The sequence below is a fragment of the Kitasatospora sp. NPDC022856 genome (genome assembly GCF_055561235.1).
In genome coordinates this window covers 55,127-112,797 of record NZ_JBVHHE010000004.1, presented here as the reverse complement: position 1 = coordinate 112,797, position 57,671 = coordinate 55,127, and the positions used below count along the sequence as shown (strand labels likewise).

Annotated in this window: 46 protein-coding genes and 1 riboswitch (2 of these 47 running past the window's edge); of the genes, 22 read left to right on the top strand and 24 right to left on the bottom strand. The window is 74.0% G+C overall.

Annotated elements, in window-relative coordinates; translation table 11 throughout:
- Positions 1-109, bottom strand: the beginning of a protein-coding gene (locus tag ACZ34W_RS06985) for an ABC transporter substrate-binding protein (protein WP_329490059.1). The gene continues 1,064 nt to the left of window position 1, outside the view; the window shows 109 of its 1,173 coding nt (coding positions 1-109); the start codon lies at positions 107-109; its stop codon lies off the left edge, out of view.
- Positions 110-451: 342 nt separating this feature from the next.
- On the opposite strand from ACZ34W_RS06985, the gene ACZ34W_RS06980 reads away from it, so the two are divergent.
- Entirely contained in the window at positions 452-1,288 is an 837-nt protein-coding gene (locus ACZ34W_RS06980) for a GntR family transcriptional regulator (RefSeq protein WP_465602484.1), read from the top strand.
- A 48-nt stretch (positions 1,289-1,336) separates the two neighbouring features.
- On the opposite strand, the gene tmpA is transcribed toward ACZ34W_RS06980, so the two are convergent.
- Complete coding sequence (gene tmpA, locus ACZ34W_RS06975) at positions 1,337-2,941, bottom strand: 2-trimethylaminoethylphosphonate dioxygenase (RefSeq protein WP_465602300.1); 1,605 nt, start codon at positions 2,939-2,941, stop codon at positions 1,337-1,339.
- A gap of 159 nt (positions 2,942-3,100) precedes the next feature.
- Positions 3,101-4,228 carry an aminotransferase class V-fold PLP-dependent enzyme gene (locus ACZ34W_RS06970; RefSeq protein WP_465602298.1) on the bottom strand — a complete coding sequence of 376 codons (1,128 nt, stop codon included), beginning with the start codon at positions 4,226-4,228 and terminating at the stop codon, positions 3,101-3,103.
- Between the two features lie 180 nt (positions 4,229-4,408).
- Here ACZ34W_RS06970 and ACZ34W_RS06965 point away from each other — a divergent pair, with 180 nt between their 5' ends.
- From ACZ34W_RS06965 to ACZ34W_RS06945, 5 genes are all read left to right on the top strand, one after another.
- On the top strand, positions 4,409-5,500 hold the full coding sequence (locus ACZ34W_RS06965; protein WP_465602296.1) for an amidohydrolase family protein: 1,092 nt from the start codon (positions 4,409-4,411) through the stop codon (positions 5,498-5,500).
- A 91-nt stretch (positions 5,501-5,591) separates the two neighbouring features.
- Positions 5,592-6,269: a uracil-DNA glycosylase gene (locus tag ACZ34W_RS06960; protein WP_329490063.1), complete on the top strand. Its 678-nt coding sequence runs from the start codon at positions 5,592-5,594 to the stop codon at positions 6,267-6,269.
- Positions 6,270-6,513: 244 nt separating this feature from the next.
- A complete protein-coding gene (locus ACZ34W_RS06955; protein ID WP_465602293.1) occupies positions 6,514-7,557 on the top strand; it encodes an SCO1860 family LAETG-anchored protein in 1,044 nt (347 codons plus the stop codon).
- Positions 7,558-7,846: 289 nt separating this feature from the next.
- Positions 7,847-8,869, top strand: coding sequence for a glutamine synthetase (gene glnII, locus ACZ34W_RS06950; protein ID WP_329490065.1), 1,023 nt, complete (start codon positions 7,847-7,849; stop codon positions 8,867-8,869).
- 378 nt (positions 8,870-9,247) lie between these two features.
- The gene (locus ACZ34W_RS06945) at positions 9,248-10,345 is read left to right on the top strand and encodes an LLM class flavin-dependent oxidoreductase (protein WP_465602291.1); all 1,098 of its coding nucleotides are present in this window, start codon (positions 9,248-9,250) and stop codon (positions 10,343-10,345) included.
- A gap of 59 nt (positions 10,346-10,404) precedes the next feature.
- Here ACZ34W_RS06945 and ACZ34W_RS06940 read toward each other — a convergent pair whose 3' ends face one another.
- Entirely contained in the window at positions 10,405-12,249 is a 1,845-nt protein-coding gene (locus ACZ34W_RS06940; protein ID WP_465602289.1) for a serine/threonine-protein kinase, read from the bottom strand.
- 294 nt (positions 12,250-12,543) lie between these two features.
- Between ACZ34W_RS06940 and nadE the strand changes: the two genes are divergently transcribed.
- The 3 genes from nadE (at position 12,544) to ACZ34W_RS06925 (ending at position 14,779) form a co-directional block, all read left to right on the top strand.
- Positions 12,544-13,374: an ammonia-dependent NAD(+) synthetase gene (nadE, locus tag ACZ34W_RS06935; RefSeq protein WP_465602287.1), complete on the top strand. Its 831-nt coding sequence runs from the start codon at positions 12,544-12,546 to the stop codon at positions 13,372-13,374.
- Positions 13,375-13,457: 83 nt separating this feature from the next.
- Positions 13,458-13,991 carry an HAD domain-containing protein gene (locus ACZ34W_RS06930; protein ID WP_465602285.1) on the top strand — a complete coding sequence of 178 codons (534 nt, stop codon included), beginning with the start codon at positions 13,458-13,460 and terminating at the stop codon, positions 13,989-13,991.
- Positions 13,988-14,779: an MOSC domain-containing protein gene (locus ACZ34W_RS06925; protein ID WP_465602283.1), complete on the top strand. Its 792-nt coding sequence runs from the start codon at positions 13,988-13,990 to the stop codon at positions 14,777-14,779. Before ACZ34W_RS06930 ends, ACZ34W_RS06925 begins: the two co-directional genes overlap by 4 nt.
- A gap of 110 nt (positions 14,780-14,889) precedes the next feature.
- Here the strand turns inward: ACZ34W_RS06925 and ACZ34W_RS06920 are convergent, their stop codons facing one another.
- From ACZ34W_RS06920 to ACZ34W_RS06910, 3 genes are all read right to left on the bottom strand, one after another.
- Positions 14,890-15,564, bottom strand: a complete 675-nt coding sequence (locus ACZ34W_RS06920) for a DUF4232 domain-containing protein (RefSeq protein ID WP_465602281.1) — start codon at positions 15,562-15,564, stop codon at positions 14,890-14,892.
- A 100-nt stretch (positions 15,565-15,664) separates the two neighbouring features.
- Positions 15,665-16,726 (bottom strand): Rv2231c family pyridoxal phosphate-dependent protein CobC, encoded by a 1,062-nt coding sequence (gene cobC / locus ACZ34W_RS06915; protein WP_465602279.1) that lies wholly within the window; start codon positions 16,724-16,726, stop codon positions 15,665-15,667.
- Entirely contained in the window at positions 16,723-17,379 is a 657-nt protein-coding gene (locus ACZ34W_RS06910; protein WP_465602277.1) for a cobalamin biosynthesis protein, read from the bottom strand. Before ACZ34W_RS06910 ends, cobC begins: the two co-directional genes overlap by 4 nt.
- Positions 17,380-17,738: 359 nt before the next feature.
- Between ACZ34W_RS06910 and ACZ34W_RS06905 the strand changes: the two genes are divergently transcribed.
- From ACZ34W_RS06905 to ACZ34W_RS06890, 4 genes are all read left to right on the top strand, one after another.
- Positions 17,739-18,629 carry an alkaline phosphatase family protein gene (locus tag ACZ34W_RS06905; RefSeq protein ID WP_329490074.1) on the top strand — a complete coding sequence of 297 codons (891 nt, stop codon included), beginning with the start codon at positions 17,739-17,741 and terminating at the stop codon, positions 18,627-18,629.
- A 6-nt stretch (positions 18,630-18,635) separates the two neighbouring features.
- Positions 18,636-20,015: an MFS transporter gene (locus ACZ34W_RS06900; RefSeq protein WP_465602274.1), complete on the top strand. Its 1,380-nt coding sequence runs from the start codon at positions 18,636-18,638 to the stop codon at positions 20,013-20,015.
- Positions 20,012-21,049: a TolB family protein gene (locus ACZ34W_RS06895; RefSeq protein WP_465602272.1), complete on the top strand. Its 1,038-nt coding sequence runs from the start codon at positions 20,012-20,014 to the stop codon at positions 21,047-21,049. The genes ACZ34W_RS06900 and ACZ34W_RS06895 overlap by 4 nt, the downstream gene beginning before the upstream one ends.
- A gap of 87 nt (positions 21,050-21,136) precedes the next feature.
- Positions 21,137-22,024, top strand: coding sequence for a hypothetical protein (locus ACZ34W_RS06890; RefSeq protein ID WP_465602270.1), 888 nt, complete (start codon positions 21,137-21,139; stop codon positions 22,022-22,024).
- 935 nt (positions 22,025-22,959) lie between these two features.
- Here ACZ34W_RS06890 and ACZ34W_RS06885 read toward each other — a convergent pair.
- From ACZ34W_RS06885 to ACZ34W_RS06860, 6 genes are all read right to left on the bottom strand, one after another.
- Positions 22,960-24,423, bottom strand: a complete 1,464-nt coding sequence (locus ACZ34W_RS06885) for a M6 family metalloprotease domain-containing protein (protein ID WP_465602268.1) — start codon at positions 24,421-24,423, stop codon at positions 22,960-22,962.
- Between the two features lie 202 nt (positions 24,424-24,625).
- Positions 24,626-26,002 carry a cobyrinate a,c-diamide synthase gene (locus ACZ34W_RS06880; RefSeq protein ID WP_465602266.1) on the bottom strand — a complete coding sequence of 459 codons (1,377 nt, stop codon included), beginning with the start codon at positions 26,000-26,002 and terminating at the stop codon, positions 24,626-24,628.
- Between the two features lie 158 nt (positions 26,003-26,160).
- Entirely contained in the window at positions 26,161-26,766 is a 606-nt protein-coding gene (gene cobO, locus ACZ34W_RS06875; protein ID WP_465602264.1) for a cob(I)yrinic acid a,c-diamide adenosyltransferase, read from the bottom strand.
- 5 nt (positions 26,767-26,771) lie between these two features.
- Positions 26,772-28,889: a putative cobaltochelatase gene (locus tag ACZ34W_RS06870; protein WP_465602262.1), complete on the bottom strand. Its 2,118-nt coding sequence runs from the start codon at positions 28,887-28,889 to the stop codon at positions 26,772-26,774.
- The gene (locus ACZ34W_RS06865) at positions 28,882-30,399 is read right to left on the bottom strand and encodes a cobyric acid synthase (RefSeq protein WP_465602260.1); all 1,518 of its coding nucleotides are present in this window, start codon (positions 30,397-30,399) and stop codon (positions 28,882-28,884) included. The genes ACZ34W_RS06870 and ACZ34W_RS06865 overlap by 8 nt, the downstream gene beginning before the upstream one ends.
- Positions 30,396-31,367, bottom strand: a complete 972-nt coding sequence (locus ACZ34W_RS06860) for a cobalamin biosynthesis protein (RefSeq protein ID WP_465602258.1) — start codon at positions 31,365-31,367, stop codon at positions 30,396-30,398. The genes ACZ34W_RS06865 and ACZ34W_RS06860 overlap by 4 nt, the downstream gene beginning before the upstream one ends.
- 93 nt (positions 31,368-31,460) lie before the next feature.
- A riboswitch (cobalamin riboswitch) is annotated at positions 31,461-31,653 on the bottom strand.
- A 212-nt stretch (positions 31,654-31,865) separates the two neighbouring features.
- On the opposite strand from ACZ34W_RS06860, the gene ACZ34W_RS06855 reads away from it, so the two are divergent.
- From ACZ34W_RS06855 to ACZ34W_RS06845, 3 genes are all read left to right on the top strand, one after another.
- Complete coding sequence (locus ACZ34W_RS06855) at positions 31,866-32,579, top strand: helix-turn-helix domain-containing protein (protein WP_465602256.1); 714 nt, start codon at positions 31,866-31,868, stop codon at positions 32,577-32,579.
- A 422-nt stretch (positions 32,580-33,001) separates the two neighbouring features.
- Positions 33,002-34,117, top strand: a complete 1,116-nt coding sequence (locus tag ACZ34W_RS06850) for an alpha/beta hydrolase family protein (RefSeq protein WP_465602254.1) — start codon at positions 33,002-33,004, stop codon at positions 34,115-34,117.
- A 402-nt stretch (positions 34,118-34,519) separates the two neighbouring features.
- Positions 34,520-35,845 carry a hypothetical protein gene (locus tag ACZ34W_RS06845; RefSeq protein WP_329490089.1) on the top strand — a complete coding sequence of 442 codons (1,326 nt, stop codon included), beginning with the start codon at positions 34,520-34,522 and terminating at the stop codon, positions 35,843-35,845.
- Positions 35,846-36,059: 214 nt separating this feature from the next.
- Here ACZ34W_RS06845 and ACZ34W_RS06840 read toward each other — a convergent pair whose 3' ends face one another.
- From ACZ34W_RS06840 to ACZ34W_RS06800, 9 genes are all read right to left on the bottom strand, one after another.
- Positions 36,060-36,938 carry a CDP-alcohol phosphatidyltransferase family protein gene (locus tag ACZ34W_RS06840; RefSeq protein ID WP_380391186.1) on the bottom strand — a complete coding sequence of 293 codons (879 nt, stop codon included), beginning with the start codon at positions 36,936-36,938 and terminating at the stop codon, positions 36,060-36,062.
- On the bottom strand, positions 36,925-37,617 hold the full coding sequence (locus ACZ34W_RS06835) for a phosphatidylserine decarboxylase (RefSeq protein ID WP_329490090.1): 693 nt from the start codon (positions 37,615-37,617) through the stop codon (positions 36,925-36,927). The genes ACZ34W_RS06840 and ACZ34W_RS06835 overlap by 14 nt, the downstream gene beginning before the upstream one ends.
- Positions 37,618-38,122: 505 nt before the next feature.
- Positions 38,123-39,325 (bottom strand): acyl-CoA dehydrogenase family protein, encoded by a 1,203-nt coding sequence (locus tag ACZ34W_RS06830; RefSeq protein ID WP_329490091.1) that lies wholly within the window; start codon positions 39,323-39,325, stop codon positions 38,123-38,125.
- A 179-nt stretch (positions 39,326-39,504) separates the two neighbouring features.
- Positions 39,505-40,008: a MaoC family dehydratase gene (locus ACZ34W_RS06825; RefSeq protein ID WP_352288293.1), complete on the bottom strand. Its 504-nt coding sequence runs from the start codon at positions 40,006-40,008 to the stop codon at positions 39,505-39,507.
- A gap of 29 nt (positions 40,009-40,037) precedes the next feature.
- The gene (locus ACZ34W_RS06820) at positions 40,038-41,015 is read right to left on the bottom strand and encodes an HpcH/HpaI aldolase/citrate lyase family protein (RefSeq protein ID WP_329490093.1); all 978 of its coding nucleotides are present in this window, start codon (positions 41,013-41,015) and stop codon (positions 40,038-40,040) included.
- 25 nt (positions 41,016-41,040) lie between these two features.
- On the bottom strand, positions 41,041-43,080 hold the full coding sequence (locus ACZ34W_RS06815; protein ID WP_329490094.1) for a protein meaA: 2,040 nt from the start codon (positions 43,078-43,080) through the stop codon (positions 41,041-41,043).
- Entirely contained in the window at positions 43,080-44,417 is a 1,338-nt protein-coding gene (gene ccrA, locus ACZ34W_RS06810) for a crotonyl-CoA carboxylase/reductase (RefSeq protein WP_329490095.1), read from the bottom strand. Before ccrA ends, ACZ34W_RS06815 begins: the two co-directional genes overlap by 1 nt.
- Positions 44,418-44,806: 389 nt before the next feature.
- Positions 44,807-45,715 carry a TetR family transcriptional regulator gene (locus tag ACZ34W_RS06805; protein WP_465602249.1) on the bottom strand — a complete coding sequence of 303 codons (909 nt, stop codon included), beginning with the start codon at positions 45,713-45,715 and terminating at the stop codon, positions 44,807-44,809.
- 233 nt (positions 45,716-45,948) lie between these two features.
- A complete protein-coding gene (locus tag ACZ34W_RS06800; protein ID WP_465602247.1) occupies positions 45,949-47,724 on the bottom strand; it encodes a 3-hydroxyacyl-CoA dehydrogenase family protein in 1,776 nt (591 codons plus the stop codon).
- A 559-nt stretch (positions 47,725-48,283) separates the two neighbouring features.
- Between ACZ34W_RS06800 and ACZ34W_RS06795 the strand changes: the two genes are divergently transcribed.
- The 3 genes from ACZ34W_RS06795 (at position 48,284) to ACZ34W_RS06785 (ending at position 52,747) form a co-directional block, all read left to right on the top strand.
- Positions 48,284-49,777 (top strand): type I glutamate--ammonia ligase, encoded by a 1,494-nt coding sequence (locus ACZ34W_RS06795; protein ID WP_465602245.1) that lies wholly within the window; start codon positions 48,284-48,286, stop codon positions 49,775-49,777.
- 3 nt (positions 49,778-49,780) lie between these two features.
- Complete coding sequence (locus ACZ34W_RS06790; RefSeq protein WP_465602243.1) at positions 49,781-50,899, top strand: amidohydrolase family protein; 1,119 nt, start codon at positions 49,781-49,783, stop codon at positions 50,897-50,899.
- Between the two features lie 357 nt (positions 50,900-51,256).
- Positions 51,257-52,747 carry a S8 family peptidase gene (locus ACZ34W_RS06785; protein WP_329490100.1) on the top strand — a complete coding sequence of 497 codons (1,491 nt, stop codon included), beginning with the start codon at positions 51,257-51,259 and terminating at the stop codon, positions 52,745-52,747.
- Between the two features lie 122 nt (positions 52,748-52,869).
- Here the strand turns inward: ACZ34W_RS06785 and ACZ34W_RS06780 are convergent, their stop codons facing one another.
- A complete protein-coding gene (locus ACZ34W_RS06780) occupies positions 52,870-53,763 on the bottom strand; it encodes a HipA family kinase (RefSeq protein WP_465602240.1) in 894 nt (297 codons plus the stop codon).
- Positions 53,764-53,804: 41 nt separating this feature from the next.
- The gene (locus ACZ34W_RS06775; protein ID WP_465602238.1) at positions 53,805-54,692 is read right to left on the bottom strand and encodes a winged helix-turn-helix transcriptional regulator; all 888 of its coding nucleotides are present in this window, start codon (positions 54,690-54,692) and stop codon (positions 53,805-53,807) included.
- A 136-nt stretch (positions 54,693-54,828) separates the two neighbouring features.
- Between ACZ34W_RS06775 and ACZ34W_RS06770 the strand changes: the two genes are divergently transcribed.
- The 3 genes in view from ACZ34W_RS06770 to ACZ34W_RS06760 are tightly spaced (at most 55 nt apart) and all read left to right on the top strand, a layout consistent with a single transcriptional unit that may run on beyond the window.
- Positions 54,829-55,632 (top strand): ABC transporter permease, encoded by an 804-nt coding sequence (locus ACZ34W_RS06770; RefSeq protein WP_465602236.1) that lies wholly within the window; start codon positions 54,829-54,831, stop codon positions 55,630-55,632.
- Between the two features lie 55 nt (positions 55,633-55,687).
- On the top strand, positions 55,688-56,695 hold the full coding sequence (locus ACZ34W_RS06765; protein ID WP_329490104.1) for an ABC transporter ATP-binding protein: 1,008 nt from the start codon (positions 55,688-55,690) through the stop codon (positions 56,693-56,695).
- Positions 56,692-57,671 carry the 5' portion of an ABC transporter permease gene (locus ACZ34W_RS06760; RefSeq protein ID WP_396490061.1) on the top strand. 22 nt of this gene lie beyond the right edge of the window, so 980 of the gene's 1,002 nt are visible here — the first part of the coding sequence; it begins with the start codon at positions 56,692-56,694; its stop codon lies beyond the right edge, outside the window. The genes ACZ34W_RS06765 and ACZ34W_RS06760 overlap by 4 nt, the downstream gene beginning before the upstream one ends.

Here is a 57,671-nt window from a genome sequence, read left to right as displayed (position 1 = left end):
CACCGGACTTCGGGGCGGTCGAACCGGCGGAGCCGCAGGCGGTGAGGGAGAGCGCGGCGGCGGTCAGTACGGCCGCGAAGGCGGCGGCGCGGGCACGGTGCACGGTCACGGGTCAGTCTCCTGATCAGGGGCGTACTGCGAGGGGTGCGTTTCGCGGGGGTGCGTCTCGCTGAGAGGTGCTTCTTCACAAGGGCGGGCCAGGCGATCAGTCGTTCGGAACCGTCCGAGTTGACTAGCCAACTTCGCCTGACGGAGGTAAGTACGCCGGAGTCCGGTGACGGGAAGGTGAACGGATGGCCCAGAACCGGGGGCGGCTACGGGAACGGTCGAATCAGGGCCTCGGTCAGTGATCGACCGAATGCGATGCTTCGAAGGCGCAGCGGGATAAAGTCGGGCTGTCCGGGCCGGTACGGCTGCGCAGGACACCGCCCCAGGAGGGACATTGACTGACGTGGCACTGGAGCCCGACCGCCCCGCGGTCCCTGCGGCACCCGCGGCCCCCGCCGCCCCCGTGGCCCCTGCCGCGCCGGGCCAGGAGCGCGCCGCCGGTGCGCTCTACCGCAAGGTCGCCGCCGATCTGCGCGAGGCGATCACCACCGGCGCGTTCGGCGAGGCCGGCCGGCTGCCCGCCGAGGGCACGCTGGCCGAGCAGTACGGGGTGTCCCGCGGCACCGTCCGCCAGGCGCTCGCCGTGCTGCGCTCGGACGGCCTGGTCACCTCCCGGCGCGGCACCCGGCGGGTGGTGCTGGGCACCGCCCGGGTGCAGAGCTTCTCCGAACTGCTGAGCTTCACGCACTGGGCCTACTCGATGGGCGAGGAGCCCGGCGGCATCCTGGACTCGCTGGTGCGCCGGCCGGCCGACGCAGCCGAGCGCGAGCAACTGCGCCTGGAGGCCGGCTCCGAGGTCTACGTCACCGTCCGGCTGCGCACGCTCTCCGGCGCGGCGGTGATGGTGGAGCGGACGGTCTACCCGCCCCGGGTCGGCGAGATCGTCGCCCAGCTGCCGGCCGACGTGGTCTCGCACACCGAAGTCCTGCGCGAGCACGGCATCCTGTTCACGGACGCCGACCACACCATCGACATAGTCGCCGCCAACGCGGAGGACGCCCGGCTGCTCGGCTGCCGCCGGGGCAGCCCGCTGCTGCGCGAGCGGCGCCGGACCACCGACCCGACCGGGATGCCGGTGGAGTGGTCCCAGGACCGCTACCTGCCCGGCACGGTGGCCTTCAGCATCCACAACTCGCTGGCCACCTCGGCCCTCTCGCGGCACGCCCGGGACGGTGACTGAACTCCGGCGCCGGAGCGGGGAGGCGGACCGGCCGACGCCCCAATCCCCCTAGCGCATGAGGGCGGCCAGCAGCGGGCGGAAGTGCTCGAACCCCGGGGTCTCGGCGTCCGGGTCCTTGGCCTGCTCGTCCCAGCGGCGCACGGCGACGGCGTCGGCCGCGTCGGGCAGGGTCGCGAAGGCGGCGGCCTGCTCCGCGCCCATCGGGCCGCCCTGTACCTGGAGCGTGTACTCCGAGGCCTCGGAGAGCCGCTCGCGGTAGCCGGGCTCGGCCGTGCACAGGTAGCGCTTGGCGGCCACGTGCAGCCGGACCGGCTCGGTGACCTCCGGGCCGAACCACTGGGCCAGCCAGGCGGCGCCGGTGTCGCTGTGCCGGTTGTCCTGGCCGTTCATCAGGTCGCGCCCGTGCGGCGTTCCATGGCCGTGCTTGTCGAAGAAGTGCCCGATGTCGTGCAGCAGCGCGGCCGCGACCAGCTCCGGCGCGGCCCCGGCGGCCTGCGCCAGCGCCCCGGCCTGCAGCATGTGCTCGGCCATGGTGACCGCCTCGCCCAGGTACTCGCCGGCGCCCTCGCCCGCGAACAGCGCGGCGATCGTGTCCAGCGCGGCGGTGCGCCGGTGCAGCACCGCGAGGGTGCTGTGCAGCGAGTCGAGGTCCGCGTAGCAGCCCTGGAGGTGGCGCGAGCCGTCCTGCTCGAAGGCCGTCCGGGCGTGCAGCAGACGGACGTTGTCGAAGATCAGGCAGTCGCCCCGGTCGAGCCGGAAGTCCAGCCGGAGCTCGGGCCGCAGGGTGATCGCGGCGAACCGGCGGTAGGCCGCGTAGAAGGCGTCCAGCTCCTCGGCGGACCCGCGCAGGGTGCTGATCGACCGGTTGTTGAACCGCACCCCGCGGATCCGGCCGCGCGCGTCCACCTCGATCAGCGGGCGGTCGGCGCGCAGTTCGGTGCCGCGGTCGCGGAACACGAAGGGGACCGGGGTACGGGTCAGCACCACGAAGTCCGCCGGGGACTCCTCGCGCAGCAGCGCCGCCGCCTTGAAGCCGTCCACCAGCCCGGAGTCGCCGCCGGTCGCGGAGTTCTCCAGGCAGTGCAGCAGCTGCAGGGTGGGCACCGGGTCCCGGTACGGGTTGTCGCTGTGCGGGGCGATCGCGGCGCTGGTGAAGGCCAGGTTGTTCGGGTCCGGCTCGACCCGGACGTCGAACAGCTCACCGTAGTTGGTGATCCGGACGTGGCCGAAGGAGCGGGCCACCGCGAGCACCTGCCGTTCGGCCACCGGCACCCCGCGCAGCACCGCGAACCCGGAGCGCCGGACGGCCCCGAGCACCGCCGCCTGCTCGGCCGGGTCGGCCAGGTAGGCCTCCCACGCCGCCTCCGGGATGCCGCAGCGGAAGTCGGCCGCGACCCAGAGCTGCTTCTCCGCCTCGGTGCGCCCGTCGCCGTCGGCGTCCCGCGCCAGCCACTCCAGCGGGTAGCGCGACCGGTGGCCGTCCGACCAGAGCACCTCCAGGTTCCCGCCGACCTCGGTGTGGGCGGCGAGGGCGAGGTCGGCCGGCAGGTCGGTGATCTGGAACAGCTTCTGCCCGCTGCGCCCGTCCCGGCACTCGGCGCAGGGGCAGTTGTCGCGCAGCCAGTACGGCGGCAGGTGGGTCGGGAGCGCCATGGGTCTCTCCTGGTCGGCAGGTCGCTTGGTGAAGTTGTATAGCCAACTTCTCCTCGTGCGGGAGCCTGCCGGGTGACGGTGAGATCTGGGTGGCCACACGGTGAACCCCTCGGGAACAAGAGCTCCCGAGGGGTTCGCGGCGTGGTCGGGCGACCGGTCTCAGCCGGCGGCGACGGCGCTCTCCCAGGCGGCGTCGGCCGCCTTGAGGGCGGATCCGGCGTCCGCCCCGGCGACGGTGTCGGCCCCGCGGTCGGCGCCGAGGGTGGTGGCCAGGGCGGTCAGGAAGGCGCGGACGGTGGCGAGCGAGGCCGCCGGGCCGTAGTGGTTGACCCGCAGCATCGAGTCGGCGAGGGCGCCGCCGCCGGGCTGGACCGGGAGGGTCGGGTCGAGGCGCAGCAGGTCCGCGGCGAGCCCGGCGGCGGACAGGCCGGCGGGGGTGCGCAGGGTGGTGGCGACCGGCGCCGCGTGGGCGTCGTCCGGGACGAACGGGGCGACGGTGCCCAGGGCGCGGACGCCCGCCCGGACCGCCGCGGCGGCGGCGCGGTGGCGGGCGATCACGGCGGGCAGGCCGGCCGCGGCGATCCGGTCCAGGCAGGCGCCGAGCGCCAGCATCTCCAACTGGGCCGGGGCGTGCGGGAGTGCGGTGCGCCCGGCGTCCGTCCAGCGCTCCTTCCAGTCCAGCAGCGAGAGGTAGGAGCGGCGCGGCGCGGCCGGGTTGGCGGCGATCCGCTCCCAGGCGCGCTCGGAGACCGAGACGGCGGAGACCCCGGCCGGGCCGCCCATCGCCTTCTGCCCGCCGATCACGCAGAGGTCGATGCCCCAGGCATCGGTGAGCAGCGGTTCGGCGGCCACCGAGGCGACGGCGTCCACCATCAGCAGCGCACCGTGCGCGCGGACCACGGCGGCGATCTCGGCGACCGGGTTGGTGTTGCCGGTGGCGGCCTCGGCGTGGACCAGCGAGACGAAGTCGATCGCCGGGTGGGCCGCCAGCGCCTCGGCGACCTGCGCGGCGGTGACGGCGGTGTCGAACGGCACCGCGAGGTCCACGACCGTCGCCCCGCAGTCGCGCAGCCAGTTGCCGAAGGTCTGGCCGTACGGGCCGGTGACGACGTTCAGCGCGGTGGAGCCCGGCCGCGCGGCGCTGCGGATCGCGGCCTCCAGCGGCAGCAGCGCCTCACCCTGGGTGACGATCACATCGGCGGAGGTGTGCAGCAGCGCGGCGACCTTGTCCTCGATCGCCGCGAAGTCGGCGGCGCTGAGCGGAGGAAGGTCGAGGAACGGGCTCACGGTGGCGGCCGGCCTTTCGGAGAACGGAACGGAGGACGGGACGGAGAACGGGACGGAGCATCGGGACGGAGAACGGGACGGAGGAGGGGAGGCGGTTCGGACAGGGACGAGTCTGCCTCATCCTCCCCGCGCGCCGGGAAGGCCCTGCCCGGGCGGGACCCGCTCGGTAGAGTGCGGGGCATGAGCGATGGTGCGGTGCTGCACGTCAGGGGCCGGGTGCTGGTCGGGCCGGAGGACGTCCGGGACGAACTCTGGGTGGTGGACGGCCGGGTGGCGTTCGACCGCCCGGCGGCGGCCGCGGACGTGCGCACGGTGACCGGCTGGGTGCTGCCCGGGCTGGTGGACGCGCACTGCCACGTCGGGCTGGACGCGCACGGCGCCGTCGACGCCGCGACCAGTGAGAAGCAGGCGGTGACCGACCGGGACGCCGGCACCCTGCTGATCCGCGACGCCGGTTCGGCCGCCGACACCCGGTGGATCGACGATCGGGACGACCTGCCCCGGATCATCCGGGCCGGCCGGCACATCGCCCGTACCCGGCGCTACATCCGCAACTACGCGCATGAGATCGAGCCCGGTGACCTCGCCGCCTACGTCCGGGCCGAGGCCGGGCGCGGGGACGGCTGGGTCAAGCTGGTCGGTGACTGGATCGACCGCGGCACCGGCGACCTCGCCGCCTGCTGGCCCGGCGACGCGCTGGCCGAGGCGATCGCGGCGGCGCACGAGGAGGGCGCGCGGGTCACCGCGCACTGCTTCGCCGCCGATTCGCTGCCGGACCTGCTGGCGGCCGGGATCGACTGCGTCGAGCACGCCACCGGGCTGACCGAGGAGCTGATCCCGGCCTTCGCCGAGCGCGGCGTCGCGATCGTCCCGACCCTCGTCAACATCGCCACCTTCCCGACCCTCGCGGCCGGCGGCGAGGCCAAGTTCCCGGCCTGGTCCGCGCACATGCGTCGGCTGCACGAGCGCCGCTACGACACCGTCGGGGCCGCGCACGACGCGGGCATCCCGGTCTTCGTCGGGACGGACGCGGGCGGTTCGCTCGCCCACGGGCTGGTCGCCGAGGAGGTGGCCGAGCTGGTGAAGGCCGGGCTCGCTCCCGCCGAGGCGCTGTCGGCGGCCACCTGGGGGGCGCGCCGGTGGCTCGGCCGACCGGGCCTGGAGGAGGGGGCGTCGGCGGACTTCGTGGTGTACGACGAGGACCCGCGGGCGGACGTCCGGGTGCTCGCCGATCCGCGGCTGGTGGTGCTGCGCGGGCGGCCGGTGGGCTGAGCGGTGCTCCCCGGGGGCCGTGCGGCCGATGGTCGTTGTGATGATCATCCGGGTGAACGGCCTGTCCGAGTAGGCCGATAGGGTGGCGACCATGGCACCGCGTCCACTGAACGAGATCGTCGAGCCCGGCTGGGCCACCGCGCTGGAGCCGGTCGCCGGCCGGGTCGCCGCCATGGGCGACTTCCTCCGCGCCGAGCTGGCCGCCGGCCGCACGTACCTGCCCTCGGGGCCGAACGTCCTGCGCGCCTTCCAACAGCCCCTCGCCGACGTGCGGGTGCTGATCGTCGGGCAGGACCCGTACCCGACGCCCGGCCACGCCGTCGGGCTCAGCTTCTCGGTGGGGGCCGAGGTGCGGCCGATCCCGGCGAGTCTGATCAACATCTTCCAGGAGTACGGGACCGACCTCGGCCTGCCGCAGCCCTCCAACGGCGACCTCACGCCGTGGACGCGGCAGGGCGTGCTGCTGCTGAACCGGGCCCTGACCACCGCGCCGCGCAAGCCCGCCGCGCACCGCGGCAAGGGCTGGGAAGAGGTCACCGAGCAGGCGATCAAGGCCCTGGCGGCGCGCGGCGGCCCGCTGGTGGCGATCCTCTGGGGGCGCGACGCCCGCAACCTGCGCCCGCTGCTGGGCGAGGTGCCGGCGATCGAGTCCGCCCACCCGAGCCCGTACTCGGCGAACGGCGGCTTCTTCGGCTCGCGGCCGTTCAGCCGGGCCAACGAGCTGCTGGTGCGGCAGGGGGCGCAGCCGGTGGACTGGCGACTGCCGTAGGGCTCCCGCGGTAGGGGGCCTGCCGGAGGAGCCCTGCCGGAGGTGTCCTGCCGCAGTGCTTCGCCGGGCAGCTTTGGGCGTCAACCTCACCCGAATGAGTGAAATGACGTTCTGTGTGGCTCATGTGACGCACTGTTCGATGAAGACTGGCGACTCGTCGTACGGAGCACCGGCCCCTTGCCCCGCCTCGCGGGTGATGTCGGAGGCGCGCTCTACCGAGATCACCACCTGTGGGGGTACCGCCATGTCTTCTTCCCGTTCCACGTCCTTCGCCGGCTCCGCCGTCGCCGCCGCGGTGGCGTCGGCGCTGGTCGTGGCACCGGTGCTGCTCGTGGCGCCGGTGGCGCACGCGACCGGCCCCACTCCCGTGCCCGCCACCGCGGCCGCGGGTTCGACCGCCGCGGCCGCCGCGCCGACCGTAACGGCGGGCAGGGCGCGCGCCGTCACCGCCGAACTCGCGCTGGACGTGCAGCTGTTGAGCAAGGTCGACGTGCCGGTGAACCTCGCGCTCAACAAGGTCGAGAGCCCGGCCCAGCGCGAAGGCTCGCTGTTGACGGCCAAGGTCGACGGCGTCGACCAGCAGGGCCCGGTCACCCTGGTGAAGGCCGACGTCGGCACCTCCGTGGTGAAGTCGGACGCCAAGGGCACCGCCGCCTCGGTCAAGCTGGTCAACGCCGACGTGCACGCGCCCGGTCTCCCGGCCACCACCCTGCTCGGCCTGGAGGCGCTCAGCTCCTCGGTGACCTGCCCGGTCGACGGGCCGCCCACCGCCGACGTCACCGCCCCGGCCAAGCTCACCGTGCTCGGCAAGCCGGTCACCCTCAGCCTGTACGGGCCGACCGACGTGGACGTGCCGCTGGTCGGCAGGGTCTCGGTGGAGTTCTCCAAGCGGGCCACCACCTCGACCACGGCCGCCGCCTCGGCCCTGGAGGTGCAGATCGAGGTGAACCCGCTCAACCTCAACGTCGCCAAGGTGACCGGGAAGATCACCGTCGCCTCGGTGAGCTGCGAGAAGCCGACCGCACCGGTCACGCCGACCCCCTCGGTCACGCCGACGGCGCCCGGCACCGCCCCGGCCGTCCAGCCCGCGGTCGACGCGACCAGCACGCCGCCCGGCCGAACCGCCCGGCCGCAGGCCACCGCCACCGCCGCCGGCGGCAACCTCGCCGCGACCGGCGGCAGTGTCGCGACCGGTCCGCTCGCCGCCGGAGCCGCCGCCCTGGTCGCGGTCGGCGGCGGCGCGCTCTGGGTCACCCGCCGCCGGGCGGCGCACGCCCGTAAGCACTGACACCCGTCGCGGTGGGGCTCTGCGGGTCGCCGCGGTGGAGGGCGGACACCCGTCGCGGTGAAGCTCTGCGGGTCGCCGTGGTGAAGGGCCCACGCCCGCCGCGGTGGAGGGCGGACACCCGTCGCGGTGCGCCGATCGGTGCGGGGTGCCATCCGCGGCACTCCCGCACCGTGACCGTGCCAACGCGGACGGTTGGTTCACCTGGGTGTTACATAGGAGGAACAACCGGGAAACGGCGGCTTGCAACGCTACGCGGGCACCCACCACCCAGTTTGCGAGGTTCACCCCCGTGGCAATCAAGGCCGAGTACATCTGGATCGACGGCACGAAGCCGACCGCCAAGCTCCGCTCCAAGACTCGGATCCTGGCCAACGCGGACAAGATCCCCACCTGGGGCTTCGACGGCTCCTCCACCAACCAGGCCGAGGGTCACGCCTCGGACCGCGTCCTTGAGCCGGTTGCCACCTTCCCGGACCCGATCCGCGGCGGCGACAACATCCTCGTCCTGTGCGAGGTCAACGAGATCGACGGCACCCCGCACGAGAGCAACACCCGTGCGCTGCTGCGCCCGATCGCCGAGCAGTTCGCCGCTCAGGAGTCGATCTTCGGCATCGAGCAGGAGTACACCTTCTTCAAGGGCTCCCGCCCGCTCGGTTTCCCCGAGGGCGGCTTCCCGGCCCCGCAGGGCGGCTACTACTGCGGTGTCGGTGCCGAGGAGGTCTTCGGCCGCGAGATCGTCGAGCTGCACATGGACCGCTGCCTCGCCGCCGGCCTCTCGCTCTGCGGCATCAACGCCGAGGTCATGCCCGGCCAGTGGGAGTTCCAGATCGGCCCGGTCGACGCGCTGACCGTCTCCGACCACATGTGGGTCGCCCGCTACCTGCTCTACCGCACCGCCGAGGAGTTCGGCATCGACGCCACCCTCGACGCCAAGCCCGCGCGCGGCGACTGGAACGGTGCCGGCGCGCACACCAACTTCTCCACCAAGGCGATGCGCGAGAACTACGACGCGATCATCACCGCCTGCGAGTCGCTCGGCGCCTCGCAGGAGATCGTCCTGGAGCACGTCACCCAGTACGGCGCCGACATCGAGTCGCGCCTGACCGGCAAGCACGAGACCGCTCCGTGGAACGTCTACAGCTACGGCGTCTCCGACCGCGGCGCCTCGGTCCGCATCCCGTGGCAGGTCGAGGTCGACCAGAAGGGCTACATCGAGGACCGTCGCCCGAACGCCAACGTGGACCCGTACGTGGTGACCCGCCTCCTGGTCAACACCTGCTGCGCCGCCCTGGAGAAGGCCGGCCTCGTCTGAGCCGCCTCCCCCCTGCCGCACCAACCGCCGGGCCTCCCCTCCGCTGCCGAGGGGAGGCCCGGCGGCCGTTCGCCGTCCGCCGCCCGGCGGGGGTCCTTCCCGGCGCGGTCGCGGGGGAGTACTGGCGCGGGTGTTCCGGCCCCGGTGTTCCGGCCCCGGTGGGCTGATGTGGGTGTTCCGGCACGGGTGTTCTGACGCGGATGTCTTGTCCAGCGGGGTGGGAGTCCCGGAGAATCGGGCCATGACCGCTCCGGCCCCCTTCCTCCCTGTACGGCGACTGCACGTCGACCTGGGACGGGTGTGCACGGCCGGTTGTCGCCGCTGACGCGAACCAGGTCCACCAGCAGCCGGCAACCACCGCCAGGAGCGTGTCCGTCCATGTCCCTCACCTTTCACTGGTTCCTCCCCACCAACGGCGACAGCCGGCAGATCGTCGGCGGCGGGCACGGCTCGACGCCCGGCGCGGCCGGCTCCGACCGGCCGCCGAGCGTCGCCTACCTCGGCCAGATCGCCCGCACCGCGGAGCAGTTGGGCTTCGAGGGGGCGCTGACCCCGACCGGCGCGTGGTGCGAGGACGCCTGGCTGACCACGGCGATGCTGACCCAGGTGACCGAGCGGCTGAAGTACCTGGTGGCGTTCCGGCCCGGCCAGATCAGTCCGACCCTGGCCGCGCAGATGGCGGCGAGCTACCAGCGGCAGTCCGGCGGACGGCTGTTGCTCAACGTGGTGACCGGCGGGGAGTCGGCCGAGCAGCGCGCGTACGGGGACTTCCTGGACAAGGACGCCCGTTACGCCAGGACGGGCGAGTTCCTGTCCATCACCCGCCGCCTCTGGGCCGGGGAGACGGTCGACCACGACGGCGTCCATCTGCGGGTCGAGCGGGCCATCCTGAACCGGCTCCCGGACCAGGTGCCGCCGGTGTACTTCGGCGGGTCCTCCCCGGCGGCGGGCGACGTCGCCGCCCGGTACGCCGACGTCTACCTGACCTGGGGCGAACCGCCCGCGCAGGTCCGCGAGAAGATCGCCTGGATCCGCGAACTGGCCGCCGCCCAGGGCCGGGTCGTCCGCTTCGGCATCCGGCTGCACGTGATCACCCGGGACACCTCCGCCCAGGCCTGGGCGGAGACCGAGCGGCTGCTGGCGTCGATGGACCCGGCGCGCGTCCGGGAGACCCAGCGCGCCCTCGCCGAGAGCGAGTCGGAGGGCCAGCGCCGGATGCTCGCGCTGCACGGCGGCTCGGCCGAGCGGCTGGAGATCCACCCCGGGCTCTGGGCCGGCATCGGCCTGCTGCGGGGCGGCGCGGGCACGGCCCTGGTCGGCAGCCACCGGGAGGTCGCGGACCTCATCACCGAGTACCACGAGCTGGGCATCGACGAGTTCGTGCTCTCCGGGATCCCGCACCTGGAGGAGGCGTACTGGTTCGGCGAGGGCGTGCTGCCGCTGCTCGCCGCCCGCAACCTCTGGACCCGACCGTGACCGGGGCGGCGGGCCCGTAGGGTCACCGGTCCACCGGCCCGCCGCCCCTTCGGCTCCGATCAGGGGATCCTGAACTCCTGGGACTTGTTCCCGGCGGTGCAGGTGACCATGGTGACCTGGTTGCCCGCGCCGTTGTCGGTCATGCACGCGGAGCCCATGTAGTCCGCGAGACGGAAGGCGCCCGGCGTGCTCCCGGCACTGACCTTCCAGTTGCTCAGGACGCTGAAGCCGCCCGAGAGCGTCACCCGCCCGTCGGTCTCCTGGACGAGCGGCGCGCCGCTCAGGTTGCACGGGTAGAGGTGGTACCAGCCGCCCGGGTCCGGGTCCGAACGCACCCAGCCGTAGGCGGTGTTGCCGCCCATGATCACGGACTGGCCGGCCGACGGGGTGTCCTTGGACAGGCCGAGCTTGAGGCCGGAGGCCACGCTGACGATCGGCCCCCACTTGGTGCCGCCGCAGCCCGGCGGCGTGACGGGCGTCTGCGGCGGGGCGCTGGTGGCCGCCGGCTGGGGGTTGGGCTGCGTGCCCGGTTGCGTTCCGGGAGCGGGCTGGTTCCCGGCCGCGGCCGTGCCGGCCGCCGGGGCCGGGACGCCGGCCGGCGGCTGGGTCGCGCGCGGGGTGCCGCCCGCTCCGGTCGCGCCGCCGCCGTTCGCCGCACCGGTGCCGCCCGGCGCAGGCGTGGACTGCTGGGCGCCGGGGGTCGCGGTGGCGCCGGGCGCGGTCGGGGTGCCGGTCGGCGCGGGGGTGGTCGGCGGCGGGGTCGTCGCGTTCACGGCCGACGTTGTCGGCCCGCCGGGGTTCGCCGGGCCGGAGACCGTGACGGACGGCTGCGTCCCGGGCGTCTTCGCCTCGGAGGTGAAGGGCGTGCGGTCGATCAGAAGGACGGTCGCGGTGCCCGCCGTGATGACCACCGGTATGACGATGGGGACGAGGAAGCCGCGCCGCCGCCGACGGGTGCCGGGTTCGGTGGCGTCCCGGGACTCCACCTTGCCGACGTCGGCCGCGGCAACGGCGGGCGTCGCGGGTATCACCTGAACGACCGGCGGTGCCGGCAGCGCGGGGGCGCCGGGAGCGGCGGCGATCGCGGCCCGCGCCGCCGCGGCCATCGCGCCGGCGTCGGCGAAGCGGTCCTCCGGCTTCTTGGCCAGCGCGGTGGCGATCAGCCCGCGCACCGCCTCCGGAACGGCCGCCGGCAGCTCCGGAGCGGGCTCCCGGATGTGCTTGAGGGCGACCTCCAGCACGCTCTCGCCGACGAACGGCGGCTGTCCGGTGAGCAGTTCGTAGCCGACCACGCCGATCGAGTAGAGGTCCGAGGCCGGGGTGATGGCCTGTCCCTCGGCCTGCTCGGGGGCCATGTAGAGCGCCGTCCCGATCACCGCGTGGGAGGCGGTGATCCGGGTGCTGGCGACCGCCCGCGCGATGCCGAAGTCGGTCACCGTCACCCGGCCCTCGGACCGGACCATCAGATTGGACGGTTTGACGTCGCGGTGCACGATCTCCTGCCGGTGGGCGGCGTGCAGGGCGTCCAGCGCGGTGGCGAGCAGCCCCAGGGCCCGTTCGGGCGGCATCGGCCCGCTCTCGGCGAGCACCTTGTCCAGCGGCTGCCCGTCGATCAGCTCCATCACGATGTAGGCGACCCGGTCGTCCCCGGCGTCCTCGCCGCTCTCGCCGTAGTCGTGGACGTCCACGATGCCGGGGTGCTTCAGCGCCGCGAGCAGCTGGGCCTCGCGCCGGAACCGCTTGACGAAGGCGCCGTCCTCGACCAGTCCCGGATGCAGGATCTTCACGGCGACCTGCCGTGCGAGCACCTCGTCGTCGGCGCGCCAGACGGAGCCCATGCCCCCGCCGCCGATCCGCTCGGTCAGCGTGTAACGCCCCCCGAGCACCGTCCCCCGGCTGCTCATGCTCTCTGCCCCCACCTGTCATGCCCCGGCCCAACAGCCCCACTGGTCGCACAGTCTGCCAGAGGGCACCGGGCCCCCGTCCGCGCGCGTGCCCATGCTACGGACCGCCCCCGACGGACCGTCAGCGGGCCTGCGGGCAGCGGGCGGGCCGGGAATCGGCGGCTCCCACGGCCGTCGGCTCCGGGAGCGGCCTCCCGGCTGTCCGCCGGTACCGGCCGGGCGGGCCGTCCCGCCGGGCATCGGGCCTGAGTAGGGTGGGTGCGACAGCACATCGAACCCGACCAAGGAGCAGACGTGAGCGTGCCGGCGTCCATCGCCCTGCAGCAGGAGATCGCCCGGGAGCTGGAGGTCGCCGAGACCTTCCACGCCGAGAAGGAGATCGAGCGCCGGGTGGCCTTCCTCGCCGAGCGGCTGACCTCCACCGGTCTGCGCGCCCTCGTGCTCGGCATCAGCGGCGGTGTCGACTCCACCACCGCCGGTCGGCTCTGCCAGCTCGCCGTCGAGCGCGCCCGGGCCGCCGGGCACGAGGCGCGGTTCTACGCGATGCGGCTGCCCTACGGGGTCCAGGCCGACGAGCACGACGCCCAGCTCGCGCTCTCCTTCATCCGGCCGGACCACCTGCTGACCGTCGACATCAAGCCCGCCAGCGACGCCGCGCTCGACGCCGCCGTGGCCGCCGACGTGGCCTTCCGCGACGCCGGCCACCAGGACTTCGTGCTCGGCAACATCAAGGCCCGCCAGCGCATGATCGCCCAGTACGCGGTGGCCGGCGCGCACGACGGCCTGGTCGTCGGCACGGACCACGCCGCCGAGGCGGTCTCCGGTTTCTTCACCAAGTTCGGCGACGGCGCGGCCGACCTCGTCCCGCTCACCGGCCTGACCAAGCGCCGCGTGCGCGCCGTCGCGGACGCCCTGGGCGCCCCGGCCGAGCTGGTCCGGAAGGTCCCGACCGCCGACCTGGAGACCCTCGCCCCGGGCAAGGCCGACGAGGACGCCCTCGGTGTCAGCTACGACGACATCGACGACTTCCTGGAGGGCAAGCCGGTCGCCGAGGAGACCTTCGAGACGATCGTCCGCCGCTACCGCCTCACCGACCACAAGCGCCGCCTCCCGATCGCCCCGTAAGGCGGTCCACGGCCCACCACGCCGGCCTGCTCCGCCCGATAAACCCCTGGTCCCGGAGTGGGGTTCCGGCGAGGATGCCCGGTATGACGTTGCCGCTGCTCCTGCTCGATGTCGACGGGCCGTTGAACCCCTATGCCGCGAAGCGGCACCGGCGGCCGCACGGCTACGGGACGCACCGGGTGAAGCCCGACTGCTGGGTCGCCCGCTTCCCGCAGCGGCCCGCCGAGCGTGTGCGGCCGCTGCGGATCTGGATCAACCCGGACCACGGGCCCGAACTGCTGGCGCTGCGGTACGAACTGGTGTGGGCCACCACGTGGATGGACGAGGCGAACACCTTCATCGGGCCGCTGCTGGGGCTGCCCGTGCTGCCGTACATCCACTGGCCGGAGCTGCACCAGCAGGACCCGGACGGGCTGCACTGGAAGACCAGGAACCTGGTCGCCTGGGCCGCCGGGCGCCCGTTCGTCTGGGTGGACGACGAGCTGGGGCCGCAGGACGCGGAGTGGATAGCCGCGCACCACCCCGCGCCCGCGCTGACCCTGCACGTCGATCCCGAAATCGGCCTGGGCGAACGCGACTTCACGGCGCTACGGGAGTGGGCGGAGGCGGTGGCATGAGGATCGGGACGGTGGAGCGGATCCGGCGGTACCCGGTGAAGTCGTTGCTGGGGGAGGAGCTGGGCGAAGCCGGCGTCTCCGAGCGCGGGCTGGACGGGGACCGGGCGCTGGGGCTGCTCGACGCCGCGAGTGGCCGGGTGGCGAGCGCCAAGAACCCGAGGCTCTGGGCGGAGATGCTCCGGTTCACCGCCGTGCTGCACCCCGGCGGCGTCGTGATCACCGGGCCGGACGGCCGGGAGGTGGGCGAGGGCGAACTGTCCGCGCTGCTGGGCCGCGAGGTCTCCCTGGTGAGCGAGCGCCCGCCCGGTGCGACCGTCGAACGGGCCGTGCCGGAGGAGGTGCTGTCACGCGGGATCGACAGGGAGGTCGCCGTCACCGAGAACGAGATCGGCCGCGCCGCTCCCGCCGGGGGCTTCTTCGACTTCGCCCCGCTGCACCTGCTCACGACCTCCACCCTGGACGCCGTGGCGACCGAGGCCGCCCGCTACCGCCCCAACCTGGTGATCCGCACCGAGGGCGACGGTTACGTCGAGAACGCCTGGGTCGGCCGCGAGCTGCGGATCGGCCCGGACCTCCGGTTGCGGGTGCTGGCCCCGACCCCGCGCTGCGCCGTCCTGACCCTCGTGCATGGCGAACTGCCGCGCAGCACGGCGGCCCTGAAGGTGCTCGCCGCGCAGAACCGGGTCGTGCCCCTGGAGGGGATGCCGGCGCTGCCCTGCGCGGGCGTCTATGCGCAGGTAGTGGAGCCGGGGAGGGTGCGGGTGGGGGACGCGGTGAGTCTCGGCTGATCGCGGGGGTGGCGGTCGCCGCCGGTCGAGGGCGGCGCCTGCCTCCGGTTCGCCGTGAATCCGCCGTGAAGGTGCGGCGTGGGTTGATCGACAGCGTCAATCACGGCTGATCAGACACCCGGGACGGCGTCCTTGGCGTTGGTGTGCCAGTTGGTGACGACCGGCTTGTCGACCTTGACGGAGCCGACGGGGATGCTCGCCGGGTCCGGGTCGCCGGCGCTGATGCCGATGATGACGTCCTTGAACTCGATGTTCTGGTCGGTGTTGGTGCTCTTCGGGTTGATCCCCACGTAGGCGACCGCGCTGCCGGTGAGGGTGATCGGCGCACCGGCGGCCTGTTCGGCGTTGCGGGCCTCGATGCCGCCCGAACCGAAGGCGATGACCGGGTGCGTCGCGGGCAGGACGCAGGTGATCCCGGCCTTGGCCTTGGCGGTGACCAGGATGTAGCCGCCCGCCTGGGTCTCCATCTTCGCCCCGAAGGTGAGGTCGTTGGTGCCGCAGGCCTGGCCGTAGCCGGTCTTGTCGCCCGGGCTGCCCGGGGCGGGCGCGGCCGGCGTGGTGGCCGTGGGCTTGGTGGACGCGGCGGGCGCGGCGGACTTGCCGGGCGCGGCGGGCGTGCCGGGGGCCGACGCGGACGGCGCGGCGGCGGGGGCGGAGGCGGCCGGGGGAGCGGTCGTCGGGGCGGCGCCGGCGGCGGGTGCGTCACTGTTCTCCGGGCCGCAGGCCGTCGCGGCGGCCGCGAGGGCGGTGACGGCGAGAGCGGTGAGGGCGATTCGCAAGCGCATGGGTGGTCCCAACTTCCGTCCGGCAGTGCGGTTTGTCGTCTGCCTCCACGGTAGGCCGGGCATGATCACCGGGTGGTTCGTGAAATGTCCCGGTCGTGTTTCAGCGGCCGGTGCCGGTCCGGACCGCCAGCACCGAGCCGAGCGCGTCCAGGAAACGGTCCGTCGTCCCAGGGTCCCGGACGGCGATCCGCAGCCAGTCCGGGCCCAGTCCGGGGAAGGTGTCGCCCCGCCGGACGGCGAAGCCGTGCTCGCGCAGCCGGGCGCGGACGGCGGCCGCGCCCGGCAGTTCGACGAGGACGAAGGAGGCGGCCGGCTCCCCGTGCACCCGGACGGCGGGGAAGGCGGCGAGGCCCTTGAGCAGGTGGTCGCGGTGGAGGGCGAGGTCCTGGGCGGCCTGCTCGGCCTCGGCGAGCGCCGCGGGAGCGCTGCACACCTCGGCGGCGGCCAGCGCCGGGGTGGAGACCGGCCAGAGCGGCTGGGCGGCGCCGAGCGCGGTGATCAGGTCGGCCGGGCCGAGCGCATAGCCGATGCGCAGGCCCGCCAGGCCCCAGGTCTTCGTGAGGCTGCGCAGCACGACCACCCGGCCGGGCAGGTCCCGGACGGCGGCGAGGGATTCGCACTCGCCGGGCACGGTGTCCATGAACGCCTCGTCGATCACCAGGGTGCGACCGGGGCGCGCCAGGGCGGCGACGGCGGCCGCCGGGTGCAGTACGGAGGTCGGGTTGGTGGGGTTGCCGAGGACGACGAGGTCGGCCTCCTCCGGTACCGCACCGAGCCGGAAGCCGTCCGAGGGTACGAGCAGTACCCGCTCCACAGCGTGGCCGGCGTCCCGCAGCGCCGCCTCCGGTTCGGTGAACTGCGGGTGTACGACGACGACGTGACGGGGCGTCAGGACGCGCGCGAGCAGCACGAAGGCCTCCGCCGCGCCCGAGGTGAGCAGCGTTTCCGTGACCGGTCGGCCGTGCCGGGCGGCGACGGCGGCGCGGGCGGCCGTGCCGTCGGGGTACGCCGCGAGCTCGCCGAGCGTCGCCGCGAGGTGCTCACGCAGCCACTGCGGGGGTGTGCCGGTGCGGACGTTGACGGCGAGGTCGACCAGACCGGCCCCGTCGGCGCGCACCTCCGCGTCACCGTGGTGGCGGAGGTCATGGTCGGGGGTGGTCACGAGGGGTCTCCAACAACGGCATCGACGGGAAGGGACGGCCCGGGGACGCGGGCGAGCGGGTCGCGAGGCCCGGGGCGACCGCGAGCGGCCCGGGCGACCGCCACCGTCGCCGTCGCGGACTTCTGCTTGGGGACGACGAGTTCGCCGCCCGGCGCGCTCGCCAGGGCGGCGGCCTCCGCCACGCTCAGGGTGCCGACCGCCGATCCGACGGCGGCGGACGGGTTCGGGACGGCGAAGGCCGCGAGGGCCTCCGCCGGGTGCTCGTCCACCGGGAGGCCCAGCGCGGCGGCGGCGTGGCGGACGGCGGGGTGGTCGCCCTTGCCGGTGAGGGTCGCGAGCCGGGAGACGGAGCCGCTGGGCAATCCGGCCTCGCGCAGGGCCCGGTGGATCAGCCGCGTCACGTCGGACGGACCCGCCGCCGCGCGCAGGCCGACACCGACGACGAGGGCACCGGAGGCGAGGCCGTCGGGGTCAGCCGCGCCGTCCGAGCACCGCGCGGCGACCGGTGAGCCGTCCGGCGCGCGGTCCAGGAGTTCGCTCGGGCCCCCGCCGCCGGTGTCGGCCCGGAAGGCCGGGCAACTGTCCGGCCGCGCCGCGTGCGGCTGCGCGGCGGGTGCGTGACCCGCCGCGTCCAGGGCCGGCAGCCCGATCACGTCGCGTTCCCTTCACCCGGAGGCCGTTCGGAGGCCGTTCGGAGGCCATGCGGAGGCCGTCGGGAGGCCGCCCGGCGGTCGTCCGGCGCTCCCCGGCGGCACTGCGGCAGCCGCTCGTCGGCCGACGAAATCCCACCACGGCGGCGACGGAGGGGTCAATCGGGGCCCGTGTGACCTCCGTCGCCGGGCGCCGGAGGGTGTTCGCCTGTTCTTCACCTTCCCTGAGCGGTCCACGCCACCGCCGCGCTCCTACTGTTTGCGGCGCTCCGACGCAGTCACGCACTGCGACCCGCACAGCACGACCGCCCACCCGGGTGTTCCTGCCGAACCCCGGTTCCCCCCGACGCACGGAGGACACCATGCCCTTCGCACGACTCCGCCCCCGCAACCCCCGCCGCACCCTGACCGCCCTCGGCGCCGGCCTCGGCCTGGTCGCCGGCTCGCTCGGCCTCTGGGCGGCCACCGGCACCGCACAGGCCGCGACCCTGCCGACGCCCGACCACGTGGTCGTCGTCGTCCTGGAGAACCACGCGTACTCGCAGGTCGTCGGCAGCTCCAGCGCTCCGTACATCAACAACACCCTGAAGGCGGGCGGCGCCACGCTGACCCAGTCGTTCGGGCTCACCCACCCGAGCGAGCCCAACTACTACCAGCTGTTCTCCGGCAGCGCGCAGGGGCGCACCGACGACAGCTGCGTGCCGGTCGGCTCGCTCACCGCCGCCAACCTGGGCTCCGAGCTGATCGCCGCCGGCAAGACCTGGGGCAGCTACAACGAGGGCCTGCCGAGCCAGGGTTCGACGGTCTGCAGCAGCGGCAAGTACGCCCAGAAGCACAACCCGTGGTTCGGCTTCAAGAACGTGCCGACCAACACCGCGTACACCTTCGCGCAGTTCCCGACCGACTACACGACCCTGCCCAAGGTGTCCTTCGTCGTGCCGGACCTCTGCAACGACATGCACGACTGCTCGGTCTCCACCGGCGACACCTGGCTGAAGAACAAGCTCGGCGCGTACGCGACCTGGGCCAAGACCCACAACAGCATCCTCGTCGTCACCTTCGACGAGGACAACCGCCTCTCCGGCAACCGCATCCCCACGGTCTTCTACGGCGAGCACGTCACGCCCGGCTCCACCACCGCCACCACCTACAACCACTACAACGTGCTGCGCACGCTGGAGGACCTCGCCGGGCTGACCACCCACGCGGGCAACGCCGCGTCCGCCGCGACCATCACCGGCATCTGGAACTGACCTCCCATGTACGTCGCGGAATCCCGCAGCTCCAAGGCCCCCGTCGACCCGGCCCTCCGGCCGGGCCGGCGGGCGGCCGCCGTCCCCGGCACCGTCCTGGCCCTGGGCACCGTCAGCCTGGTGACCGACATCTCCTCCGAGATGGTCAGCGCGGTGCTGCCGCTGTACCTGCTCACCGGGCTCGGCCTCTCGCCGCTCGGCTTCGGGCTGCTGGACGGCATCCAGAACGGGTTCAGCGCGCTGGTCCGGCTGGCCGGCGGCCACCTCGCCGACCGGCGGGGCGCGGACGGCGCGTCCCGGCACAAGGCCGTCGCGGTGGCCGGGTACGGCCTCTCGGCGCTCTGCAAGCCGCTGCTGCTGCTCGTCCACACCGTGCCGCTGATCGGCGCGGTGATCGCGGTCGACCGCACGGGCAAGGGACTGCGCACCGCGCCGAGGGACGCGATGATCTCGCTCGCCACCGAACCCGCGCACCGGGGGCGGGCGTTCGGGGTCCACCGGGCGATGGACACGGCCGGTGCGCTGATCGGGCCGCTCGCCGCCTTCCTCGTGCTCCGCCTGGCCGGCGGCCCGCTGCTCGCCGACGGCGGCCAACGGCACGGCTACGACGCGGTGTTCACGGTCAGCGCCTGTGTCGCGGTGCTCGGCGTGCTGGTGCTGCTGCTCTTCGTCCCGAACCGGCAGCCGGGCGAGACCGCGACGGCCACCGCCCCCCGGCTGCGCGACGGCCTCGCCCTGCTGCGCCTGCCCGGGCTGCGCCGGCTGACGTTCTGCGCGGTGCTGCTCGGCCTGACCACCGTGAGCGACTCCTTCCTCTACCTGCTGGTGCAGCGCCGGCTCGGCCTCGCCACCGACCTCTTCCCGCTGCTGCCGCTCGGCACGGCCGCGGGCTTCCTGCTGCTCGCCGTTCCGCTGGGCGCGCTCGCCGACCGGCTCGGCCGCCGCCGGCTCTTCCTCGCCGGTCACGGTGCCCTGCTGCTGGCGTACGGGCTGCTGCTCTCGCCGCTGGGCGGACTGTCGGCGGTGGTCTGCGTCCTGGTGCTGCACGGCGCGTTCTACGCCTCGACGGACGGCGTGCTGGCGGCCGCGGCGGCCGACGCGGTACCGGCGGAGCAGCGCGGCGCCGGGCTGGCCCTGGTCGGCACCGGGCAGGCGCTCGCCCGGTTCGGCTGCTCGCTCGCCTTCGGCGCGCTGTGGAGCGCGGTGGGCGGCACGGCCGCGCTCGGCTGGTCCGCGGCGGCGCTGGCCGGCTGCGTGCTGGCGGCCGCCTTCGTCCTGCGGGACGCCCCCAGGGATACCGCCTCCGGGACGCCCACCGCCGGGACGCCCACCGCCCCGGGCGCGTCCGGAACCGCTCCCCCCTCCGATTCCGAGGTACCGTCGTGACCCCACCGCTCCAAGGCCGGACCAGGGTGCTGATCCTGCTGGTCGCCGTCGTCCTGCTCGGCGCCGTCGGCACCGGCGCCGTCCTGCACGCGGCCGACAACTCGACCCGCACCAAGCAGGCACAGCCCGGCGCTCCGGTGGTCACCCCCGGCCCGGTGTCGCTCCGCCCGCCGGCCGGCGGCCGCCAACTGGTGTTCCGCAACATGGCCTGGGGCCCGCACCTCGACGAGCTCGTCTCCGTACCGGCCGACCAGCCGGACGGCCCGCGGACCTCCTCGGGCGTGCAGTGCCTGCGCTTCTACGCGGCGGCCGGCACCGGCATCTGCCTCCGGGCCGAGCGCGGCGCGCTGCAGGACACCTACCGCGCCGTGGTGCTCGACGACCACCTGCGCGAGCTGAAGTCCTTCCCCGCCGCCGGTATCCCGACCCGCTCCCGGGTCTCGCCCTCGGGCCACCTCGCGGCCTGGACGGTCTTCGTCAGCGGCGACTCCTACGCCGGCACCGACTTCTCCACCCGCTCGTCGATCGTCGACGTCCGCGACTGGAACCTCCGGGAGAACCTGGAGACCTTCGCGGTGATCAAGGACGGCAAGCCGTACCAGGCGTCCGACGTCAACGTCTGGGGCGTCACCTTCGCCGACGACAACACCTTCTACGCCACCGTGGCCACCGGCAGCCGGACCCACCTCGTCCGCGGCGACCTCGCCGCCCGCACCCTCACCACGCTCCACGAGAACGTCGAATGCCCCTCGCTCTCCCCGGACGGCACCCGCATCGCCTACAAGAAGCGCGTCCCCGGCCTGTCCGAGGACTCGCCCTGGCGGCTCTACGTGCTCGACCTCGCCACCATGACCGAGACGGCCACCGCCGAGCAGCGCAACGTCGACGACCAGGCGGTCTGGGTCGACGACGCGACGCTGCTCTACGCGCTCCCCGGCGACTTCGGGGCCGATCTGTGGACCGTCCCGGCGGACGGCGGCGGTCTGGCGGAGCGGGTGCTCGAAGCCGCGGTGGCACCGGCCTATCCGGGCTGATCGGGCTGGGTGGTCCCACTCGGAACTTCGGGCGTAGGGTTCCACGTCGAGCAGTGAGAGCGGTGCGAGGCGGGGGAGCGGGGAGCGTTGAAGGAACAGGGGCGGGCTGCGCCCGAGCGGGTGGCCGGCGACTCCTGGCCCGCCCTGTCCGGCCGGCCGGTGCTGCGCCGCACGATCGCGGTGGGCCTGGTGCTCACCATCGCGCTGCTGGCGGCCCTCGCCGTCCGGGGCGTCAACGCGCTCACCCTGGGCCGGGGCGCGATCGAGACCGACCGGGACCGCGCCGAACTCCTGGCCGGCCTCCACCCCTCCCAGCACCCGGGCGCGGGCCGCTACTACGTCCCCGTGGGCGCGGTGTACACCCGCCTCGCCGACGGCGCGCCGGTCGCCTACCTGCACTACCGGCTGGCCGGCGGCCCGGACGTCGGCGTCGACGACTTCCTGCGGACCTACGACCTCCCGGCCCCCGGCCCGGTCGCCCCGCTGCCGTCCGACCTGACGGCGGCCCTGGGCGGCGACGAGCCGACCGAGGCCCAGGAACTGGCCCCGATGCCGGCGCCCTCGGCGAGCTCGACGCCCCTACCGGTCGCGACCCCGTCGGCCGCCGAACCCCCGACCGTCTCCGAACCGCCGTCGGAACCGGCCCCGGCCCCGGCTGAGCCGGTCGCCACCCCGTCGCCCTGCGCCTCGGACGACCCGCCGCCCTCCGCCGACCCCGACACCGAGGCCGAGGCCACCCCGGCTCCCGACCCCGCCCCCGAGGCGGCCGAGCCCGTCGCGCCCCGGCCCGCGACGGGCCTCCGCTCCGCCGACGACCCGCCCACCCCGACCGAGACCCCCGCCCCCAGCCTCACCCCCACCCCGTCTCCCACCCCGACAGCCACCCACCCCGTCGCCGGCCGCCGGATCTACATCGTGACGGTCTCCAACGGCCTCTCGGGCGCCGCCGACATCTACGTCCGCGCCACCGGCTGACCGGCGGAGCGCTGCGGCGTTGGTAGACCGCCTGCAGCGTTCAGCGAGGGTGCCTGAGGGCGGCTCCGCGGTCGTTCGCCGGACCGTCACAGGCGGTCGGCAGTAGATCACCGGCCGGGGCCCGACCACTTGACCGTCCGCCCTCCCACGACAGCCCCCGGACCTGCCGCCGCCCCTAGGCAGCGGCCGCGGCACGAGGTCGCAGGGCGAGGTAGGGCCTGAACGACCGGAAGCCGTCGATCGGGAGTAGGAAGTCGGCCGGTCCGACTTCCCACTCCGCGGGCTCGGTGAGTCCCACAGGGACCGCCCCCGCCCCCGCCTCGTCGACCAGCGACTGAGAGATGACCCCGGCGCGGGGTGACAGGAGCCCCAGGATGGGGTCGTGCCGGAGGGCCCGTCGCCATCGATACAGGCTCTCGCGGCGTCCTGAGTGAACCGTTGTTCTCAGAAGGCTTCCCGCGCTGACGGTGATCGTCTTCAGTACACCGGCGACGTGGGCGCTTCTCGGATACTCGTGCTCGCCCAGTCCGTCAACCGGCCGAGCAGCCAGTCGTCACAGGAGGCGGACGATCCGAGCTGTCATCCTGCGGTACATGGCGGGGAGTCGCCCAGGAAAACAGTCCGTCCGGCGTTCGGTAGAGATCGACGCGATCGCATGGCCGGTTAGATACCAGGCGTGATTACTTCTCTGTCGATCAGAATTCATCAATAATGATCATCGGCGCGTATTCCTGGTGATGGGGATCCTAGGACCGCGCGCGCTGAACCGTTGCCACCCCTCCGCCGAAAGGTCGTCAGTCTGCGGAGAGTTCGCGTGCGGAAGTATCGAATCTATTTGCGCACTCCAGACCGCCCGGGCGCCGGTCAGCCGCCCGGATGGGAGGCTGACCGGTGTGCCGGGTGTGGTTTCACTCGGGCCGCCCGGTCGGGGTGGGTCAGGTGATGGTGACGTCGACGCCCATCTGTTCGGCTCCTGGGGTGCCGGCGATGTCGAGGGTGACTCCGCTCCAGGTGCCGTCGGGCTCGTTGAGGGCCGGTGCGGTGTGCTGGCCGATGCCGGTGTTGCCGAGGGCCGGGTAGAGGTCGGTCCGGTCGCCCCGGTTGCCGGTGCCGAAGATCTTCCCCAGGTCGTTGCGGCCGTCGGCCTGCATCAGCGCGATGGCCAGGTGGTGTTCGTCGTTGACGTTGTCGATGGCTTCGTCCACCACGTAGGCGGCGACGCCCTGGGAGGGCAGGAACTCGTCCTGCCCGCGCTGGCGGCGGTACTCGACGATGATGTACTGGCTCTCCTTCATCCGCTGGGGGTTGCGGACGAACAGCAGGTCGCCGCCCTCGGCGACGGGCCGCAGCGCGATGCCGGTGGTGGTGCTGGAGACCTCCTGCGGGGTGGTCCAGCCGTGGAACATCCGCAGCATGCCGTTCGGGAAGACGGGGGTGACACCGTCGTTGCCCCAGGAGCCGCCCGCCATCAGGCAGTAGTCCCCGAGGCCGTTGGAGGTCGTCGCCTCGACGCGGCCGGTGTCGTAGAAGTCGGCCCAGCGGGCGGCCAGGTGGCCCCACTCGTGGGCGCAGACGCCGACCGCGCAGTCCTCGGGGACGGTCAGGAAGGTCTGCACCCGCAGGCCGGGCGCGACCAGCACGCCGTCCTCGCCGGGCGGGTTCCACTTGAGGCTCCAGATGTCGCCGGGGCGCTCGGTCTGTTCGGCGCCGGAGCCGGCGTGGACGATGAACAGCGCGGTGACGAGGCCCTCGCCGAGGGCGTCGTAGCCGGCGGAGAAGTCGATGCCCTGGCCGAGCGCGAGTCGCAGCGCGTCGGCCGCCATGCCCTGGGAGTTCCGGGGCGGGTTGCCGGTGCCGGACTGGTTGTCGGTGTAGAAGGAGAGCGGCTGCGGCAGGCGGAACCAGCCGTGCACCTCGCCCTGGATGTCGATGCCGTGCTCGGTCGGGTGGGCGGCGTCGAATCCGCTGACCAGGCGGTAGTAGTCGCGCATCGAGCCGGTCGTGAAGGTGTCGGCACTGAACAGCATCTGTTCGAAGTGGCCGACGGTGTGCTCGGGGCTGTGCGGGTGGTCGGGGAAGTCGACCAGCAGCACCAGGGTGCGGATGGTGCCGCGCAGCTTCTTGGTCGGACGGGTGATCAACTGGGCCCCGGTGCTGGGGCCGGGGCGGACGGCGCCGTCGTCGAGGCCGATGACGTTCTCACCGCGCCGCCGGGAGCGCCAGACGTAGTAGTACTGCTCGAAGGTGAGGCTCGCCGGGATCCGCCGGTGTTCGACGAGGTCCTGGTAGCGGGCCCGGAGTTGGGCGAAGGCCTTGGGGGACAGCGGTACCGGGCAGGCGTGCCGGTGGCCGGTGGGGTCGAGGGGGTGGTGATACTGCGGGGTTAAGGTGTGACGCATCGTGACGGCTCCTTTGAGCCAGCTCACTCCGCGGGGGAGCGTGGCGACCCCGCCGAGCGGGCGGTCGCCGGCAATCGGTCGGCTCGCCAAAGGCGGTCGGGTCTGGCCGGTACCGGTTGCGAAATGGGCGATTTGCGGCTATCAGCACTATTCTGACGCTCCGCATGGGCAAAGCACCAGACCCGGGGGTACGCCGGTTCGCTCAGCCCGCGCGGTACCCGGCCGCGGCGGCCGCGAACGAGGCGGCGAGCTGCGGTGATCCTCCCCAGTGCAGGTGCAGATACGAAGCGTGAACGTTGCCCAGCGTGCCCCCGGTGAAGCCCTCGGTGTTCGGCCCGGTCGGCAGTCGCCAGCCCCAGGCGGGCCGTTCCCCGGCGCCGGGCTCGCAGACCGTGCGGTGGAACTCGTGCCCGCGCACCCGGGTGCCGGTCGGTGCCAGCGGCGAGTTGGTCAGCGCGACGGCCTCCCGGTATCCGAGGGTCAGCCGCTCGGTCATCCGGGCCGAGGTGTCCAGTACGCCGCACATCGGCAGGCCGTCCAACTCCCGCCCGAGGTAGAGCAGTCCGGCGCACTCGGCGGCGATCGGCGCGCCCGAGGCGGCGAACGCGGCGATCGCAGCGCGCAGCGTCCCGTTCGCGCTGAGTTCCCGGACGTACAGCTCGGGGAAGCCGCCGCCGATCACCAGGCCGGCGGTGTCCGCGGGCAGCGCGTCGGCGTGCAGCGGGTCGAACGGCACCACCTCGGCGCCGGCCGCGGTGAGCAGTTCGGCGTTCTCGGCGTACGAGAAGGAGAACGCGGCGCCGCCGGCCACGGCGATCCGGGGCGCGCCGGCCACCCGCTCGACCTCGGCGGCCGGGTCCCACGGCGTGGCGTCCAGCGGAGGAGCCGTCCGGGCCAGCGCCAGGACGGCGTCCAGGTCGACCGACGCGGCGACCAGCTCACCCATGTCGGCGACGGCCCGCAGCGCCTCGGCCGAGCGCTCGACGGCCGGGATCAGGCCGAGGTGGCGGGACGGTGTGGCGACCGCCGCCGAGCGGCGCACCGCGCCGAGCACCGGCACCCCGGAGCCCTCCTCCAGGGCCTCGCGCAGCAGCAGTTCGTGCCGGTCGGAGGCGACCCGGTTGAGGATCACCCCGGCCAGTCGGACCTCCGGGTCCCAGGAGGCGAAGCCGTGCACCAGCGCGGCCACCGAGCGGGACTGCGAGGAGGCGTCCACCACCAGCACCACGGGTGCCCGCAGCAGCTTGGCGACGTGGGCGGTGGACGCCAGCTCGCCGCGTCCGGAGGCGCCGTCGAACAGCCCCATCACGCCCTCGACCACCGCGACGTCCGCCCCGGCGGCGCCGTGCAGGAAGAGCGGCGCGATGCGCTCCGGCCCGCACATGAAGGCGTCCAGGTTGCGGCCCGGCCGGCCGGCGGCCAGGGCGTGGTAGCCCGGGTCGATGTAGTCCGGGCCGACCTTGTGCGGCGAGACGGCCAGACCGCGCGCGGCGAGCGCGGCGATCAGGCCGGTGGCGACGGTGGTCTTGCCGGAGCCGGAGGACGGCGCGGCGACGACGAGACGGGGGACGCTGTTCAAGGCTCTACTGCTTTCGCGGACTCACGGACGTGTCACGGGCTTCACGGGCTTCACGGACTTCGCCGGCTTCACGGGCGGCACGGACCCGAGGGAACCCACGGACCCGAGGGAACCCACGGCCCCGAGGTGACGCACGGATCCCGCGAAGCCCGCCGGGCTCACCACTCGATGCCGCGCTGGCCCTTGCGGCCGGTGTCCATCGGGTGCTTCACCTTGGTCATCTCGGTGACCAGGTCGGCGGCCGAGGTCAGCGCCTCGGTCGCGTACCGGCCGGTGATGACCACGTGCTGGCTGCCCGGGCGGTCCTTCAGCACGGCGACCACCTCGTCCACGTCGACCCAGCCCCAGTGCATCGGGTAGGTGAACTCGTCCAGCACGTAGAAGCGGTAGGTCTCGGCGTCCAGGTCGCGCTTGACCTGCTCCCAGCCCTCCTTGGCGGCCGCCTCGCTGTCCATCTCCATCTCGGTGGAGCGCTGGATCCAGGACCAGCCGGAGCCCATCTTGTGCCAGTCGACGGTGCCGCCCTCGCCGGAGGCGCCGAGCACGCGCAGCGCGTTCTCCTCGCCGACCTTCCACTTCGCGGACTTGACGAACTGGAACACTCCGATCGGCCAGCCCTGGTTCCAGGCCCGCAGCGCCATGCCGAAGGCGGCGGTGGACTTGCCCTTGCCGGGGCCGGTGTGGACGGCGGTGATCGGCTGGGTGCGGCGCTGGCGGGTCGTCAGGCCGTCGTCGGGCACGCTCTCGGGGACTCCCTTGGGCATGTTGATCAGGCCGCCTTTCGCGTCGGGGTGGCTCGGTTGGCACGGTTGTCGCGGACGAGTGAGGCCACGCCCTCGGCCCGCAGCTCGTCCAGGGTCACGGCGGTGGCGCCCAGCCGGGCGGCCAGGGTGCGGGCCAGGCCGAGCCGCACCGGGCCGGCTTCGCAGTCCAGCACCACGCTCGCCACGCCCTGGGCGGTGAACAGTCCGGCCGCCTGGTGGGAGCGCGCGACGGCGTCGCGGGAGCCGGTCGCCCGGCCGTCGGTCACCACGACCAGTAGCGGGCGGCGGTGCGGGTCGCGCATCCGCTCGACCCGCAGCACCTCGTGGGCCCGCAGCAGCCCGGCCGCCAGCGGGGTCCGGCCGCCGGTCGGAAGCGACTCCAGCCGGGCCGCGCCCACCTCGACGGAGGAGGTGGGCGGCAGGGCCAGCTCGGCGCTCGCGCCGCGGAAGGTGATCATGCCGATCTTGTCCCGGCGCTGGTAGGCGTCCATCAGCAGGGAGAGCACGGCGCCCTTGACGGCGGTCATCCGCTGCCGGGCCGCCATCGAACCGGAGGCGTCCACCAGGAACAGCACCAGGTTGGACTCGCGGCCCTGCCGGACCTGCTCGCGGAAGTCGTCCTTCTGCAGCAGCAGCGCGCGCGAGTCCCGCCCGCGTGCCACCTGGTGCGGCGCGGCGGCCCGCAGGGTGGCGCTCAGGTGCAGCCGGGCCAGGCGCCCCTGCGGGCGGCGGGCGCGGATGGTGTGGCCGCCGTCGGTCTCGGCGGGGGAGCGGCGGCCCTGGGCGCCCTTCCCGGTGCCCTCCACCTTGAACAGCCGGGTGCGGTACGGCTCGCCGGCCGCCACCGGCGCGGTCTGCGGCGCGCCGCCCCGGCCCTGCTGCGGGACGGCCTCCGGCTCGGCCGGCGTCTGCGGCTCGGGCCCGGCGGCCGCGGAGCCGTCGGGCGTGTCCGCGGGCGCGGGCGCGCCACCGCCACCGTCGGGGCCGCCACCGTCGGGGCCGCCGCCGCCGTCGGGGCCGGGGCCGTCGTCCTCGGGGCCGTTCCCCTCGGGGCCCTCGCCGGGCTGCTCCCCCTCCGACGGTCGCTCCGCGGGCTCGGGCTCCTCGGGCCCGGCGTGCTCCTCCAGGGTCCGCTCCAACTGCTCCTCGTCCAGCCCCGGCGCGTCGAAGGGGTTGCGCCGGCGGCGGTGCGGCAGGGCCAGCTGCGCGGCCTTGCGGACGTCCTCCTCCAGCACCTGCGTCCGGCCCGCCCAGGCGGCCAGCGCGACGGCGGTGCGGGCCATCACGATGTCCGCGCGCAGCCCGTCCACCTCGAAGGCGGCGCAGACGGCGGTGATCTGGCGCAGCGCCGTGTCGGTCAGCTCCACCTCGGGCAGCAGCTCCCGGGCCGCGGTGATCCGCCCGGCGAGCGCGCGCTCGTCCTCGGCGAACCGCGCGGCGAACCCGGTCGGGTCGGCGTCGTACGCCAGCCGGCGGCGGACCACCTCGGCGCGCTCGGCCGGCTCCCGGGTGGCGGCGATCTCCACGGTCAGGCCGAACCGGTCGAGCAGCTGCGGGCGCAGCTCGCCCTCCTCCGGGTTCATCGTCCCGACCAGCAGGAACCGCGCCGCGTGGCGCACCGAGACGCCCTCGCGCTCCACGTAGGAGCGGCCCATCGCGGCCGCGTCCAGCAGCAGGTCCACCACGTGGTCCTGGAGCAGGTTGACCTCGTCGATGTAGAGCACGCCCCGGTGCGCCCGGGCCAGCAGGCCCGGCTCGTACGCCTTCACGCCCTCGGCCAGCGCGCGCTCCAGGTCCAGCGAGCCGACGATCCGGTCCTCGGAGACGCCGACCGGCAGCTCGACCAGCCGGGCCGGGCGGTGGGTCTCGTCGGCGCCGTCGTGCGCGCCGTCCGGGCAGGCCGGGTCCGGCGCGGCCGGGTCGCAGGCGAAACGGCAGCCGTCGACGGCGGCGATGGACGGGAGCAGACCGGCCAGCGCCCGCACCATGGTCGACTTGGCGGTGCCCTTCTCACCCCGCACCAGCACGCCGCCGACGGCCGGGGAGACCGCGTTGAGCAGCAGCCCGAGCCGCAGGTCGGCCATTCCGACGATCGCGGTGAAGGGGTAGCGGACGTCACTCATGATTCTCCAAGGGGGCCCCGGGCGGCAGGAACGGCAGCGAACCCGCGGCCGGCACCCCGCCCTCGATCAGCTTCCACAGCGCGTCGGTGTCCGCGTGCTCCTCGATCAGGTCGCCCAGCCGGTCCAGCCGGGCCTCGCGCGCCTCGGCGAACGAGGTGTCCGGCGCGGGCACGAACGCCCGGCCCGACAGAGCGGCGACCTCGCGCAGCAGCGCGCGCCGGAAGCCGTCGTTCTCCAGCGCGCCGTGCCAGGTCGTGCCCCAGACCGCCCCCACCCGGCAGCCGTCCAGGAACGCCTCTCCGCCCTCCACGGTGACGATCCCGTGGTGGATCTCGTACCCCTGGACCGGCTGCCCGTAGGCCTCGCCGACCGGTCGGCCGAGCACCTTCTCGGCGCCGAACCGGACGTGCGTCGGGAGCAGCCCGAGGCCGTCGACGGCACCGGCCTTCGACTCGACCTCGTCGTGGATGGCGCGCGCGAGCATCTGGTAGCCGCCGCAGACGCCGAGGACCGGCAGCCCGGCCGCGGCCCGGGCCCTGAGGGCCGGCTCCAGGCCGCGCTCGCGCAGCCAGGCCAGGTCGGCCACGGTGGCCCGGGTGCCGGGCAGGATCACCAGGTCGGCGTCGGCCAGCTCCTCGGGCCGGGTGGCCCAGCGGACCAGCACCCCGGGTTCCTGGGCCAGTGCGTCCACGTCGGTGAAGTTGGACAGCCGGGGGAAGCGCACCACGGCCACCCGCAGCACGTCGGCGCCGAGCGGCCCGCGCCCCTCGGCGCGGTCCACCACGGTGGTCAGGTCCAGGGAGTCCTCGGCGTCCAGCCAGAGCCCGGACAGCATCGGCAGGGTGCCCAGCACCGGACGGCCGGTCAGCTCGCGCAGCATCTCCAGCCCGGGCGCCAGGAGCCGCGCGTCGCCGCGGAACTTGTTGACGAACCAGCCCGCCACATGGTGCTGGTCCTGCTCCGACAGCAGCGCCAGCGTCCCGTACATCGCGGCGAACACGCCGCCGCGGTCGATGTCGCCGACCACCACGACCGGCAGGCCGGCGGCGGTGGCCAGGCCCATGTTGGCGATGTCCCGGTCCCGCAGGTTGATCTCGGCGGGCGATCCGGCGCCCTCGCAGACCACCACGTCGTAGCGCCGGCGCAGGTCGGCCAGGCACTCCAGCGCTCGCTCCAGCAGGACGGGCTTGCGGTCGCGGTAGTCCAGCGCGCCGACCTCGGCGACCGCCCGGCCGAGCAGCACCACCTGGCTGCGGCCGTCCGCGCCGGGCTTCAGCAGCACCGGGTTCATCGCCGCCTCGGGCTCCACCCGGGCCGCCTGGGCCTGCATCGCCTGGGCGCGGCCGATCTCGGCACCGTCGGCGGTGACGAAGGAGTTCAGCGACATGTTCTGCGCCTTGAACGGCGCCACGGCGACGCCCTGACGGGCCAGCCAGCGGCAGATGCCCGCGGTGACCACGCTCTTGCCGGCGTCCGAGGTCGTCCCGGCGACCAGCAGTGCGTTGCTCATGCGCTCCCCCTTCTCGTCCCCGCCTTGAGTGCCTGCACGACGGCGTGCCCGGCGACGGTCGTACCCAGTGCGAGCAGTCCCACCCGGCGGGAGAGCCGGCAGGCGCGCTCGATGTCGTCCACCGTCACCGGTCGCAGCTCGCCGCCCAGTACCGGCCGGTGCTCGACCCGGGCGCCGTACCGCAGGGTGCCGCCGAGCCGCACGCCGACGGCACCGGCGAAGGCCGACTCGGCCTGGCCCGCGTTGGGGCTGGGGTGGGCGGAGCCGTCCCGGCGCCAGACCCGCCAGGCCGTCCGGGGCTCGGGCGCGGCGGCGACGGTCAGCAGCGCGGTCAGCCGCGCGCCCGGCCAGCCCGCCACGTCGTCCAGCCGCGCCGAGGCCCAGCCGAACCGGGCGTGGCGCGGCGAGCGGTGGCCGACCATCGCGTCCAGGGTGTTGACCGCGCGGAACGCCAGCAGCCCGGGCGTGCCCGCGAGGGCGCCCCAGACGAGTGCGTTGACCACGGCGTCGGCGGTGTTCTCGGCGACCGACTCGACCACCGCGCGGGCGATCTGCCCCTCGTCGAGGGCGCTCGGGTCCCGCCCGCACAGGTGCGGCAGCCGCTGCCGCGCCGCCGCGAGGTCGTGCGCGGCGAGCGAGCGTCCGATCGAGCGGGCCTCGCGGGTGAGCGAGGTGCCGCCGAGCACCGTCCAGGTCGCGGCGGCGGCCAGCGCGGCCCGCCCGAGCGGCCGGCGGCCCAGGGTGCGGTCGGCCGCCAGCGCGCCGGCCGCGACGGTGCCCACGCAGAGCGCCGTGAAAGCCGTTCCGACGGCGCGGTCGTCCCGCCAGATCCGCCGCTCCAGCCGGCCGGCCGCACCGCCGAAGACGGCCACCGGGTGGCCGCGGCGCGGGTCGGCGAAGCGGGCGTCGGCGAGGTACCCGGCCGCGGCCCCCAGGGCGAAGGCGGCGGCGCGGGTCAGCGGGCGCACGGTGGACAGCGGAGGGCTCGGAAGGTCGGGGCAGCCTGCATCGCGTGCGTGTCCTCACTCAGGGTCCGCGCCCTGGATCGACGTACCGGGGGCGAGAGTCTCCTGGCTTCCGGGTCGAACGCACCCCCGGGCCCGGCGGCGGCTTCTGACGGCCCGCCGCGATGGGCCCCCTCCGGCGCCGTGGCCGGCGGAGGAGGGACTCCGAGTGTGCTCCCCGGTGACAGTGGCGGGACCGCGCCGGACTCGCACCGGCTTCCTCTGCATGCCTCCGTTTGGCTGAAGGATCCCATCACGCGGCCGAACCGTGCGTCAACCAAGGTCACGGAGGGGTTGGTCACAGCGGAGCCGGGCCGCCCGACCCCGTCGCTACCTCCGATCGGCACCCCCCGCAGGGGCATGACAGCCTGTGCGATCGTCCAGTCACCCGGAGGAGCCTCCGGGCCCGCTTCGTGTGTTCGGCGGCTGGGGGGCGGCCGGACCGCCCCCTACCGTCGGGCCATGCGACGCAGACAGCCACCCGCCGTGCCCCCGGTGCCCTTCTCGCCCGCGGCCGCCCGCGCGCACCGCGCCGGCCTCGGGCTGACCCCCGAGCAGGTGGTCGAGGGCATGGCCGCGCACGGCGTCCGGCTGCTGCCCTCCCACGTGCTCGGCTGGGAGAGCGGCGAGCTGCGCCCCGCCGAGGACGAGTTCATCGCCCTGGCCCGGGCGCTCTGGTGCCCGCCGGCCCAGCTGATGGGCGTCCGCCCGGCCCGGCTGCGGGACTTCCGGGTCGCCCGGGAGCTCAACCAGGAGAGCGCGGCCCACCGGATCGGCCTCGCACTGGACCGCTACCAGCGGGCCGAGGCGACCGGTCAGTGGGACGGCGACCAGGAGCAGACCCACGCGCTGGCCCAGGTGCTCGGCACGACCCTGCGCGAGCTGGTCGCGGTGACCGGCCGGGCGCAGGAGCTGGACCGGCGGCTGCGGCAGTGCGTGGACGGCCGCTGGCAGGCGCAGCTCCGGCCGATCGGCCGGATCGTGCCGGTGCACGAGGGCGACCTCACCGCCGTGCTGACGGCGCTGCAGAACGAGTACCAGGTCACCTCCCACTGGGGCGCCGGCAGCTGGGGCTCCCCGGCCCCGGCGGCGGACACCCGCGCGGCGGCGGCCCGGCCGCTCGGCGAGCGGTTCTGGGAGCTGCTGGAGCGCCTGGAGACCGAGATCCCGGTCTGACGGGCCGGTACCGCGCCGCCCCCGCGCGGCGCCTCCCCCTCCCTGCCCTCTCCCTCTGCCGCTTCCCGCGCCGCCGCTTCCCGCAGCCGCTTCCCGCGCCGCCGTGACCAGAGGGCCGAGAACCGCGCCGCCGCTTCCCGCAGCCGGTTCCCGCGCCGCCGCTTCCCGCAGCCGGTTCCCGCGCCGCCGCTTCCCGCAGCCGCTTCCCGCGCCGCCGTGACCAGAGGGCCGAGAACCGCGCCGCCGCTTCCCGCAGCCGGTTCCCGTGCCGCCGTGACCCGGCCAAGACCCCCGCCGCCAAGACCCGGCCAAGACCCGCGCCGCCGTGACCCGGACGGCCGCGTCCGGTGGCCGGGTGGCGCCCCCGCGAGTGGACTGGTGGGCAGACTGCCCAGTCCGCGACCAACAGAGCGGGGAGCGATATGCGTTGGGGAACCGCAGCCGCCGTGGCGGCCGCCGCCGTCGGCACCGGGGCCGCCGTCCTGCTGATCGGCCGGAGGGCCTCCGAGCGGATGGTCCGCCCGGCGGTCGGCCGTGAGCGGGCCGCCGGCCCCGTCGTGGTGCTGACCCTCGCCGCCGGACGGGCCACCTTCACCCGCAGCGCCGAGAGCGCCCGCCCCGGCCGCTGGGCCGTCGAGTGGGGCGACGGGGGGCACGCGGTGGTCGGCGAGATCCTGCACGCCGACGAGCGGGGCGTCACCCGCCGGCTGGTCCGCGCCGACCGCGGCACCCTGGCCCCCGGTACCGCGGTCCGCTTCACGCCCCGCGTCCACCTCGGCGACCCGACCGGCGCCCTCGGCCTGCCGTACACCGAGACCGCCGTCCAGGGCGAGCTGGGCGCGCTGCCCGCCTGGCGGCTGGACGGCAAGCGGGGCACCTGGGTGATCCTGGTGCACGGCCCCGGCGCCGACCGGCAGCAGACCCTCCCGGTGATGCCCGTCCTGCACCGGCTCGCGCTGCCCGTCCTGGCCGTCACCTACCGCGGCGACGAGGGCGCGCCGGCCTCCCCGGACGGCCTCGGCCACTTCGGCGAGACCGAGTGGCGCGACGTCGAGGCGGCCCTGCGGCTGGCCCTGGACAGCGGCGCCGGGCGGGTGATCCTGTACGGCTGGTCGCTCGGCGCGACCATGGTCCTGCAGACCGCGGCCCGCTCCGCCTGGGCCTCCTCGATCAGCGGCCTGGTGCTGGACTCGCCCGTGCTCGACTGGTCGGCCACCGCCCGCCGGGGCGCCGCCCGGGCCGGCTACCGGGGCGCCGCCGCCGAGCTGGGCGCGCTCGCGGCCGAGGGCCGGGCCGGCGTGGATCTGGCCGACTTCGCCCGCCTCGCGGACGGCACCGACCTGCGGGTGCCCACGCTCCTCCTGCACGGGCCCGACGACGCGCTGGCCCCCTGGCAGGCCGCCGCCCGGCTGGCCCACCGCCGCTCCGACGTGGTCGGCCTCCAGGCCGTCCCCGGCGGCGAGCACGCCGGCCTCTGGAACGCCGACCCCGACCGCTACGAGGAGCACCTGCGGCGCTGGCTCACCCCGCTGCTCTGAGGCCCGTCTCGGGCGGTCCCAGCCGTGTTCCGGACAGCCCCTCGGGCCCCTTCCCGCACCCCGTCCGCCCCGTCTTTCCCCAGGCTGGCGTGTCCGCGTCACACAGATCCGGCCAGGCGGTTTGGCCTCTGTTGCCCGATCTTGTCGACCCCCTGCGACCACCTGTCGGTAGTCGGGGCCGATCGGATGTGACAGAAGGCCGGTACAAGGGGAAGACTGCTCGACGTGACGTCTCGGAATCCGCGCGACCGTGATGCCCAGCTCCCGCCGACGATCGGCTCCGGTGCGACGGTGACCCGTCTCCCCGGAACTGCCCACCGCCCCGCCGGCGCCAGGCCGGGCGGCTCCGGCGTACCCCGCCGACGAGGCCCCGCACCAGCCCCCGGCCGGGGCCGGGTCCCGGTGCCGGACGGCTTCCCCGCTCCCGCCGAGCTCGCCCCGCTGGCCCGTCGGATGCTGATCGACGCCGTCCGCATCGCCCGCTGGGCCGGTGAACTCGCCGAGGTCGACAAGCGCGGCGAGCTGCTCCCCGAGGACGCCCGCGACGCGGGCCGCGCCCTCGCCATGACGGTGGGCGCCGCCGGCAAGGCCTGGGGCCAGGCCCTGCTGGTCGGCCTGGTCGAGGCCCGGGACGGCGGCGCCGCCCCCGGCTGGCGCCTGCACGCCTGGGAGCACGACGACGAGGCCGTGGTCCGCGGCTGGTCCGCCCTGTTCGACGCCTGGACGCTGCTCGCCCCGGTGCCGCCCGCCGCCCTGCGCGGCGTGTTCGCGGTGCTCGCCGGGCAGGCCGTCGACCAGGCGCCGCAGCTGCTCTCCTTCCTCCACCTGGTGGCCGGCCCGGTCGCCGACAGCGAACTGCTGGAGCTGCTGCGCCGGGGCCTGGACGAGCGCCGGGTCGGCGGCGGCGACGGCGCGCTGGGCCTCTCGCCCGTGCCGCACGCCGCCTCCGCGGTCTCGGCCGTCCGCGGCACCTGCCGCGAGCCGCAGATCGACACCCCGGCCGCGCCCTCCGACGTGGCGGCCGTGCTGGACTGGATGCTGGACGGCCTGGCCGCGGTCGGCGCGGTGGTCCGCAAGGACGACGCCGCCGAGCTCTCCCCGCTCGGGCACTGGGCGGTGCGGGCCAAGCTGGAGGAGATCTGCACCGTCGCGCAGACCGCCGCCGGACACATCGAGCAGAGCGCCTTCGAGCTGCTCAACGCCTGCGCCGACTACTCGCCGGGCCCGGCCCGGGCCGAGTTCCGCGCCTGGGTGGCGGCCCGACCGGCCGACCGGGCGGTGGCCGAGCTGCTGGACGCCGCCCAGGGTGACGACGCACTGGTGCGCGGCCTCGCCTTCGAGGCGCTGCGGGTGGCCGGCTCCACCGCCGAGCAGGCCGTCCGGGCTGCCGTGGACGCCCCGGTGCTGCGCCCCTACGCGCTGCTCTGGCTGGCCGAGCAGTCGGACGAGGGCGTCGCCCCGGCCGATGTGCTGGGCGCGGAGGACGCCGCCTGGCTCTGGGTGGACACCGCGGCCGCGGTGCTCGACCACGGCGAGACCGAGCTGCTGGTGGGCCATGTCGAGGGAGCCTCGGCCGGTGATCCGGTCCGGCTGTTCGCCCGGGCCCGGCAGTCCGGCCACCCGCGGGCGGCGTCGGTGCTGACCGCCGTCTCCGGCGTCCACCCGGACCCGGTCGTGGCCCGCGCGGCCCGGCGCTCGGCCTTCAGCGTCCACCGCGGCGGCGCGTAGCCGTCAGGGCGCGCCGCGGCGGCGCGGAGCCGCTCGGGCCTGACCGTGGCGGCTCCAAGGCCGCCACCCGGCCCGGCAGGGCCGCAGCCGGCCTCCACGGGGCCGCACGCCGCCCGCGCGGCCGTCACCACCGGCCCGGCAAGGGCCGCGAGGCATGCGAGAGGGCCCGGATCCGTCGAGCGGATCCGGGCCCGTCGTCGTACGTCCCTCGGGGTCAGCCGAGCCGGGACTCCGCCCGGCGCGCCCGGACGTCCCCGACCTTCTGGCCGACCTTGCGCCGGATCACCAGCAGCGGGGCCATCGCGGCGAGCGCGATCTGGCCGTAGGCGCCGATGTGCAGCAGGTAGTCGCCGCCCTTCAGGCCGGTCGCCCAGGCCGCCAGGCAGCCGATCGAGAGCACGATCCAGCAGAGCGTCGCGGTGGCCAGCAGCCCCTGCGGCTTCGGGTACTCGATCCGGCTCATCATCAGGTACGCGGTACCGGCGATGGCGAGCAGACCGGGCAGGAACGGCGGGTCGAGCAGCACGATGGCGATCACCGTCATCGCGCCCATCGGGCAGGGCATGCCCTGGAACACCCCGGGTCGCATCTTCACGGCGGAGAACCGCGCCAGCCGCAGCACCACGGACAGCAGCACCGTCAGCGCGATCAGCGCCGAGAGACGGCTGTCGGAGCCCGGCGAGACCATGCCCCAGACCGCGACGAAGTAGGCCGGCGCGATGCCGAAGCTGATCAGGTCGGCCAGGTTGTCGAGTTCGGCCCCGAGGGCGGAGGAGCGCAGCTTGCGCGCCACCAGTCCGTCGAAGAGGTCGCACATCGAGCCGATCAGCAGCAGCGTCACCGCGGTGGCGGCGCTGTGCTTGTCCGGCGCGGCGTCCGGGTTGGTGATGTGCGGGACGAGGACCCCGGTGGTGATCGAGTAGATCGCCAGGAAGCCGCAGACGGCGTTCCCCAGGGTCAGGAAGTCGGCGGTGGACAGGTGCTGGGGAGAGCGCGGGGCGCGCAGCTCGCGGTCGCGCGCCCAACGGCGGCGGCGCAGGGCCGTCTCCTCGTCGTCCAGGCCGACGATCGTCTCAGGTTCAGTCACGGTCAAGGCGCGTCACCCCGGCTGTGGTCTTCTGGCCGACCTCGACGCCGACCTCGACGCCGGCCGGCAGGTAGGTGTCGACCCGGGAGCCGAAGCGGATCAGACCGATCCGATCGCCCTGCTCGACCTTGGTACCGGCGTCGACGTACGGCACGATGCGGCGGGCCACGGCCCCCGCGATCTGCACCATCTCGATGTCGCCGAGCTCGGTGTCGAAGTGCCAGACGACCCGCTCGTTCTGGTCGCTGTCCTTGTTGAACGCGGGCACGAAACCACCCGCGACGTGCTCGACGGAGGTCACGGTGCCGGGCAGGGGCGCCCGGTTGACGTGGACGTTGAGCGGGCTCATGAAGATCGCCACCCGGGTGCGGCCGTCCGGCCAGGCGTCGATGCTCTGCACCACGCCGTCGGCGGGGGAGATCACTCTGCCCGTGCCGATCTCACGCTCGGGGTCGCGGAAGAACCACAGCATGCCGGCGCTGAGCGCACAGGCGGGCACCGCCGCCAGGGCCCACGCGCCATTGCGCCGGGTGAGGGCGGTGGTCACGGCTGCCGTGGCGAGGGTGGGGACGAACCAGGGGGTGGCTCCGCGCGCGATGGTCACGCGGGGTCGCCGGCCGGCCGTCGTGGCGGCGAGGGCATCGCTGTCCGTGACGGAGGTGTGAGGGGACGGGCTGATGGGCATCGAAGACCTTTGTCGCGGGGGATCATGGCCGCTGGACGGGGGCCACCGCGGGGATCGAGTAATAAAGGGACGGCGTCTGTCCCGGTGGATGCTATCGGGACCACACGGTGGGTGGGCAACCCGCCTGCTCGGTCATGTGTCCTGCGTGCGGCGCAGCTGCGCCTTCTGTGTATACGACCGTAGCTCGACCCGCTCCGGTTCCCAAGGGTCCGGGCAGGGCTGGTGACTCTTGTCTCAACAGGCATGCCCGGGGAACCCCGGACCGTCGGCGCAGGGGCGCGCGCGGGGTGCGCCGAAGCGGCCGCAAGGCGCGTGACAGCAGCTGTACGCCCTACGGCCGCTTCGGGAGCCGTGCCGGACCCCAGGCGGACCAGGCCGGGGTCGTGGTGGCACGGCGGGGTGCCGGGACGGGCCCGCACGCCCGTCGACCGGCCGTCACCGGGCCGTCAACCCGCCGGGCGGAGCGTCACCGCGCCGCCCGGGCGAGTCTTCGTACTGGTAGTCCTCACTCCGCGATGCGGTACTCCTCCAGCAGACGACGTCCGACGATCATCTTCTGGATCTCCGCAGTACCTTCACCGATGAGCAGCATCGGAGCCTCGCGGTAGAGGCGCTCGATCTCGTACTCCTTGGAGAAGCCGTAGCCGCCGTGGATGCGGAAGGCGTCCTCGACGACCTCCTTGCAGTACTCGGAGGCGAGGTACTTGGCCATGCCGGCCTCAAGGTCGTTGCGCTCGCCGCTGTCCTTCTTGCGGGCGGCCATCACCATCATCTGGTGGGCGGCCTCGACCTTGGTGGCCATCTCGGCGAGCTTGAACTGGATCGCCTGGTGCTCGGCGATCTTCTTGCCGAAGGTGGAGCGCTGCTGGGCGTAGGAGATGCCCAGCTCGAAGGCGCGGCGGGCGACGCCGCAGCCGCGCGCGGCCACGTTGACGCGGCCGACCTCGACGCCGTCCATCATCTGGTAGAAGCCCTTGCCCGGGGCGCCGCCGAGGACGCGGTCGGCCGGGACGCGGACGTCCTGGAGGATCAGCTCGGTGGTGTCGACGCCCTTGTAGCCCATCTTCTCGATCTTGCCGGGCACGGTGAGCCCGGGGACGGTCGGGTTCGGGCCGAAGCCCGCCGTCTTCTCGATCAGGAAGGTGGTCATGTTCTTGTACGGGGAGCTGCCGCCCTCGTCGGTCTTGCAGAGCACCGCGACCAGGGTGGACGTGCCGCCGTTGGTGAGCCACATCTTCTGGCCGTTGAGGACGTAGGAGTCCCCGTCCCTGACGCCCTTGGTGGAGATCGCGGAGACGTCGGAGCCGAGGCCCGGCTCGGACATCGAGAAGGCGCCGCGGATCTCGCCGGCGGCCATCTTCGGCAGGAAGTAGTCCTTCTGCTCCTGGGTGCCGTGCGCGTTGATCATGTGGGCCACGATGAAGTGGGTGTTCACGATGCCGGAGACGGACATCCAGCCGCGTGCGATCTCCTCCACCACCAGGGCGTAGGTGAGGAGCGATTCGCCGAGGCCGCCGTACTCCTCGGGAATGGTGAGGCCGAAGAGGCCGAGCTGCTTCATCCCCTCCACGATGGCGGTGGGGTACTCGTCCTTGTGCTCCAGCTCGGTCGCGACCGGAATGATCTCCTTGTCGACGAAATCCCGCACGGTGGCGAGGATGTCCCGCTGGATCTCGGTGAGGCCGTCGGTCTGTGCGAGGCGTCCCATCGTGCGGCTCCTGTGGCGAAAGAGGGAGAGGGTGGGGGGAGGGCAGAACAGCGGGGGGGATTTTCCGGGGGCCCTGCCGGCGTGGCTGCGGCAGCAGGGCCCCCGGTACCGGGGCGGGGATCGGCCGATGACGGCGGCCTACCCGTCCGGGGCTCCTGGGTGGTACGGCTCTGGACGGGCTAGGACAGCGGAGTCGGGCGGCCGGGCTGCTCGCCGCCGCGCTCCTTGATGTACGTCGCCGTCGGCACCATCACCTTGCGGCGGAAGATGCAGACGACCGTGCCGTCCTGCTTGTAGCCCTTGGTCTCGACGTACACGATGCCGCGGTCGTCCTTGGACTTGGACGGCCACTTGTCGAGCACGGTGGTCTCGCCGTACAGGGTGTCGCCGTGGAAGGTCGGCGCGATGTGGCGCAGCGACTCGATCTCCAGATTGGCGATCGCCTTGCCGGAGACGTCCGGGACGGACATTCCGAGCAGCAGCGAGTAGATGTAGTTGCCGACCACGACGTTCTTGCCGAAGTCGGTCGTCCGCTCCGCGTAGTTGGTGTCCATGTGGAGCGGGTGGTGGTTCATGGTGAGCAGACAGAAGAGGTGGTCGTCGTACTCGGTGACCGTCTTGCCGGGCCAGTGCTTGTAGACAGCGCCGACCTCGAACTCCTCGTAGGTGCGTCCGAACTGCATTTCAATGGTCCTTAGGAGGTCAGGAGGGGTCAGGCCTGCGGGGGCTCGAACTTGGAGGTGCGCTCGAACCCGGCGGCGCGGCCCTTGCCCGCGATGACCAGGGCCATCTTGCGGCTGGCCTCGTCGATCATCTCGTCGCCGAGCATCGCGGAGCCCTTGGCACCGCCCGCCTCGGAGGTGCACCAGTCGTAGGCGTCGAGGATCAGCTCGGCGTGGTCGTAGTCCTCCTGCGAGGGCGAGAAGATCTCGTTCGCGGCGGAGACCTGGTCCGGGTGGAGCACCCACTTGCCGTCGAAGCCGAGCGCGGCGGCGCGGCCGGCCACCTCGCGGTAGCCCTCCTGGTTGCGGATCTGCAGGTAGGGGCCGTCGATGGCCTGCAGGTCGTTGGCGCGGGCGGCCATCAGGATGCGCATCAGGATGTAGTGGTAGGCGTCGGCCGGGTAGCCCGCCGGCTGCTCGCCGACCACCAGGGACTTCATGTTGATCGAGGCCATGAAGTCGGCCGGGCCGAAGATGATCGTCTCCAGGCGCGGGGAGGACTCGGCGATCGCGTCGACGTTGATCAGGCCCTTGGCGTTCTCGATCTGCGCCTCGATGCCGATCTTGCCGACCTCGAAGCCCATGGTCTTCTCGATCTGGGTGAGCAGCAGGTCGAGCGCCCGGACCTGCTCGGCGTCCTGGACCTTCGGCAGCATGATGCAGTCGAGGTTGGGGCCGGCGCCCTCGACGACCGTGATCACGTCGCGGTACGTCCAGTGGGTGGTCCAGTCGTTGACGCGGACGACCTTGGTCTTCTTGCCCCAGTCACCGTTGTTCAGCGCGTCGACGATGTTGTGCCGGGCGCTCTCCTTGACCAGCGGGGCGCAGGCGTCCTCCAGGTCGAGGAAGACCTGGTCGGCCGGGAGGCCCTGGGCCTTCTCCAGGAAGCGCGGGTTGCTGCCCGGTACGGCGAGGCAGGAGCGTCGGGGGCGGAGCCGGTTGACGGGGGTGTCGCTGGCGTTGCTCATGAGGGGTGGTCAGTTCCTTCCACGATCAGCTGGTGGACGCGGCGGTGGTGGGCGTCCACGGCTGGAGCCTGTTGGCCAGCCGGATCTCGTCCACGATCCGGCCGATGATGGTGGTGATGCCGAAGTCCTTCGGGGTGAACACGGCGGCGACGCCGGCGGCCTTGAGGGCCTCGCCGTCCGCTGCCGGGATGATGCCACCCACGATCACCGGGACATCCTCCACCCCGGCCCGGCGGAGCCGGTGCAGGACGTCGGGCACCAGCTCGGAGTGCGCCCCCGAGAGGATCGACAGGCCCACGCAGTGCACGTCCTCCGCGACGGCGGCCGAGACGATCTGCTCGGGCGTCAGGCGGATGCCCTGGTAGACCACCTCGAACCCGGCGTCACGGGCCCGGACGGCTATCTGCTCGGCGCCGTTGGAGTGTCCGTCCAGGCCGGGCTTGCCGACCAGCAGGCGCAGCTTGCCGACGCCGAGCTCGGCGGCGGTGGCGGCGACCGCCTCGCGGACCGCGGCCAGCTCGCCGCCGGGCTCGGCGGCCACCGCGACCGGGGCGCCGCCGACGCCGGTGGGCGCGCGGTACTCGCCGAAGACCTCGCGAAGGGCGAAGGCCCACTCGCCGGTGGTGACCCCGGCACGGGCGCAGGCGAGCGTCGCCTCCATCAGGTTGACGTCGGTGCCGGCGACGGCCTTGAGCTCCTCCAGCGCCTGCTGGGCGGCGGCCTCGTCGCGCTTGCCGCGCCACTCCTCCAGTGCGGCCAGCACGGACTGCTCGGAGGCCGGGTCGACCACCATGATCGCGGTGTCGAGGTCGGCCGTGAGCGGGCTCTCCTCGGTGGTGTCGAAGCAGTTGACCCCGATGATCTTGTCCTCGCCGGACTCGATCCGGGCCCGCCGGGCGGCGTGCGAGGCGACCAGGTTGGACTTCAGGTAGCCGGACTCGACGGCCGGGATGATGCCCCGGTTGCCCGCCTTGACGCCCATCTCCAGCACCTTGGCGATCTCGGCCTCGGCACCGGCCAGCAGCTCGGCGGTCTTGGTCTCGATCACCTCGGAGCCGTTGAAGAGGTCCCCGTACTCCAGCAGGTCGGACTCGTAGGCGAGCACCTGCTGGATCCGCAGCGACCACTGCTGGTCCCACGGGCGGGGCAGGCCGAGCGCCTCGTTCCAGGCGGGCAGCTGGACGGCCCGGGCCCGGGCGTCCTTGGAGAGCGTGACGGCGAGCATCTCCAGCACGATCCGCTGGACGTTGTTCTCCGGCTGCGCCTCGGTCAGGCCCAGCGAGTTGACCTGGACGCCGTAGCGGAAGCGGCGCTGCTTGGCGTCCTGGATGCCGTAGCGCTCCAGCGTGACCTTCTCCCAGAGCTGGGCGAAGGCGCGCATCTTGCACATCTCCTCGACGAAGCGCACGCCGGCGTTGACGAAGAAGGAGATCCGGGCGACCACCTCGCCCATCCGCTCGGCCGGCACCTGGCCGGAGTCGCGCACCGCGTCCAGCACCGAGATCGCGGTGCACATCGCGTAGGCGATCTCCTGGACCGGGGTGGCGCCGGCCTCCTGCAGGTGGTAACTGCAGATGTTGATCGGGTTCCACTTGGGGATGTTGCCGACGGTGTAGGCGATCATGTCGGTGATCAGCCGGACCGAGGGCCCGGGCGGGAAGACGTGCGTCCCGCGCGAGAGGTACTCCTTGACGATGTCGTTCTGGGTGGTGCCGGTGAGCTTGGCGATGTCGGCGCCCTGCTCCTCCGCGACCACCTGGTAGAGCGCCAGCAGCCACATCGCGGTGGCGTTGATCGTCATCGAGGTGTTGGTCTGTTCGAGCGGGATGCCCTCGAACAGGGCCCGCATGTCCCCGACGTGGCCCACCGGGACGCCGACCCGGCCGACCTCGCCGCGGGCGAGGACGTGGTCCGAGTCGTAGCCGGTCTGGGTCGGCAGGTCGAAGGCCACCGACAGGCCGGTCTGCCCCTTGGCGAGGTTCTTGCGGTAGAGCGCGTTGGAGTCGCTCGCGGTCGAGTGCCCCGCGTAGGTGCGCATCAGCCAGGGGCGGTCGCGTCCGGCCATCAGATGTTCCGGAAGCGGTTGATGGCGTCGATGTGCTTCGCCCGGAACTCCGCGTCCCGCACGCCCAGGCCCTCCTCCGGCGCCAGGCAGAGCACGCCGACCTTGCCCTGGTGCTTGTTGTGGTGCACGTCGAGGGCGGCCTGGCCGGTGTCCTCCAGCGAGTAGACCTTCGAGAGCGTCGGGTGGATCTTGCCCTTGGCGATCAGGCGGTTGGCCTCGAACGCCTCGCGGTAGTTGGCGAAGTGCGAGCCGACGATGCGCTTGAGCGACATCCACAGGTAGCGGTTGTCGTACTGGTGCATGAAGCCCGAGGTGGAGGCACAGGTGACGATGGTGCCGCCCTTGCGGGTGACGTAGACCGAGGCGCCGAAGGTCTCGCGGCCCGGGTGCTCGAAGACGATGTCCACGTCCTCGCCGCCGGTGAACTCGCGGATCTTCGCGCCGAGCCGCTTCCACTCGCGCGGGTCCTGGTTGTGCTCGTCCTTCCAGAACTTGTACCCCTCGGCGGAGCGGTCGATGATCGCCTCTGCGCCCATCGCCCGGCAGATCTCGGCCTTCTGGTCGTTGGAGACCACGCAGATCGGGGTGGCGCCACCGGCCAGCGCGTACTGGGTGGCGTACGAGCCGAGGCCGCCGCTGGCGCCCCAGATCAGCACGTTGTCGCCCTGCTTCATGCCCGCGCCGTTGCGCGAGACCAGCTGGCGGTAGGCGGTGGAGTTGACCAGGCCGGGGGAGGCGGCCTCCTCCCAGGTCAGGTGCTTCGGCTTCGGCAGCAGCTGGTTGGTCTTCACCAGCGCCAGCTGGGCCAGGCCGCCGAAGTTGGTCTCGAAGCCCCAGATCCGCTGCTCCGGGTCCATCATCGTGTCGTTGTGGCCGTCCGGGGACTCCAGCTCGACCGAGAGGCAGTGCGCGACGACCTCGTCGCCCGGCTTCCAGGCGTTGACCCCGGCGCCGGTGCGCAGCACCACGCCCGCGAGGTCGGACCCGAGCACGTGGTACGGCAGGTCGTGGCGCTTGGTCAGCGGGGAGAGCCGGCCGTAGCGCTCCAGGAAGCCGAAGGTGGAGACCGGCTCGTAGATCGAGCTCCACACGGTGTTGTAGTTCACGGCGCTGGCCATGACGGCGACCAGGGCCTCGCCCGGGCCCAGCTCGGGCAGGGCGACCTCGTCGAGGTGGAGGGACTTGCGGGGGTCCTTGTCGCGGCTGTCGAGGCCGGCGAACATCTGCTCCTCGTCCTTGTGGAGCGTGACCGCCCGGTAGGACTCCGGCAGCTTGAGCGCGGCGAAGTCCGCCGCGGTGCTGTCGGAGTTGAGGATCGCGTCGAGGATTTCCTTCATGGCTGCCTCCGAAGGCGTACCTGTGTGAGGGGCACAGGGCGTCTGGGGGAGCCGGGAGCGGACACCGGCTTCGCTGAGATGGGTGGTTGGGTGGTCTGGCGGGTGGCCTGGCTGGGACCGTGCGGTGGATCTGCGGTGGACCTTGCTGGGCACAGCTCCCGGGGTGTGGGAGCGCCGGACGACGGCGCGCCGTGGTGGGGAGCCGCGGCGCCGCGACTGGTGGGTAACAAGGTAGTGGCACCCTGTGCCACTCGTAAAGACACCGGGTGTCATCAATTCAGGTGAATCAAATCCGCGTTCGAGCGCCCGCCGGCGGGTGCGCGAAGGGCCCGCACCGGATCTCCGGTACGGGCCCTTCGAACTGCTCTGACCTGCGGAAACGCTAGCTCTCAGGCGCGCCTGGCACTGCTCAGCGCGGCCCGGATGCTGTCCACCACGACGTCCAGCGGAGCGTCGGTCCGGGCCACTGTGATGAGTACCTCACCTCCGGGGCTGGCACTCAGTGCGCTCGCGGCCGCCTCCTCCAGGGGGGTCACACTGGCACCGGGTGCCACCAGGGACCCCCGCCGTCTCACCCCCGGCGCCGCGGAGGCCCAGAAGGTCCGCCGGATCACCTCGAAGGAGTGGTCCAGCTGCGCCTCCACGTCGCCCCGGCCACCGGCCCTCAGCCAGCGCCGCAGCACGTGGTTGTGGGCCGCGACGACCGCCGCCGCCGACACCTCGGCCAGCATCGAGTCGTCCTCGCCGGCCCGCTGCCAGCCCGAGGGGATCTCGCCCCCGGTGTCGAACCGGCCCAGCAGGTAGCGGGTGAACAGCCGCTCGTACCGGGCCACCACGGCGATCTCCCGCTCGCGCAGCGCCGGCACCTGACGGATCAGCTGGTACCGGGCGACCGAGACCGCGGGGGTGGAGGCGTACATCCGCAGCACCTCCTTGATGCCGCGGCAGACCACGTCCAGCGGGTGCTCGTCGGACTCGGCGCTGGCCAGCAGGTCGGCCACCCGGACGAGGGTGTCGTCGTGGTCCGGGAAGATCGCCTCCTCCTTGGACCGGAAGTACCGGAAGAAGGTCCGCCGGGCCACGCCGGCGGCCGCGGCGATCTGGTCGACCGTGGTCTCCTCGTAGCCCTGCGAGGCGAAAAGCTCCATCGCCGCCGTGGCAAGGTCCTGACGCATCTGCTGGCGCTGCGCGGCCGCCCGGCGGTTGCCGGGATTCCCCTCGGCGCCGGCCCCGGACGGCCGGTCGGCGCCGCGCGGTCCGGCGGAGTGCTGCGGGGAGGCTGACTGAACCCGATCCATGCCCGGAACGCTACACGCCCCCGGCACCGGCGCCGCGGGCCTTCCCCGTCGTACCGGGGCGACCGGTCCGGTCACGGCCGGTCTCGGCCAGCGCGCCGACACCGCCCCGGGGCTCCAGCCGGTGCGCGGCGACCCGTACCCGGGCTGCCCCGGCAGGAGCGGTGCCGGGCCGGCCGGGCCCGTCCCGGTGGGGCCCGCGCCCAGCGGCGCGGCGCCCCCGACCGACGGCGTGGTCACCGGCGCGCGTGGTCGCGGAACCCGCGGCCGGTCTTGCGGCCCAGGCAGCCGGCCGCCACCAGGTGCTCCAGCAGCGGCGCCGCCGCCAGGCCCGGCTCGCGGAACTCCTGGTGCAGCACCTGCTCGATGGTCAGCGAGACGTCCAGGCCGACCACGTCCAGCAGCTCGAACGGGCCCATCGGGTAGCCGCAGCCGAGCTTCATCGCGGTGTCGATGTCGTCCACCGTCGCGTAGTGCTCCTGCAGCATCCGCACGGCGTCGTTCAGGTACGGGAAGAGCAGCGCGTTCACGATGAACCCGGCCCGGTCGCCGCACTCCACCGGGTGCTTGCGCACCTTGGCGCAGATCTCCAGCGCCGTCGCGGTGACGTCCGGCGCGGTCAGCACGGTGGAGACCACCTCGACCAGCTTCATGGCCGGCGCCGGGTTGAAGAAGTGCAGGCCGATCACGTCCTGCGGCCGCGAGGTGGCCGCCGCGCAGCTGATCACCGGCAGCGAGGAGGTGGTGGTGGCGAGCACCGCACCCGGCTTGACGATCTTGTCCAGGGTGGCGAACAGCTCGCGCTTGACCGCGAGGTCCTCGGCCACCGCCTCGACCACCAGGTCGACGTCGGCCAGCTCGGCGTACTGCCCGACCGGCGTCACCAGGGCCAGCGCCGCGTCGCGCTGCTCCTCGGAGAGCCGGCCCTTGGCCACCGAGCGCTCCAGCGACCTGGCCAGCTGCGCCTTGGCCCGCTCGGCCTTCTCCTGGCTGCGGGCGGCCAGCAGCACCGGGTACCCGGCCTTGGCGAACACCTCGACGATGCCGGTGGCCATCGTGCCGGAGCCGCAGACGCCGACCCGGCGCACCTCCCGGCCGGGCGCCTTGGCCGCGGTGGCCCCGGTGGCGGCGCCGACCGCCTTGGACGAGCCGGGCGCCTCGTAGGTGTAGAAGCCCCGGCCGGACTTGCGGCCCAGCAGTCCGGCGGAGACCAGCTGGCCGAGGATCGGCGCGGGTGCGTGCAACCGGTCCCGGGACTGCTCGTACATGGCCTCCAGGACGGTCCGCGCGGTGTCCACGCCGATCAGGTCGAGCAGCGCCAGCGGTCCCATCGGCAGCCCGCAGCCGAGCCGCATCGCGGCGTCGATGTCCTCGCGGGTGGCGTACTTGGACTCGAACATCGCGGCGGCCTGGTTCAGGTACGCGAAGAGCAGCCCGTTCACCACGAAGCCGGCGCGGTCGCCCGCCGCCACCGGCTCCTTGCCGAGGTCGCGGGCGAACGCCGCGGCGTCCTCGGCGACCTGCGGGGCGGTCAGCACGGTGCGGACCACCTCGACCAGCTTCATGGTGTGCACCGGGTTGAAGAAGTGCAGGCCCAGCACGCGCTCCGGGCGCGCGGTGGCGGCGGCGATCCGGGTCACCGACAGCGCGGTGGTGCCGGTGGCCAGCACCGTCGCGGGCGGGCAGATCCGGTCCAGCTCGGCGAAGAGCTCCCGCTTCAGCTCCAGCTGCTCGGGGACCTCCTCGATCACCAGGTCCGCCGGGGCGGCGGCGTCGAGCACGTGGCCGACCGAGATCCGCGCGAGCAGCGCGGCCCGGTCCTCGGCGGTGATCCGCTCGCGGGCGACGGCGTGCGCGGTGGCCTCCTCGATCCGGGCCAGGGCCCGGGCGGCGGAGTCCTCGGTGGCCTCGATGCCGATCACTCGGCGGCCGCTCTGCGCGACCGCCACCGCGACACCGGCACCCATCGTGCCGAGGCCGACCACGGCGACCGTGGGGAAGGGACGCTCCATCTGTCCTGACTCCTTGTCATAAGGGCCCGCGCGCGCTCCGGCGGACGCGCCGTCGGAGGAGGGTCCGCGCGCGGGGGCATGGGGAGATGACGGTTGCGGCCCACCGGCGCAGCCGCCGGTCCGCTCCGGCCGTGCTGCGGGTGTGCCGTGGTACTCAGGCGCTCGGGGTGAAGGAAGCGGCTCTGATACGAGGCGAGAATCCGGCTCGCCGCGACCCGCGGCTACGACCGGTGAAGACGCACCGCCCGCCGCCGGACCGTTCCGCGCGATCACGCGCCGGCCGGCGACCCCGTCGGTGCGGCTCCCGAAGCCCGACGGTGGTGCGTGCGGACACTGTAGCGAAGCTACTCGCCAGCAGGAAGGGGGCGGGCGCCACCGGATTCCCGGCCGCCCCGGGTCGCCGCCGGCCCGCGCCCGGGGCGGCCGGGTCCCGGGGCCCGCGGCGGCCCGGTGTGCGGCCCGGGGTGCGACCCGCGGGAGTGAACGGGTGGACAGGCGTCCGCCGGAACCACCCGATAGGGGAATTCCCCCTGGTCGGCGGGCACGACAGCATGGCCGCATGAGCACCGGAGCCGTCTCCTCCGCCGGCCTCGCCGACCCGTCCGAGCCCACCCGGGGTGCGGGTCCCGCCGCCGCGTCCGGGCCCGCCGCCGCGCCCGACCCGTCCGCGGGCCCGGCGGCCGCCGTCGCCCTGCCGCCCCGGGCCGAGCGCGGCGAGCGGGCGCAGGCGGCCGTCGAGCGGCTGCGCCCGGCGGGGGTGGAGGCGGTCGCCGTCACCTGGGTGGACAACGCGGGCATCGCCCGGGTCAAGGCCGTCCCGCTGGACGGGCTGGTGCACGCCGCCGAGTGGGGTGTCGGCACGGCGCCCTGCTTCGACGTCTTCCTGGCCGACGACTCGATCGTCACCAGCCGGTCGGTCGGCGGGCCCACCGGCGACCTCCGGCTCTACCCGGACCTCGACCGGGTGGTCCCGCTGGCCGCCCAGCCCGGCTGGGCCTGGGCCCCGGGCGAGCGGTACACCCAGTCCGGCGCCCCGCACCCGGGCTGCCAGCGGCTGTTCGCCCGCCGGATGACGGCCGCCGCCGCCGAGCGCGGGATCACCGTCAAGGCCGGTATCGAGGTCGAGTGGGTGGTCGCGCTCGCCGGGCCGGCGCGGGAGGAGCCCCGCTACCCGACCGACGGCCCGGCCTACGGCATGCAGCGCCTGACCGACCTCTCCGACTACCTGCGCGAGGTGCTGCACGCCCTCGGCGCGCAGGGCCTCGCCGTCCTGCAGATCCACCCCGAGTACGCGCCGGGCCAATTCGAGGTGTCGGTCGCCCCGGAGGGGCCGGTCGAGGCCGCCGACACCTCCGTCCTGGTCCGCCAGACCGTCCGCGCCGTCTCCGCCCGGCACGGCCTGCGCGCCTCCTTCGCCCCGGTGGTCGAGGCCGGTTCGGTCGGCAACGGCGGCCACCTCCACCTCAGCCTCTGGCGGGACGGCCGGAACCTCGCCCGCGGCGGAGCCGGCCCGCACGGGCTGACGGCCGAGGCGGAGGGCTTCCTCGCCGGAGTGCTCGGCGCGCTGCCCGAGCTGCTGGTGCTCGGCTCCTCCAGCCCGGCCGGGTACCTGCGGCTGGTGCCCTCGCACTGGGCCGGCGCCTACCAGTGCTGGGGCCTGGAGAACCGGGAGGCGGCGCTGCGGCTGGTGACGGGCTCCACCGGGGAGCGCGCCACCGCGGCCAACGCCGAGATCAAGTGCTTCGACGCCACCGCCAACCCGTACCTGGCGATCGGCGGGGTGCTCGCCACCGGTCTCGCCGGGCTGGCGCAACGGCTCGCGCTCCCGCCCGAGTTCACCGGCGACCCGGCCGAGGCCGCGCCCGGCACGGTGCCCCGGCTCCCGGCGGGTCCGGGTGACGCGCTCGCGGCCTACCAGCAGTCGGCGGTGCTCCGCGAGGCGCTCGGCGAGCCGTTGTACGAGGCGGTGCTGGTCGTCCGCCGCGGCGAGAGCGAGCGCCACGCCTCGGCCACCCCGGAGCAACTGATCGCGGCCACCCGCTGGCGGTACTGACCGGTGCGCTCGCTGGAGGTGCCGGCGCTGGTCGACCACCACTGCCACAGCGTGGTGGTGGCCGACCTCGCCGACGGCGCGCTGGCCGGGCTGCTCACCGAGTCCGACCGCCCGCCCGCGCCCGGCACCACGCCGTTCGACAGCGCCCTCGGCCTGGCCGTGCGGCGCTGGTGCCCGCCCGCGCTGGGGCTGCCCGTGCACGCCCCCGCCGCCGACTACCTGGCCCGGCGGGCGGAGCTGGGCGCCGCCGAGGCCACCCGGCGGCTGCTGGCGGCCGCCGGGCTGGACACCTGCCTGGTGGACACCGGCCTGGCCGAGGCGGCCGGCCACCCGCTGCTCCCGCTCAGCGAGTTCGCCGAGGCGGCCGGCGCCCGGGTGCGCGAGGTGGTCCGGCTGGAGTCCGTCGCCGAGACGGTCTCGGCGTCGGCCGGGTCCTGGCCGGCCCTCGTCCGCGAGGCGCTGGCCGCGTCGGCGGCCGGCGCGGTGGCGGTCAAGTCGGTGGTGGCCTACCGGCACGGCCTGGCGGTACCGGCCGAGCGCCCCGCCCCGGCGGCGGTGGTGGCGGCCGCCGGGGAGTGGCTGCGCGCCGGGCGCGGCCGGCTGAGCCACCCCGTGCTGCTGCGCCACCTGCTCTGGACGGCCCTCGACGTGTGCGCCGAGCTCGGCCTGCCGCTCCAACTGCACACCGGGTTCGGCGATCCGGACCTCACCCTGCACCGGGCCGACCCGTCGCTGCTGACCGACTTCGTCCGGGCCGCCGAGCCGAGCTGCGTTCCGCTGGTGCTCCTGCACGGATATCCCTACCACCGGCAGGCGGCCTGGCTGGCCCAGGCCTTCCCGCTGGTGTACACCGACCTCGGGCTGACGGCCTCCTACGTCGGGCCCCGGGTGGCCGCCGTACTCGGCGAGATGCTGGAGCTGGCGCCGTTCGGCAAGCTGCTCTTCTCCACCGACGCCTACGGATTGCCGGAGCTTTACCTGGTGGGCACCGCCCAGTTCCGGCACGGCCTGGGCACCCTGCTGGACGGCTGGCGCGCGGACGGCGCCTGCTCGGCGGCCGACGGCCGCCACCTCGCCCGGCAGGTCGCGGCGGACAACGCCCGTCGCCTGTACCGGCTCTGAGCGGCGGGCGGGCGCGGTAGCGGCCCGGGCCGGCCGGCCGGTGGAGCGTCCGGCCCTGGTCGGCGCGGTGCGGGCGCCCCGGCGGCGGCCCCTGACCGGGTGCGCCGAGCGGCCCCGGTGGCCCGGGAATTGTGGATCGTCTACGCCCCGGTGAGGGAAAGCGCGCGCGGGCCGGATATTCACCGTATGGATTGACACCGGGTCGGATCGGCCGGAGCCGCACCCCTCGGAAGTGGCCGAACGGTGTCGATTAGATGACTACCTCTTGCGGATTACAACGCATGTTCACTAGCGTCCCGATCATTCCACTGCACCTGCCATCCGCAGCTGCACGACGACTCGGGAGGGCCAACCCCTATGAGTGTTCCTCGGATCAGCCGGACCCGGTACGCCGCAGTGGGCGTCGCCCTCGCCGCGGCCAGTGCCCTGGCACTGCCCGCCGGGACCGCCGTCGCCGCCTCCGGGGCCGAGCCGACCACCGGGCCGCTGCTGAGCTACGTCGTCAACACCCAGGCCAACCACGGCCAGGTGCAGAAGGTCGAGAAGGCCGTCACGACCCTCGGCGGCACCGTGGTGTACTCGTACGAGCAGATCGGCGTGGTGATCGCCCGCTCGACCGACACCCAGTTCGCCGCCAAGCTGCGGAAGGCGAAGGGCGTCCAGTCGGTCGGCACCAGCCGCACCAAGGGCATCACGGCCGCCGAGACGCAGAAGGCCGAGGTCGCCGCCGAGCCGGTCACCGCCGCCGCGGCCGGCCAGGAGCCCTACTGGGCCAACCAGTGGGACATGCGTCAGATCGGCGTCGACAAGGCCCACAAGCTCTCCCTGGGCAGCCGCAACGTGACCGTCGGCGTGCTGGACTCCGGCATCGACGGCACCCACGAGGACCTCGCCGCCAACGTCGACGCCTCGCAGTCGGTCTCCTGCATCGACGGCGGCAAGCCGAACACCGACTGGGCGGCCTGGCAGCCGGGCCCCGACGGCGACCACGGCACCCACGTCGCCGGCACCATAGCCGCGGCCAAGAACGGCAAGGGCATCGAGGGCATAGCCCCGAACGTCAAGCTGGCCGCCGTCAAGGTCGTCGACGACGGCGGGTTCATCTACCCGGAGTACGCGATCTGCGGCTTCGTCTGGGCGGGTGAGCACAAGTTCAAGGTGACCAACAACAGCTACTACGTCGACCCGTGGATGTTCAACTGCCAGAACGACGCGGACCAGGCGGCGATCACCACCGCCGTGCGCCGCGCGGTCGAGTTCTCGCAGCGCAAGGGCGTCCTCAACGTGGCCGCGGCGGGCAACGAGAACATCGACCTCGCCCACAAGACCGTGGACGTCAGCAGCCCGGACGACACCACCCCGGGCACCCGCCCGATCACCCAGGACTGCCTCAACCTGCCGACCGAGCTGGACGGCGTGGTCTCGGTCTCCTCGGTGGGCGTCAACGGTGACAAGTCGTACTACTCCAGCTACGGCAAGGACAAGGTGACCGTCGCCGCCCCCGGTGGCGACCGGCTCTACCAGATCCCGGACACCCCGGACAAGAACGGCCGCACCCTCTCCACCATCCCCGGTGGCCGCTACGGCTACATGCAGGGCACCTCGATGGCCTCCCCGCACGCGGCCGGCGTCCTGGCGCTGCTCGCCAGCACCTTCCCGTGGGCGAGCCCGGAGGAGCTGACCGAGCTGCTGACCAACCAGGCCGAGTCGCACGCCTGCCCGTCGGGCCCGTACAACCCGGGCGGCACCGGCACGTGGGCGGCCACCTGCGAGGGCGGCGCGGACGACAACGGCTTCTACGGCGCGGGCATCATCAACGCCGAGAAGGCGGTCCAGTGGTGGCGCTGACGCGCTGACCGCACGGTAGGCGCCGACGGCCCGAGCGGCCGGAGCTGATCGAACCGAGGGGTGGGGAGCGGGACTTCGGTCCCGCTCCCCACCCCTCACGGGTAGCGGCGGCGCCCCGGCCCTCACTCGAAGTGGTGGTCCCAGACCGTCTCGACCGCCGGCTTGCCGTGCAGGTCCGGCACCTCCTGGAGCCAGGCGGGCCGGCCGGCCCGCCTGGCGGCGGCCCGCCGGCGCTCGGCCTCGCGCACCTGCTCGGGCGTGGCGAAGCCGTCCGGCAGCCAGTCGCGGGAGCGCGCCGCACGGGCGGCGAGGTGGGCGACGTAGGCGTGCCGCACCGCGGCCACCGAGTCGAAGCCGGGCTCGTCGGCCAGCCACGCGTCGGGGACGAGCGCCACGACCTCCTCCAGCAGCGCGGTGGTGACCAGCGGCCCGAGCTCGTCGTCGGCCAGCGCGACGTCGGGGGCGTAGCCGCCGAGGGCGTGGGCGCTCAGGTCGTAGCGCTTGCCCACCGAGCCCGCGGCGCCGGACCAGCGGTGGTGGAAGACCAGCGCGGCGCCGTTGTCGATCAGCCAGAGCTTGCCGTGCCAGACCATCAGATTGGGGTTGTGCACGCTGCGGTCGACATTCCCGGTGAGCGCGTCCAGCCAGACCACCCGGCCGGCCTCGGCCGGCCCGACGGGGATCATGCCGGGCCTGAAGTCGCGGGCGCCGGGCAGCAGGTCCATCCCGAGGTTGAGTCCGCGGCTCGCCCGGAGGATGTCCTGGACCTCCGGGTCGGGCTCGGCGTCGGCGACCGCCGGGTCGAAGTCGACCAGCCGGAGTTCCGGCACCGGCAGGCCGAGCCGCCGGGCCAGTTCACCGACGATCACCTCGGCCACCAGGGCCTTGCGGCCTTGCGCGGCACCGATGAACTTGACCACGTAGGTGCCGAGGTCGTCGGTCTCCACGACGCCGGGGACGGAGCCGCCGGCCCGCAGCGGATCGACGTAGCGCACTGCTGTCACCTGATCGAGCACATCCGTCACCCTAACCCGTGCGCCTTTCGGGCCCGACCCGTTCAGCGGCTTTCCAGCGCCACCTCGCGCGCGTCCGCGAGCGCCTGCCGGACGGCGGCGGGGATGTCGGTGACCGGGAAGGCCACCCGGCGCACCACCCGGGCGCGGTCCAGCACGAGCACCGCCCGCTTCAGCCGCAGGCCCTGGCCGACGTGGAAGGTGGGCAGTCGCAGGGCAGCCGCCAGCCGGACGTCCAGGTCGGACAGGAGGGGGAAGAGGATCTCCTCCGCCGCCGCGAACTCCCGCTGTTCGTCGGGCCGTTGGGTGGAGACCCCGCGCAGCGCCAGACCGGCCGCGCGGAACTCGGGGTACGCCTCGCGGAAGAGCCGGTTCTCCAGCGTGCAGCCGACCGCGCCGGGGATGTCGCCCCAGCCCGGCGGCAGTGGCCCGGGGCGGCCGGTGGCCGGGTAGCAGAACAGCACGGTGGCGCCGGCCGCCGGATCGACCGGGTCCAGCTCGCCGCCGGTGTGCGCGGGCAGGGTGAGCGCCGGCAGCCGGGTGCCGGGCAGCGCCGCCAGCCGGGCGGCCTCCGCGCTGTCGGGCGCGGCCGAGCCGGAGAGCGCGCCGTCGCCGAGCAGCCAGCGGTCCGCCCAGTCCTGCATCGCGACCAGGACCGGCAGCAGCGCCCGGCCGGCCTCGGTGAGCCGGTACTCGTGGCGCACCGGGGCGCTCTGGTACGGCACCCGGACCAGCACGCCTGCCTCGGTCAGGTGGCCGAGCCGCTCGGTGAGGACCTTCCGGGAGATGCCCAGCTCGTGCTGGAGCTCGTCGAAGCGCAGCAGGCCGCGCGCCGACTCGCGGACGATCAGGATGCTCCACCAGTCGCCGATCACGGCCGCCGACTGGGCGATCGCGCAGGTGGCGTCCCGCGCGGGTACCTCTTTGAGCACCGTCGCTCCTCTCACGTCCAGGACGGTCCATCCTCGCACCCCCTTGCTAGTTCCGAAAGGGAACTTGTAAGTTCCTAATGAAAACTCACGCGGAACGAGTGCGCCTGAGGACGAACGAGAACGATTGGGGGAGCAGATGTCCGTCGCCTGGGCGACGCTGCGCCGCACCTGGACGATGACCTTCCGGGCCTACCCGTGGTCCTACGCCGTCGGCTGTCTGCTGATCGGCGTCTTCACCCTCGGCCTGTCCTACCTGGGCCTGCACGCCATCGGCGGCGGCTCGGTGGCCGAGGACTTCACCGCCCGCACCGGAGGCGCCGACTACCTCGGCTACATCGCGATCGGCGCGGCCGGCTACATGTTCACCGTCCGGATGCTGCTCTGGAGCAGCAAGGCGCTGATCACCGAGCAGCGCCAGGGCACCCTGGGCGCACTGCTGATCGCCCCCGCCGGGCGGCTGCCCTACCTGCTCGGCTTCACCGGGTTCGCGCTGCTCAACACCGCCGTCGAGGTCGGGCTGCTCGGCGGGTTCGCCGCGGTGCTCGGCGTCACGCTGCCCGCCTGGCACCCGCTCGCCGCCCTCGCCGGGCTGCTCGCGCTCAGCGCCGCCGTCTTCGCCGTCGCGGTGCTGCTCGGCGCACTGATGATCGTCGCCGGCGAGGCGCACATCTCGCAGAACACCGTCTTCCTCGCCGTCTCGCTGCTCTGCGGCATCACCTTCCCCAACAGCTACCTGCCGGGGCCCGCCCGGTGGCTGGCCGAGCTGCTGCCCGTCACCTCCGCGATGGACGTGCTGCGCGGCGCGCTCGGCCGGGGGCAGCCGCTCACCGAGCTCACCGCGCGGCTGGTGACCTGCCTCGCCCTCAGCCTGGGCTACCTGCTGCTCGGTCTGCGGCTGCTGCCCGCCGCCGAGCGCCGGGCCGCCGAGCGGAGCTTCTGAACCGCCTCCGAACGGAGCCCCCGACGCATGGACCACCCGAACCGGAGCCAGTGACATGATCCGCACCACCGCCCTGCGCAAGACCTTCCGCAGCCGGGAGAAGGGCCTCTTCGGCCCGCGCGCCGTGAAGACCGCCGTCGACGGCCTCGACCTGGAGATCCCGGCCGGCCGGGTCACCGGACTGCTCGGCCTCAACGGCGCGGGCAAGACCTCCACCATCAAGATCCTCGCCACCCTGCTCCGCCCCACCTCCGGCACCGTCACCCTGGACGGCCTCGACCTGGTCGAGCACGCCCGCGAGGCCCGGCGCCGGATCAACCTGATCGCCGGCGGCGAGCGGATGGTCTACGGCAAGCTCACCGGCGCCGAGAACCTCCGCTACTTCGGCCACCTCTACGACGTCCCCGGCGCGGTTCTGCGCCCCCGGATCGGCGAACTCCTGGAGCTGGTCGGCCTCACCGGAGCCGCCGACACCCCGGTCGAGCGGTACTCGCGGGGCATGACCCAGCGGCTCTCGATCGCCCGCGGCCTGATCAACGACCCGGCCTACCTGCTGCTCGACGAGCCCACCCTCGGCCTGGACGCGCCGATCGCCCGGGACCTGCGCCGGGTGGTCGCCGCCCTCGCCGCCGAGGGGCGCGGCGTGCTGCTCACCTCGCACTACCTGACCGAGGTCGAGGAGCTGTGCGGGCACGTCTACGTGATCTCCGGCGGGCGCCACCTCGCCGCCGGCAGCCCGGCCGAGCTCAAGGCCGCGACCGGCAGCCACCGCAGCGTCCGGGTCACCGTCACCAACCCCTCTCCCGAACTGGAGGCCGCCGTGGCCGACTTCGCGCTCCGCCTCGGTGTCCGCGCCGAGCTCGGGGCCACCGGGCAGGGCGGCCTGCTGGTCACCGTCCGCCATCCCGAGGACGTGGCCGGCCCGCTGGCGGGGGCGATCGTCGCCGCCGGTGGGTCGATCGGCGGGCTGGAGGTCACCGAGGCCACCCTGGAGGACGCCGTCCTGGCGCTCACCGACACCGCCCCGGCGCCCGCCGGCGCCCGCTCGGAGGTGGCCGCGTGACCGGCCCGTCGACCCGGCCGGCGCACCCCGCGCCGCCCTCCGTCGAGCTGCTGCTGCTCGCCGCGGCCGACCGCGGCGCCCGGCCGCCCCACCCCGTCGGCCGCACCCTCCCGCCACCCCGCCCGGGCACCCGTCGCCCGCCCCGCCCGGACGGCGACCGCCTCGCCACCCGGCCGCTGCGGCACGCCGGCAAGGTGTTCGCCGCCGAGGCGCTGAAGCAGCACCGCACGCTCTTCGGCCAGCCGCTGGTGCTCGCCTCGATGCTGGTCTGGCCGGTGCTCCAACTGGCCGCCACCTACTACACGCTGCACCCGATCGCCGCCGGCTCGGCCGCCGCCGCCCGCTGGCCGCTCGCCGCCGACCCGGCCAAGCTGCTCGGCTTCCTCGCGACCGGTGCGCTGGCCTGGGCGTTCTTCTTCTCGCTCGTCCAGTCCGCGTGGAACTTCGCCTACGAGCGCACCACCGGCACGCTGGAGCTGCTCTTCCTCTCGCCCGCCGACCGGCTGGTCCTGATGCTGGCCAACGGCGCCGGCGCACTGCTGCAGAACGCCTGGCTGCTCACCTGTTTCCTGGGCGCCGCCGCCTTCGGCTTCGGCAGCCTGGACGTCGCCGGGCCCTGGGTCTACCCGGTGGTGCTCCTCGCCCTGCTGCTGCCCGCGGTGGCCTGGGGCGCGCTGCTCAACAGCCTGATGGTGTTCTCGCGCGACTCCACCTTCGTCTACACCGTGCTGGACGATCCGATGTGGTTCGTCGCCGGGGTCCGGCTGCCGGTCTTCGCGCTGCCCGGGGTGCTGCGGATGCTCGGCGCGGCGCTGCCGCTGACCGGCAGCCTGGCCGTGGTCCGCGGCGCGCTGCTGGAGCGGGAGGGGTTCGGCGAACTCGCCCCCGGGCTCGGCCGGCTGGCCGTGCTCTGCGTGCTGCTGCTGGCGGGCGCGGCACTGGCGCTGCGCCTCGGCGAGGCGCGGGCGCAGCGGAC

Coding starts and splice junctions, on each gene's coding strand:
- ACZ34W_RS06955 (WP_465602293.1), top strand. CDS start 6,514: ATGTCTTCTTCCCGTTCCACGTCCTTCGCCGGCTCCGCCGTCGCCGCC.
- ccrA (WP_329490095.1), bottom strand. CDS start 44,417: ATGAAGGAAATCCTCGACGCGATCCTCAACTCCGACAGCACCGCGGCG.
- ACZ34W_RS06920 (WP_465602281.1), bottom strand. CDS start 15,564: ATGCGCTTGCGAATCGCCCTCACCGCTCTCGCCGTCACCGCCCTCGCG.
- ACZ34W_RS06925 (WP_465602283.1), top strand. CDS start 13,988: ATGAGGATCGGGACGGTGGAGCGGATCCGGCGGTACCCGGTGAAGTCG.
- tmpA (WP_465602300.1), bottom strand. CDS start 2,941: ATGGCGCTCCCGACCCACCTGCCGCCGTACTGGCTGCGCGACAACTGC.
- ACZ34W_RS06885 (WP_465602268.1), bottom strand. CDS start 24,423: ATGCGTCACACCTTAACCCCGCAGTATCACCACCCCCTCGACCCCACC.
- ACZ34W_RS06900 (WP_465602274.1), top strand. CDS start 18,636: ATGTACGTCGCGGAATCCCGCAGCTCCAAGGCCCCCGTCGACCCGGCC.
- ACZ34W_RS06835 (WP_329490090.1), bottom strand. CDS start 37,617: ATGCCCATCAGCCCGTCCCCTCACACCTCCGTCACGGACAGCGATGCC.
- ACZ34W_RS06940 (WP_465602289.1), bottom strand. CDS start 12,249: ATGAGCAGCCGGGGGACGGTGCTCGGGGGGCGTTACACGCTGACCGAG.
- ACZ34W_RS06805 (WP_465602249.1), bottom strand. CDS start 45,715: ATGGATCGGGTTCAGTCAGCCTCCCCGCAGCACTCCGCCGGACCGCGC.
- ACZ34W_RS06800 (WP_465602247.1), bottom strand. CDS start 47,724: ATGGAGCGTCCCTTCCCCACGGTCGCCGTGGTCGGCCTCGGCACGATG.
- ACZ34W_RS06865 (WP_465602260.1), bottom strand. CDS start 30,399: ATGAGCAACGCACTGCTGGTCGCCGGGACGACCTCGGACGCCGGCAAG.
- ACZ34W_RS06815 (WP_329490094.1), bottom strand. CDS start 43,080: ATGGCCGGACGCGACCGCCCCTGGCTGATGCGCACCTACGCGGGGCAC.
- ACZ34W_RS06825 (WP_352288293.1), bottom strand. CDS start 40,008: ATGCAGTTCGGACGCACCTACGAGGAGTTCGAGGTCGGCGCTGTCTAC.
- ACZ34W_RS06870 (WP_465602262.1), bottom strand. CDS start 28,889: ATGAGTGACGTCCGCTACCCCTTCACCGCGATCGTCGGAATGGCCGAC.
- ACZ34W_RS06795 (WP_465602245.1), top strand. CDS start 48,284: ATGAGCACCGGAGCCGTCTCCTCCGCCGGCCTCGCCGACCCGTCCGAG.
- ACZ34W_RS06945 (WP_465602291.1), top strand. CDS start 9,248: ATGTCCCTCACCTTTCACTGGTTCCTCCCCACCAACGGCGACAGCCGG.
- cobO (WP_465602264.1), bottom strand. CDS start 26,766: ATGCCCAAGGGAGTCCCCGAGAGCGTGCCCGACGACGGCCTGACGACC.
- ACZ34W_RS06905 (WP_329490074.1), top strand. CDS start 17,739: ATGCCCTTCGCACGACTCCGCCCCCGCAACCCCCGCCGCACCCTGACC.
- ACZ34W_RS06830 (WP_329490091.1), bottom strand. CDS start 39,325: ATGGGACGCCTCGCACAGACCGACGGCCTCACCGAGATCCAGCGGGAC.
- ACZ34W_RS06965 (WP_465602296.1), top strand. CDS start 4,409: ATGAGCGATGGTGCGGTGCTGCACGTCAGGGGCCGGGTGCTGGTCGGG.
- ACZ34W_RS06855 (WP_465602256.1), top strand. CDS start 31,866: ATGCGACGCAGACAGCCACCCGCCGTGCCCCCGGTGCCCTTCTCGCCC.
- ACZ34W_RS06930 (WP_465602285.1), top strand. CDS start 13,458: ATGACGTTGCCGCTGCTCCTGCTCGATGTCGACGGGCCGTTGAACCCC.
- ACZ34W_RS06850 (WP_465602254.1), top strand. CDS start 33,002: ATGCGTTGGGGAACCGCAGCCGCCGTGGCGGCCGCCGCCGTCGGCACC.
- ACZ34W_RS06785 (WP_329490100.1), top strand. CDS start 51,257: ATGAGTGTTCCTCGGATCAGCCGGACCCGGTACGCCGCAGTGGGCGTC.
- ACZ34W_RS06765 (WP_329490104.1), top strand. CDS start 55,688: ATGATCCGCACCACCGCCCTGCGCAAGACCTTCCGCAGCCGGGAGAAG.
- ACZ34W_RS06820 (WP_329490093.1), bottom strand. CDS start 41,015: ATGAGCAACGCCAGCGACACCCCCGTCAACCGGCTCCGCCCCCGACGC.
- ACZ34W_RS06960 (WP_329490063.1), top strand. CDS start 5,592: ATGGCACCGCGTCCACTGAACGAGATCGTCGAGCCCGGCTGGGCCACC.
- ACZ34W_RS06770 (WP_465602236.1), top strand. CDS start 54,829: ATGTCCGTCGCCTGGGCGACGCTGCGCCGCACCTGGACGATGACCTTC.